This window comes from Candidatus Eisenbacteria bacterium (assembly GCA_016930695.1).
Lineage (GTDB): Bacteria > Orphanbacterota > Orphanbacteria > Orphanbacterales > Orphanbacteraceae > JAFGGD01.
Genome location: JAFGGD010000012.1, coordinates 1 through 57671 on the forward strand (window position 1 = coordinate 1; position 57671 = coordinate 57671).

Here is a 57671-nt window from a genome sequence, read left to right on the forward strand (position 1 = left end):
GTCGAGCTTATCGGGGCGGGCGGAGGTGGGTCGGCGAGCGAGAAGAGGGAGGATGCGGAAGCATCCGGACCGTGCCCCGAAGGGAGACTGGTGGGGGATGGAAAGGCACCCTGACCCTCACCCGCTATCCTCTCCGCCTCCTCCCCGGACGGACGGCGTGATCCTTCGAGGAGAAGGGGCGGGACGGGGACCCCCACCTCTCGAGGTGCGTGAGAAGCGGCCGCGCGAGGTCGCACCCTTGTGGAAACTCCGTGGCGATCATGAACCCACCCAGGGGGCGGCACGCCCCGGATTCCGAGAGGGATTACCCGTCCGTCCTCCTTCCCACACCGTGCCCCGAAGGGAGAGCCGGCGGGGGAAGGAAAGGCACCCTCACCCCCACCCTCTCCCCACACCATGCCCCGAAGGAAAACCGGGGGCGGCGAAGCCGATGCGGGCCTTCCTCTTTTCCGGCGGTTCTTTCCCTGGGGTTCTTTCCCGGCGGTTCGGGGTGGGTCCGTAACGAGGTGTCGCGGCGTGAGGCGAGAAGACGTTTTGGACAAGGCCGCTCCCGGAAGCGTAGCCTGAGCTACGCTGAGGAAGCGGCCGAAGGAAAAGCGGCTTCGCAGCCCGCGCCGCGTCGCCGCAGTAGGCCCCACCCCGAATCGCCGGGAAAAAAAGACACCGGCGAATCCAGTGTTGCCCCTTTTCAACACCTTCATCGCCGGCGCCATTCGCGAACCCGTTTCCCGGGGTCGCAAGCTCTCTGCAGGAGGGCAGAGCTTTCGGGAACTGCAGACTCTCGCGGGGACGATTCTCCGTCCCGTGACCCTACATCATCCGATCATCCGTCGCATTCGAACGCCGGCCGCCGGGTCCCGCGGCGCGTCCGGAGGTTCCAACTCTCTCTACTCCCCAGACCCCTCCGGGGTTCCATCTTTTTGTCCGACGGGCGCAAAAAAAGGGAACACGATTCGCGGGGCCGGTCGCTTTCCATTCGGGAAATCGAAGGGGGATTCGAAGCGGGGCGCCGAGCGCGAACCGCCCCCTCCCCTTCACGCGGGGAACACCCGATCGAGGCGTCCCCGCCGAGGTCCCCGTCCGAGGAACGCACGACTACCAGATGTTCGGTTTCCAGACCGGCTGGGACCGTCCCATCCGCGCCGAGGGCGCTTGGACCGGCCACCGCCAGAACCAGAAACGCGAAACCCAGACCGCGCATTCCGAGCCCTTTCCGTCAAGATTTGCGGAAGAGCCGGTCGAAGTTCGGCGCGAGTTGTCTTCTTTCAATGTCGTCATTGCTGATTTGGTAAGCCCACTCGAGAACAACATGGTTCTCTCCGATAGAGACGACCCGCAGCTTGGCGAAATGGTCGTCCCAGGTCCAGATCACATAGGTGTGCCCTTCGATCAGCTCCACGCCGTAGGGATCGAGGGACCACCCCTCCAGGGGGGCGAAACTGATCTCGTCGAAGTCATAGGTGTACCCGAAATCCTGGATGTCGTTCGGGTACGTCTCCCCTTCCTCCTCCACGAAGGCCGGCACGAGCCGGAAAAGATCGTCCACGACGATCAGGTAGACATCGCAGAGATCGTCGTCCCAGGCGACGACCATGTCGCCGGCGTCGCCGCCGCGCTGGATCTCCGAGAAATCGAGTCCCGCGCTCTCCGGGTCGTAGCCGTCCCAGTAGAGTCGCAACCCCACCCCCTGCGGCCGCGGGGTGTCCGCCACCTCCTCATAGGAGAGATCGCTTTCGCCGTACTGATTGGAGGCGTCCACGGCATAGAAGTAGGTGACGCCGTTTTCCAGCTCCACGTCGTTGTCGAAGAAATAGGTGTTCTCGGCGCCCACCACCGTTCCGACCAGATAGTAGTCGCCGAGCGGCTCCGTACTCCGATACACGCCGTAGGTTACGTCCCCCACGCCGCGCGCCGGCTCCCAGTAGACCTGCACCGATCGGTCTCCGGTCACGGTGAACACACCGACCGGTACGGGCGGAACGGTGTGGTAAACGTGTACGACCTCGGTCACATTGTCGTCGTCGCACCCCGCGAAGGCGATCAGCGCCAGCAAAGCGGCCGCGATCGCTCCATACCCAGCCGTCTTTCTCATCTAGACACCTCCCGATGCGGGTTAATCCCGGTAGAACGCAAAGCACGTGCCACTCCATGAGACGGAGAAGAGCCGGGCGTTCCTGGCCGGAGAATCGACCCTAACCTACTATTAAACATCAGATTAACGAAAAATGGTCCTTGCGGGGGAGAGAGGAGCGGCGCGATCCTGAGGGTCGCGGGGTGTGTCGAATCACCTCACCCGGTGCGTCGATCGTCCCCACCCGGAGAGGGTCGCCGAAGGCCGTACTTCTCGATCTTCTTGTAGATGTTGGAACGCTGCATCCCCAGATCGCGAGCGGTCCGGCTGACGCTCCAGTTGTTCGCATCCAGGCGCTCGAGCAGAAAGCTCTTCTCCGCCTGCTCCTTGAAATCCTGGAAGGTGGCTCCCTCCGCCAGGGCGGCGGCGGGGTCGGCGATCCCCCGCTCCCCGAGGGGCGGGATGTCCTCCACGGAGATCCTCTCCTCCTCGGAAAGGATGATCATTCTCTCGATCGTGTTCCTGAGCTCCCGCACGTTCCCCGGCCACTCCCGCTCCCGGGCGAGACGATCGAGGACGGCGTCGTCGATCGCCTGCGGGCGGATTCCGTTCTCGGCCGAGTAGCGCTCCAGGAAATAGCGGACCAGGATGGGGATGTCCTCCCGCCTCTCCGCCAACGAGGGGACCTGGATCGGCACCACGTTCAGGCGATAGTAGAGGTCCTCGCGAAAGCGTCCCTCCCGCACCTCACGGATGATGTCCTTGTTGGTCGCCGAAAGCACCCGCACGTCCACCGTCTTGGTGCGGCTGCCGCCGACGCGGGTCACCTCGCCGGTCTCCAAAACACGGAGCACCTTGGACTGCGCCGACAGGGACATATCGCCGATCTCGTCCAGGAAGAGTGTGCCGCCGTTGGCGAGTTCGAACTTGCCGATCCGCATCGAGGTGGCGCCTGTGAACGAGCCCTTCTCGTGCCCGAAGAGTTCGCTCTCGATCAACTCCTCCGGTATGGCGGCGCAGTTCACCTCCACGAAGGGCCTGCGGGCGCGGGGAGAGGCGTTGTGGAGCGCCCGCGCCACCAGTTCCTTCCCGGTTCCGTTGGCGCCGGTGATCAGCACGCGGCCGTTCGTGGGGCCCACCTTTTCGATGGTGCGGAGGATCGACTGAATCGCGGCGCTCTCGCCGACGATCCGATATTTTTCCTCCATCGCCTCCCGGTAGATCAGGTTCTCCATGGAGAGGCGTCTCTGTTCGAGGGCGTTCCGCACGGTGAGGAGGAGGCGGTCCCGGTCGAGAGGCTTTTCGAGAAAGTCGTAGGCGCCCAGTTTGGTCGCCTCCACGGCGGTGCCGACCGTGCCGTGGCCGCTGATCATGATCACCACCAGCTCGCGGCGGATCCGCATCGCCTCGCCGAGCACCTCGATCCCGTCCATGCCGGGCATCTTGATGTCTAAAAGGACGAGCGAGGGGACGCCGGCCCGGATCGAGTCGAGGGCCTGCTCGCCGTTCGACGCCGTCGACACCTCGTAACCCTCGTACTCGAGAATGCGGCGGAGGGAGGTCTGAATCCCTTTCTCGTCGTCCACGACCAGGATGTGATCGCTCGTGCCGTTCGCCATGACTGATCGCCTCACCGGTTGAAGAAGAGATCCGCGTCCCGGTCGCGGCGGCCCTCGACTCGGAAGCCCCGTTCCCGGCCGCGCGGCCCGGACTCGGGGGGGGCGGGGAAGGCGGACCAACGGCCGATCGCCCGGAGCGCCTCCGGCTCGAGGGCGTAGCGAATCCACTTCCCTTCGCGGTTCGCCCGGAGGAGTCCGCTTTTGCGGAGCACCTGGAGATGCCGCGACACGTTCGGCTGCGCGGCGCCCGTCCGCTCCACCAGCTCGGAGACATAGCACGGCTTCTCACGGAGGATCTCCACGATCCGATAGCGGATCGGATCCCCCAGTGCACGGAACAGCTCGCGCATCTCTCCGCTCATCGAATGATCGCTCCTGTTCGAGACCGTCCTAGTATGGGGACAGGCGGGGGAGGGTGTCAACCGTCCCCTATCCGGCGCGGGGCGCGGGGCGCCGGCCGGAAACGAGTTGATCCGCAAGGAATTCCGTCTAGGCGGCCGGATCGATCACCCGCCCGCAGAAGAGGATCAGGCCGGTCTCCCGATCCCGGATGAGGAAAAGGAAAGGATGGTCGGCGGTGAAGACGTTCTCCGCGCCTCCCCGCTCGACGAGGACCACCGCCGTCGCGGCCGCCGCCTCGGTCCCCTTCTCGTCCACGGCGATGAACGTCTTGTGATACGCCTCGTCGATCCAAATGTCCCGTCCGGCCATCATGCCGCTGAAATCGGCGCCCGGCGCGAAGGGATCGCTCATGCCGAGACCGATCAACGTTTCCTTCAGTTCGAAGGAAGACTCGAAGGAGAAACGGGGGAGCGTGACGGAGACGAACGCGGAGTCGATTCCGTCCAGGATCTCGCCGAGGCGGTCTCCGTCGAGACTCGAGACAAAGGCGTCCAGAGTCCCCTCCTCGGGGAGGATCAGCACCATCGAGAGGCCGCCCCCCCGATAGGCGAGTTCCACCGCCCGGCACCGGTCGTCCGCGTACCACCCGAAGGTCTCTTCCCGGCGCATCATCGGCGCGACGACATCGCCGCCGCCCCCCTCGAGATGAAAAACGCCGTCGGCGGTGAGATCGTCCTCGAAAGGTTTGGCCCAGGGCGCCTTGAAGTAGAGCGCGTTGGTGAGAACCGCCACGAGAGGCAGATCCGTTCCGAATCCTTCGGGAATCAGTTCCTCGATGCGGGAAGCGGTGTGGTCCGACACCCAATCGTTGATCACGTCGCGGGCCGATTCCTTCGCCCCGTTCAGGTCGAGCAGCTCCACGCCGGCTCCGTAATTCACGGCTAAAACATCTAGATAGTCTTCGAGATAGTCGTACCCGGTCTGTCCCCAGAACGCGTTGGCGACGTGCAGCTCCACCGGGTCCTCCCCCCCCGAGGCGGGAAGGGCGCGGCCGTCCAGAATCAGCCCGATCTCGTTGAAGGCGTTGTGGGTCCGCTCCTGGTCCGGGTCATAGAGGAGCGCGGACGTCATCTCCGTCTCCGTCTCCCCGCGGGCGCCCGCCCAGGTCATGGCGAAAGCGCTCCGGATGCTGTAGGGGGAGAAGAGCAGGTTTCCGCCCGCGTCGAAAGACTGAAGAAGCGCGAGCGTAAAGCCGTGGTTCCCCTCCACCAGCGACCGCAGTTCCTCGGTGGTGGCGTCCGGCGCGAGGTTGCGATCCAGTCCGGAATGGAGGGTGGACCACGAAGCGTCTCCTCCGGAGGGACCGCCGCCGGAGTCGTCGCATCCCGCGAGAAACGGGGCGAGAAGGAGGATCAGCGCGGCGAGGATCGGGAAACGGAAACTCTTGCGGCGGTCGGGAGTGTTCATGTTCGGCCTCCGGGCGGGGAAGGGCGCCTGCATGATTGATGTTTTCACTTTAACACGACTCGAGGAAAACGAACAGGCCGAACAAGCGCCGGGGCAAGAGTTTTCGCGGGGTCAGGGGCGGCGGGACCGGAAGATCCGGTCGGCGCGGCGGCTCCAGAAATTGGTCCCCTCCTCCGGAATGCCGGCCAGCACGCCCCCGCCGCGGATCGTCTCCGGGTCGGCGCGCCAGATCGGATAGGGGAGGCCGCCGAGAACCCGATTGAAGAGGAAGGCCTGGGCCACGAGCAGGAGCACGGCGGCGAGGAGCCCGATCGATTTGACCGGTTCGTTCATGAAGCCCATGGCGGCGAGGAGGGCCGTCGCCGCGGCGGGCGGGTGCGCGGCGCGAAGGACGATCATCCCCGCGGCGGCCGCGCCCATGGCGAGGGCGATCGCCGCCACGCGCGAACCGTTCATAACCAAAGGATTATGGAGCCCCGCCTCCGGTCGGAGCGCGCCGACGACGGCGAGCGCCGCGAGACCGGAAAACAGGGAGAGGCCGTGGGCGAGGACCACGCTCCGCGGAGAGGCGCTCGCCGAGAGAGGCGCGTAGAAAAGGATGAACGCCGACGGACCGAGGGGCGGGAAGAGGAGAGGGAAGCGGGTCCGGTACGCGGCCAGTGTGATGATCGCCAGGGCCGTGGCGGCGGAGAGAAACGTGAAAAGGAGGATCGCGGTCCCGCGGTTCCCGGCGCTCCGAACGCGGTAGCCGAAACGCATCCGGCTGCCGAGCGCGACGAGCCGGAAGAGGGGAGTTCCCTGCGGGGCCGGAGGACCGGAAGGGGCGCGAGTCACGCCGTCCCTCCCGCATCAGCGGCACCGGCGGCGGCGATCGCGTCGAGCGTCTCTCCCACTCCCCGGTCGCCCAAACCGAAAAGAGAGCGGATCTCGTCGAGCCCGGTTCGGGTTTCGTCGATCAAGCCCCGGAACCCATCGTCGTCGATCCCGAAACGCCTCCTGGTTTCGGCGGCGAAAAGAGACACCCTCTCCTCGTTCCGGCGGAGCACGCTCGGCGCGAGACTCGCCACCGACATGGGGAGCGCGATGGTGTTCTCCAACTCCGCCTCGGCGAGTTCCTCCGCGGAGAGATTATGGGCGCCCACGAAACAGACGATTTCCTCCGGAAATCCCCAGGAACGGAGGATCCAGGCGCCCGCCTGGGCGTGATCCCAGCGCAGATTCTCCCGTTCGATCCGGGAGAGACGCTCGTCGCTCTCCGCCCAACGCTCCACGATCGGGGCGTAATACTCCCTCCAGGCGACGAGCAGCACCGGGAGCGCCACGTCGGCCAGGAGCATGGCGGTGAACGCTTCCTCCTCGTCGTGCAGGCCCTGCCGGCGGGCGAGGGAACGGGCGATCAAGGTGCGGATCAGAGAGTCGATCCAAAACGCCTCGTGGTCGAAAAGGCCGTCGTCCTTCGGCCGCGGGACGCCGCTCACCATCGTGTAGGAGAGGGCGATGGACCGGATCTGGCGCATCCCCAGAAGGGAGATCGCGTGGGGAAGCGTGGTCACGCGATGACCGAGGGAGAAGTAGGAGGAGTTCACCGTTTGCAACACTCGGGCGGCGAGTTCGGGCGATCCGGAGAGGATCCGGACCAGTTGCTTGGGATCCGGCTCGGGCTTGTTCATCTCGCCGACGAGGCGGACCGCCGCCGCCGGGAGAGGCGGGATCTTCACGTCCCGGAACATGCGGCCGAAATCGCCGGTCGCGACGGCGGCATGCCTCCTTATCTTCTCGATCCAACCGATCGTCATATTGCTCTCCCCGCCGGACGCGGTGGCCCGGCTATCCGACGGATCGACCGATCGGCCCCGGAACTTCAGCGTTTCCACGCCTGTCCGCTCGCCCGCCCCCCCGCTTTGTGGTAGCCTCGGACCGGAGGCGCCCATGGAGGAAGCGCGGAAAACCGACCTGGTCGGATCGACGCCGGAAGAGATCGGCGCGCTCCTAAGTGCCCTCGACGAGCCCCCCTACAGGGGAACGCAGATCTTCCGCTGGATTCACCGGCACCGCGCACGTTCCTTCCGGGAGATGACCGTGCTCCCCCTCCCGCTTCGGGAAGCGCTGGAGGCGCGATTCCGCATCGACCTTCCCCGCCGGACGGAGCGCGTCGGGCCGGGGCCGGACGGCGCGGTGAAGGACCTCTTCCTCCTCCAGGACGGCGCGGCGGTGGAAGCGGTGCGAATCGCCGGAGAAGACGGGGCGACCCTCTGCGTCTCCTCCCAGGCCGGCTGCCGCTACGGCTGCGCCTTCTGCGCCACCGCCCGGGGCGGTTTCCGGCGCTCCCTCACGGCGGGGGAGATCGCCGGCCAGCTCCTTGTTCAGGAGGAACCGGTCCGCCGTGTGGTGTACATGGGGATGGGAGAGCCTCTGGCGAACTACAGAAACACGGTTCGCAGCGTGAGACTCCTCGTCCACCCCGAGGGGGCGGCGATCCCGCCGCGACGGATCACGCTCTCCACCGCCGGCCTGGTTCCTCTCATCGACCGCCTCGCCGCGGAGGAGCTGGGGTTGCGACTCGCCGTCTCGTTGAACGCCTCGAACGACGAAATCCGCCGGCGGCTCATGCCGATCGCGGAACGCTGGCCGATCGAGGCGCTGCTGGCGGCGGCGGACCGTTTCGCCCGGCAAAGCGGCGCGCCGGTCACCTTCGAGTACGTCCTTCTGGCGGGGGTGAACGACGGAGACGAACACGCCCGGGAGCTGGCGCGCCGCCTCGCCCCGATCCGCTGCAAGGTGAACCTGATCCCCTTCAACCCGGTCCCCTCCCTTCCCTGGCGCGGCCCGACGGAGTCGAGGATCGAGTCCTTTCTGCGGATCCTGGCGCCTCGTCTGGTCGCCACGGTGCGCCGGAGCGCCGGCTCGGGGATCGACGCCGCCTGCGGACAGCTCCGCCTCCGCACCGCTCCGCCGGAAGAGAGGAACGCGCGATGAGGAAACAGAGCTATCGCTCCCGCAGTCGCTTCACCTTCGAGAGAAAACTCTTCGTCGCCTTTCTCTTTTTCACGCTGGCGCCGACGCTCGTCCTGATCGGTCTTCTGAAAGACCGCATCGACCGCACCATCGATCTTTGGCAGAACCCCGGAGTGGAGCGGGCGATGGAGGAGGCGCTCCGCCTCGCCGACGATTCGGAGCGGGACTCGGAAGAGGATCGGGAGGTCAGCCTGCGCGCCGTGCGCGAGGGATTCCACTACTACACGCAGCTCCGCCTCTACGAGCGATACGCCAAGGCGAAGATCGCGATCCTCACCGCGTCGATCCTCCTCGCCGCCGCCGTGTCGGCGCTCTTCGTCGGCCGCTGGCTCGCCCGATCCCTCGGCCGGCCGGTCCGCTCTCTGGTCGACGGGACCCGCCGGGTGAGCGAGGGGGAACTGGACGTGATCGTCCCGCGCACCACGAGCGACGAGCTGGGGACCCTCGTGGACGCCTTCAACCAAATGACGGCGGATCTGAAGACGGGGCGGGAGCGGCTGCTCCGCGCGGAGCGGGTCGCCACCTGGGCCGAGGCGGCGCGGCGGATCGCTCACGAGATCAAGAACGCGCTCACGCCGATCACCCTGTCGCTTCACCGGTTGGAGCGGCGCGCCGCCCGCATGGACGGGGAGGAGCGCCGCGTTTGGGAGGATTGCCTCCGGCCGATCCTGGAGGAGGTGGAGAACCTCAAGGCGCTCGCCGAGGAGTTTTCTCAGTTCTCCCGTCTTCCGGAGCCGAGCATGGAACCTTTCGATATATATGAATTGCTCGCCGCCGTGGCCGGTCTCTATACCGAAGGGACGGGTCTCGACGTGCGTGTGCGGATCGATCCGGGCACTCCTCCCGCGCTGGGGGACGCGGAGTTGCTCCGCAGGGTCTTCTCCAATCTGGTGAAGAACGCGGTGGAAGCGACGGGGGGAAAGGGGACCCTTCTCCTCGACGCCCGGGCCGAAGGGGACCGCGTGGCGGTCCGCGTCGCCGATGACGGACCCGGCATCCCGCCGGATCGCCTGGGCCGGGTCTTCGCCCCCTACTTCACCACCAAGCGGGAAGGGACCGGCCTCGGCCTCGCCCTGGTGGAGAGGATCGTGCTCGACCACGGCGGCGAAATCGACGTGGAGCCGAATCGACCCCGGGGAACGGTTTTCCGGATCCTCCTCCCCGCGGCCCGCTGAGACAGACCGTCCCTCCCCGTCGTGACCGGCGCCGCGCCCCCCACCACCCTCCTTGCGCTCCTCCCTCTCCCTCCCTACAATGGACGCGGACGGAAAGGAGAGCGCCGTGCCCCCGGGAACGATCTACGTCATCGACGACGAAACCAACATCCGCCGCTCCCTGACCGGGCTTCTCGAGGACGAGGGATACCGGGTGGAGGACTTTCCCTCCGCCGAGGAGGGGAGCGAGAGGATCGACGCCGCTCCGCCGGACCTGCTCCTCCTGGACGTCCGCCTCCCCGGCGTCGACGGGATCGCCTTCCTCCAAACACTGCGCGAGGGAGACGCCTCCTTCCCGGTGGTCGTTCTCTCCGGACACGCCACCATCGATTCGGCGGTGCGGGCGACCCGGCTCGGCGCCTTCGACTTCATCGAAAAACCGCTCGACCCGGAACGCCTTCTGATTACGGTGCGGAACGCGCTCGAGATCCGCGGCCTGCAGGAGGAAAACAGGGACCTCCGGTCCCGCGCCCTCGGGCCGGGCGAGATGATCGGCGACCATCCGACCATGGCGGCGCTCCGCGAGGAGATCGGACTGGCCGCCCCCTCCCGAAGCCGCGTCCTGATCTACGGCGAGAACGGGACCGGCAAGGAATTGGTGGCCCGGGCGATCCACGCGGAGAGTCCCAGGCGCGACCGGCCCTTCATCAAGGTGAACTGCGCCGCCATCCCCAAGGACCTGATCGAGAGCGAACTCTTCGGGCACGAGAAGGGCTCCTTCACCGGCGCCACGGAGCAGAGGATCGGCAAGATCGAGGCGGCCGACGGCGGCACCCTTCTGCTCGACGAAGTGGGCGACATGAGCCTGGAGACGCAGGCCAAGCTGCTCCGCGTTCTCGAGGCGCGCGAGCTGGAACGGGTCGGGGGCCGACGCGCCATCCCCTTCGACGTGCGGGTGGTCTCCGCCACCAACAAAAACCTCCGCGGCGAGATCGAGGCGAAACGTTTTCGAGAGGATCTCTTCTTCCGTCTCGCCGTGATTCCCATCACCGTTCCCCCCCTGCGGGAACGCGCGGAAGACATCCCGGTCCTGGTGGACCGTTTCATCCGGCACTTCGCCGAGGAGAACGGCCGCCGGCCCCTCCGCTTCTCCACCGGTGCGATGGACTCCCTGCTCGGCTACCGCTGGCCGGGGAACGTGCGGGAGCTGAAGAACCTCGTCGAACGATTATTGATCATGGGCGGCGGCCCCGAGATCACCGCCGAAGAGGTGGAGCGCGTCCTTCATCCCGCTTCCGCTCCCGGCGGCGACGACGACAGCTCCACACTCCGGGAAAGGGTGGAGCTGTTCGAGATGCGGATTCTGACCGAGGCGCTCCGCCGGAACGAAGGGAACGTGGCGGAAACCGCCCGGGAGTTGCGGACCGACCGGGCCAACCTGCACCGGAAAATGAAACGGTACGGAATCCGCGCGAAGGAGGCGTAGCCCGGTGTCGCCCCGACGTCCACGACGTGTCCCATATACACACCTCGCGGCGACCTCGCCGGGCATCCCGAAGACAACCCCTATTTATTCAATGGGTTACCCGATCCGAATTCCGGGCGAGATCCGGCACGCCCCTTGCTTTTTCCGAGAGAAGACCGGGAAAGCGAGGGATGTCCTATGAAACGTCAACTGATCGGAACGGCTCTCCTCTCCGCTCTTCTCCCCCTTCTCGCTGCCGGAGCGATCGCGCCGCAGGTGGACGAGCTGCAGATCCGGGAGGACGTGATCCTTCTGCGGATCGGCGAGCACACGTACCGTCTCACCGACGAACAGGCCGCGCTCCTCCGGGAGGGGAACTGGGAGACGCGCAACGGTGAGATCGTGATCCATTCCGAAAACGGCCTCGAGATGGTGATCCGCGCCGGCGACGAGGAGATCCTTCCGCTGCCGCGCCCGGGGGAGGAGACGCGCCGCCGGGGAATCGCCGTGGACCGTATCGAGGAGGGAATCCTCTTCCGTTTCTTCCAGGACGGTGCGGAGGAGGTGGTGATCGAAGGCTCCTTCAACGACTGGAACGCCCGGAGGGGCCGCATGCGCCGCGAGGGGAGCGCCTGGACCTACGAGACCCTTCTCCCCCGCGGCACGTACCAGTTCCGCGTCCTCTACAGGCTCGAGGGAGACGATCACTGGTTCCTGGAGCCGGAACGCGAGCAGCGCCTCACCGGGATCCGGCACAATCTCTTTACATTGGAAGTGAGCGACCGGGAGGCGTACTGGTACATCGAGGAGGTGGCGCAAAACGCCGTCACCTTCGGCGGCGGCGCCCGCTACAACCGCGTGGAGGGGGCGAACCTTTCCTACACCCTCGGCCTCCGCCGCGGCGTGTTTCATCAGGCGGACCTGCAGTGGACCCAGGGATATTCTTTCGCGATCGAGCGATGGACCTGGGAGACCGGCCTCCGGCTCCCCGTGCCGATCGGCGTGCCCGGCCTCTCCTTCGGCGCCTCCGGCTACGACCGGATCCAGATCCCGGAGCAGTGGACCGTCTCCTCACGGGAAAACCTCGCCGCCGCTCTCCTGGTGCGGGAAGACTTCTACGATTACGTCTGGGGGCGCGGCTGGACCGTCTTTCTGGAGGAGCGATTCGGAAACCACGTCCTCTCGGGCGGCTACCGGGAGAACGAAACCGAACCGGTGTCGAAACAGACCGATTGGTCCCTTTTCGGCGGCGCGAAAAAGTTCCGTGAGAACCTTTTCAGCGACAGCGCCGGCACGGCCGGCCTCGCCTGTCGGATCGAAGGACGCTACGCCTACGACAGCCGAAACTACCAGGACGAACCGACCAAGGGTTCCCTGCTCCGTCTCTCGGGAGACTACTCCGGCTGGGAGCTGGACGGGGATTTCGACTACTGGCGGGGCGTGCTGGACCTGCGCCATTACCACAAGCTGTCGCCGATGCTCCGGGTCGACTTCCGGATCATGGGCGGGGCCATCCAGGGGACGGCGCCGCTGCAGGAGCGGTTCTATCTGGGCGGCGTGGGGACGATGCGTGCCCACGCCTTCAAGGAGCTGGTGGGGAACCGCTTCTTGCTCGCCAACGTGGAATACCGGGCGCCGATCTTCGCCGATCTGGAGTGCGTGTTCTTCGCCGATCTGGGAGACGCCTGGCGCACCCCGGAGCGGGAGACCTTCGACCTGGAATCGGACATGGGCGTGGGCGTGCAGAACGACGACGGCGACGTCCGGGTCGACTTCGCCCGCCGCCTGAACGAGGGGGCGGACGAGGAAATCGTGGTCACTTTCCGGTTCGCGCGCACCTTCTGACCGGCTCCGGCCGGCGGAGGGGAGCGGCGACTTCGGCCGAGACGATCGGGAGATCCGTTTTGCCCCTTCCCTTTCTCCGTCTTCGACCGGTCCGGCCCCCGCTCATCCTCGCCCTTTTTCTCCTTCTCCTCGCCCCCACCGCCGCCCGCGCGGAAGGCAACATCGTCTTCTCCCAGATCCGCGTCGCCGAAGGGTGGCTCGAGCTGGACTTCGAACTGACCGGAGGGTTTTCGCCTAAAGTGATCGAAACCCTCGACGGGGGGCTTCCGGCGACGCTCATCTTCGAGGTGGAGCTTTGGCGAGCACGTGCTTCCTGGTTCGACCATCTCGAGGAAACCCGCTATCTCACCTACCGGATCGAATTCGACCTGTGGGAGAAGGTGTACCGCGCCGGCGCGCCCGGGCGCGAGCCGCGCACCTACCCCGATCTCGCCAGCCTCACAGCGGACCTGCTCCGGCGCGAACGCCTCCGGATCCTCCCCGTCCGGCGGCTCCGGAGGCGCGAACCCCACTACTTCTCCGTCCGGGCCGAGGTCCGCCCCGTCGAACTTCGCCAGATCCGGGAGATCGAAGCGTGGCTGGAGGGAAAGATCCCCGTCGAAGGGGAACAGGAGGGGGACGGCACCTTCCTCGGCGCCGTGCCGGAGAGGCTCTTCGGTTTCGCCGCCAGCCTGGCCGGGTTCGGAGAGGACCGGATCGAAGCCCGGAGCATCACCTTCCGCCCCGAGGCGCTCGAGTAGCCGCCTCCGGGTTCCGGATCGCGGCGGCGTAAAACTTTCTACGTAAACTTAAAAAAGGGGAGGCTCTCGCCCCCCCTCGTTTTTATTTTCGTCGAAACCGCCTACTCGACCACGCCTTCCGGAAGGACCGGCCGATCCGTCTCGATCGGCGTTCCGTCGATTTCGCCGTTCGCCGAGCCCCGGCGACCGAAGCGGCTCATCAGAACCGCTCCGAACCCGATCAGGAAGGCGAGGGCCAGGATCACATTCCCGGCGATCAGCACGGACCAGCCGAGATAGTTCAGCGGCCCGCCGATGCCGACCAGGAGCTTGCCGACCAGGTTGAGCGCCCCGAGAAGGATGAAGCCGATCATGGTGAGCCACCGCGGGTGGGACACGGACGGGAAGATCTTGACGCCCATGTTCCTTCCCACGACCAGGGAGACGGCCACCATCGACCAGATCGACGCCACCATGAGGACGACGACCAGCACGGGCACGAGCAAAAGCCCGATGATGCTGATCGCGAGCACCAGGAATGCGACCGGCGTGAGCACGATCCCGAGGACTCCGGCCAGGCCGGACCGGAAATAATCCTGTTGCACCCTCTCCGCGATCCTCTCCGTCGCCCGCGAGAACAGGTCGACGAAGATCAGCGTGAACAAGAAGAAGAGAACGAGCCAAGCGAGCCATTTCCCGAACACACGGGCCGCCCGTTGGGTCGGACTGAAAGAGTGTTTGTGCAGCCCCCAGGGGAAGAGTCGCTCGAGTCCGTAGCCCACGTTGACCTGCTGGCCTTGGACGCGCGCGCCCTCCATCTTATCCAGGCTGCCGGCGGTCACCACCGCGTCGCCGGTGATCCGCGCGGTGGGATGCAGGGTGAGCACGCCGCCCACCACCACCGCGTCGCCGCGCACCTTGCCGTAGACGTCCAGGTTCCCGCCGATCACCACCGCGTCCCCTTCCACGATCAGGTCCTCGGGGACGACCATGCTTCGGCCGATCCGCACCATGTCCGCTGTGGAGTTTTCCATCTCCACCCGGACCCGGTCTCCGCGCGTGCGGAACTGGATCACTGTGTCCATCTCTTCGCCGCGCTCTTCCTCCCCGGCGAGGAGCGTGTCCGCCCCCGCGTCGCCGTCCGGGACCGTACCGGCGGCCTCCTGGCCGATCGCCGGAACGGCCCAGAAGAGGAGAAGCAGGCCCAGCGTCGCGAGAATCGACCGGAGAACGTTCCGATCAGACGCAGAGCAGACCATGATGTCCTCCCTTGTTGTGGGCGAGGAGGAATCGCGTCCCCCATCCCAATGCCACGAGCACCAGCAATCCCGCCGAGGCGAGGAGCAAGGTGCGCACCTCCGTCGTTTGCGCCGCCAATGAGACGGTGCGGCTCATCACGCTCGCGTACCCGGCCGCTTCCTTCAGCAGGTCCACGGCGCGGGAAAGGCCGGGTAGGAGAGCGGTGAAGCCTCTGAGAACGAGGCGGATCACTCCGGGGTCGCCGGAAAGCGCCCAACGCAGAAGATTGTCGCCCATCAGCTGCGCCACCTGCACGGTCCGGTAGAGGAAAGCCGATCCGGCCATCAAAACGATGGACGCCGCGGCCCAGGCCCAGGCCGGAATCGGCCGGCGGAAACGGCGGACGACGGAGGAACGGGCCGGGAAGAGACGCGCGCAAACCACCCCCTCCAGATGGGGGGGAGGCTCGGGGAGCGATGCGTCGTCCAACAGGACGAAGAGGGAGCGGAACGTTTCGAGCCGCTCCCGGCAGGCGGGGCAACCTTCCAGGTGCCGGAGTTCTTCCGCCTCGGCGCCCGCCTCCTCCAGGATCTCCTGGATTCTCTTCTCGTCGATGTGTCCGTTCCTATTCACCGGTCCACCTCTCTCTCCTGCACCACACTACGAAACCACCCCTTCCGGAGTTTCCTGACTCCTCTCCTTTAATCGACGCGGGAGATCCGGATCTCCCCTCCCGGAGCGAAAAGTCGGGCGTCCGAGTCGCCGTTGCCGGCCGTTCCCTGCAACCTGGAACGGCTAACTCTTTTTAATTCAATTGGTAAGAAGCATTGAATCGCCCCGGTCCGCGTCTCCGCGTCGATGCGAGCGCTCCAGTCGCCGGGGACGGCGAGGTCCAGATTGCCCCCCTCCGATTCGAGGTGGTAACGGAGCGACTTCCCCGGCTCCACCCGCACCCAGACGTCCCCCAAACCGGTCCGGATCTCCACGTCGCCGGACGGACGGATCGCCTCCACGTCGCCGCTCTCCGCGTCCACACGGAGACGGCCGGCGCACTCCTCCACCAGAACGTCCCCCGCCCTCCCCTCCACGTCCGCGTCGCCGAGGATGTCGTAAAGGTACAGATCACCGCTCGAGCTGCGGGCGTGGAGCGCCCCACCCACCCGCCGGGCCTCCACCTCGCCGGTGGTGACCCGCACATCCAGGTCTCCGCGGATCTCCGAAACGGTCACGTTCGCGTGGCGCCCCACCACCCGCACCGGTCCGAGCACTTCCTCGACCAGCAGGTCCCCACGCTCCGTTTCGATCCTGAGGGGACCCTCCAAGGCGCGGGCGGCCGCGTCGCCGCTCACCGTGCGAATCTCCGTCTCGCAACGGGCGGGCGCGAGGATCTCCAGGTCCACTCGGGCGCGCACCGGGTCGCGGCGGCTGCGGAGGCGATCCCACCAGGAATCGCCGGCGGAGTAAATCGGGTCGGGGACGAAAGCCCCGACGGAAAGCCCGCCGTGATCGTCCGGCTCGATGCGGATCTCCATAAGAGCGAAAACGCGGGCGCTGTCCTCGGGCGCCCCCCCTTCCATCCATTTTCGGGCGCGCACCTCGACGGCGTCCGCGCCGGGAACGCCGGTGACCAGCACCGAGCCGCGGCGGTTCTCCACGCGGAGAAGGGCCCCTTCCCGGAAGGGGTGGCTGGCGCTCCATTCACTCCCCCGCTCCGTCCCGTCCCGCGCCCCGGCGGGCGCGGCCGCGACGAGAAGAACCGCGCAGAGCGGCATCACCGCCGACAAGATCCCGCGGGCCGTTCGGGTCATTTTCTCTCCCTCCCCAAGCGCTCGCCCAGCATCTCGGCTAGCGCCGCGCGTGCCCGGAAGATCCGGACCTTCACGGTGCCGAGAGGCACGTCGAGCGTCTCGGCGATCTCCTCGTAGCGGAGGCCATGCACGTGCCTGAGCGTGATCGCCGATCGGAGCGTCGGCCCGAGCCGCGCGATCGCCTCCTCCAACATCTCCCTCTCCTGACCGAGTGCGGTCGCGTCCAGCGGGTCCATCGCGTCCGGATCGGGCAGATCCCACTCGATCTCGCCGTCCCCCCGCCGGATCGGTTCGTCCAATGACACCGTGGTCATGCGTCGCCGGCGCAGGTGATCGATGCACAGGTTATGGGTGATCCGGAGCAGCCAGCTCCGGAACAAGTGACTCGGGTCGTACTGGCCGAGCGAGCGGTGCAACCGGATGAACACGTCCTGGGATGCGTCCTCGGCGTCCTCGTTGTTCCGCAGGATCCGATAGCAGAGCCGAAAGACGTCCCTCTGATAGCGCCGGATCAGGATGCGGAAGCACTCCTCGTCGCCGGCCCGCGCACGCGCGACCAACGATTTGTCGTCCGGCTTGCTCTCCATCTCGCTCCCCGTCCCCGCCGCGCGGGAGGTGGGCGGTATCGACCGAACGCCGGTGGGCGCTCGTTCCTCTCCGGCCCATCTCCGGGAGTCGACCGGAGAACTGAATGTAGGGAAAAGGCGGCACGGCCGTCAAGGAAGGCGACGTCCCGAAAGGTCTTGACCGGTCCCTGAAGAGGGGGTTAGCGTACGAAACGTCTCGGACGGCGCGGTCCCTCCGCGCGCGACTTCACACGACTCAACTCGGACCGGCCGGCCTCTCCGGGCCGGCGGAGGGAGCATAGCGATGACACTGATCGCGGATCTCCACGCGCGAGAGATCCTGGACTCGCGGGGCAACCCCACCCTGGAGGTGGAATGCGTGCTCGATTCGGGCGGCTTCGGCCGCGCGATGGTCCCCTCCGGGGCTTCCACCGGGGAACACGAGGCGGTGGAGCTCCGCGACGGCGACCCGAAGCGATACCTCGGCAAGGGCGTCACCCGGGCGGTGGCGAACGTGAACGAGATCATCGGCCCCGAGCTGCTCGACATGGACGCCCTCGACCAACAGTTAATCGATCAAGTGTTGATCGAGTTGGACGGAACGCCCAACAAGGCGAACCTGGGCGCCAACGCCGTCCTGGGCGCCTCGCTGGCGGCGGCGCGCGCGGCGGCGGACGCCGTCGGCCTCCCTCTCTATCGCTACCTGGGCGGCGCGCGGGCCCGCCTCCTGCCGACGCCGATGATGAACGTCTTGAACGGCGGCTCCCACGCCGACAACAACGTGGATATCCAGGAATTCATGATCGTCCCCGCCGGCGCGCCCACGTTCCGGGAAGCGCTCCGGGTCGCCGCGGAGATCTTTCACCACCTGAAGAAGGTGCTCAAAGGGAAAGGCCTGAACACCTCCGTCGGCGACGAGGGGGGGTTCGCGCCGGACCTGAAATCGAACGAGGACGCGCTCCGCGTGATTCTCCAGGCGATCGAAAGCGCCGGTTACCGCCCCGGCGAGGACGTCTGGTTCGCCCTCGACCCGGCGGCGAGCGAGTTCTATAAAAACGGGAAGTACATTCTCGCCGCCGAGAAAGACCCGGAACGGGACGCGGCGGGGATGGTGGACTACTGGGCCGGCCTGGTCGACCGCTACCCGATCCTCTCCATCGAGGACGGCCTCGCCGAGGACGACTGGGATGGCTGGAAGCTGATGACGGAGCGACTCGGCGACCAAATCCAGATCGTCGGCGACGATCTCTTCGTGACCAACGTGGAGCGGCTCCGGCGTGGAATCGAGAGCGGTTGCGCCAACTCGATCCTGATCAAGCTGAACCAGATCGGAACGCTCACGGAGACACTGGACGCGATGGAGACGGCGAGCCGCGCCGGTTACACGTCGGTGGTCTCGCATCGGAGCGGCGAAACGGAGGACTCCACCATCGCCGATCTGGCGGTGGCGACCCACGCCGGGCAGATCAAAACCGGTTCTCTCTCGCGAACCGACAGGATCGCCAAATACAACCAGCTCCTCCGGATCGAGGAGGAGTTGGACACGGCGGCCCGTTACGCCGGTCTCACGGCGTTTCCGAGGGTCCGCTAACGGAAGAAACCGCGGGGGGATCCGCCGGTTCGGCGTTCCCCGGGAGGCCGAGACACGATGACGCCCAGGCGCTCTCCGGAGCGGCTCTGCTTCCTCCGCATCGATCTGCGGGCGACCTTCGCCCGCCGCCGGTTCCTCCGTCTCGCGGCCGTGTTGATCGGCCTCTGGGTGGCGTACACCTTCCTCCTCTCGGAGCACAGCCTGATCCGGACGGTGCGGCTCAAGAGAGAGAACGGCCGGCTCCAGGCGGCGATCGAGCGGACCCGCGCCGAGACGGACAGCCTGCGCACCCTCTCGGACCGGATCCGCGAAGATCCGGAGGCGATCGAGAGGATCGCCCGGGAGCAATTCCACCTGCAACGGGAAGGGGAGCGGACCTACGTCTTTCTCCCTCTCGACGAGGCGGAGCGGGAGGGCATCCTCCGGGAGGCGGAGCGTTCCGAGGCCGATCACGCATCGGATCTCGAAGAGGAGGAAGGGGGAAAAGAAGTTGCCCCGACCCCTTGACAGGATCCGGAGCGGGCGTTAACGTTACCCGGGTGTTCATGACGCGGGGTGGAGCAGTCTGGTAGCTCGTTGGGCTCATAACCCAAAGGTCAGAGGTTCAAATCCTCTCCCCGCTACCATATAAGAGAAACGGCCGGGAGCGATTTTCCCGGCCGTTCTCTTTTTCCTCGTCCGCGCTCGGGATCGTCAGTCCCTCTCCCGCGCCGCGGGCCTCTCCCGATCCGCCGCCGCGAGCGTGAAATAAACCGCGCAGGAAACGAGAACCCCGACCACCGCCGGATCGATCTGTCCGAGTACGGCGGAGAGACGATCCGGAAAGAGGGACCACCACGCCCGCCCCTCGCCGGCCGTCAGCGTCCGGTAGCCGAGAGAAGAGAGAGTCGCCGCCGCCATGGTGACGGTGATGTGCCGGGTCTGCCTCGCCGAACGCTTCTTGGAAAACACGCCGAGCGTCACCGGAAGGATCACCGCCGGCGCCCAAACGTGATAGGTGAAGAGCAGCAGGCCGATGATGTCGGACCAGAGCACCGCGATCAAGATCGCCACCGCGCCGAGTCCGAACGTACAAAGCCGGGCGGTACGGAGCATCCTCCCGTCCCCCCGGTCCTCCCAGCCGAGTTGGTGTTCGAAGAGGTCCTTCACGAAGATCGCCGTCGCCGAGTTGAGCGCCGAATCGGCCGAGGACATCACCGCCATGAGAAGCGCGCCGATCATGATTCCCGCCACTACCGGATTGTTCAGTTCCCGCACCACCATGGGGAGCGCCTGCTGCGGATCGATGTCGGGAAAGTGGATCCGCGCGTAGAGGGCGATGAAGAAAAGGACCGCCGGGAAGGTGAGGGCGAGGAAGAAGCCGACACCCGCGATGCCGATCTTCGTCTCCCGGATGGATCGGCCCACGCAGTAACGCGTGGCGTAGCCGGGCGCGAAGGTCTCCCCCAGAAAGAAGGCGAGGAAGGTGGTGATCAGAAAGAGCAATCCCTTTCCCCCGTCGATGCGGAAGAAATCGGCCGGGATCGAGCGGTTCTTCGTCAACTCCGCCGGATAGGCGTCCTGGAGGAGCGAAAGATTCCGCCGGCGGAGGGCCGCCCCTTCCGTCTCCCCCCGGAGCGTTTCCAGGGACTGTTCGCCGAGCGCCACGCCGGCGAAACGCTTTTCGTCGTAGAGGCCGGGATCGTCCAAAACGCGGTTCAGACCATCTACGATGGTCCCCTCGATCGAGGGATCCCTTCCCCCCGAGACGTCGGCCGGCGGCTCCGCCACCGCCCTCTCCCGAAGATAGCGGGAAACGGGATCCGATCCCTCATTAATTTTATATGCTAATTTATCCGCGTCGACCAGGTCGATCGTCCCGAAGCGTGTGGGGACGAACCGCCCCGTCTCCGGATTACGGGAGCCGATGATGTCGGGAACGCAGAACGCGAGAGTAATCAGGAATCCGGCCATCAAAACCAGGAATTGGTAGAAGTCGGTGTGGATCACGGCGATCAGGCCGCCGGCCGTGCTGTAGATCACGACCATCGCGCCGCCGATCAGGATCGCCCAGACGGTCAGGTTCGCGGCGTCGATGAAATCGGGGAGGATGGAGGCGAGCACCGTCCCGAAGGCGGCCATCTGCGCCGCCACGATGAAGACCGAGAAAAGGAGAGAGAGAACCAGCATGAGGAATCGCGGCCCCTCGCCGTAGCGATGACCGAAGAAACCGGCCACCGTGTAAAGCTCCGCCTCACGGAAACGGGGCGCCACGAAGAGACCGGAGAAGATGAAGTGGAAGTAGCCGCCGGTGGAGACCAGCAGCATCAGGATCCCCCACTCGTAGGTCTTGCCGATGGCGCCGATGGAGTACCCGCCGCCGATCACCGTGGCCCCCATGGTGCAGAAGAGGAAAAACCACCCCACGTTTCTTCCGGCCACGAGAAAGTCGTCGGTGGAGCCGACCTTTCGCACCTTCGACACGCCTTTGATGAAGACGAAGAGCATGTAGGCGGCGACGATGGCCCAGAGAATCAGATTGGATCGAGACATGATGCGCCTCCGGCGCGACGGGGAACGAAGAGTACGGAGGGAAACCGGCGGAAACGCGGACCCGGGAGTCGCGCGCGCGATTCAAAGCGAATCGATTGAACCGACTTCCGATCGGTGTTAGGTTAACAAGCGACGGGAGGGATTGCAAGGCGCGATCCCGCGATTCATTCATGTAAACGATTTTATTCTAAATGAATTCGGATTCTTCCATCGACGCGACCCCCCTTGTTCGTTTCCGGCGCGAACTGCACCGCTCGCCGGAGCTTTCGGGTTTCGAAGAGGAGACCGCCGGCCGGGTGGCCCGCTTCCTTCGCGAACACGGCGCCGGGGAAATCATCGAGGGATTGGGCGGCACGGGGCTCGCGGCGGTTCATCGCGGCGGCTCTCCGGGCCCGACGGTGTTGGCGCGGGCTGAATTGGACGCCCTGCCGATCGCGGAGCGGAGCGGCGCCCCGTACCGTTCCGCCGCCGAGGGGATCTCGCACGCCTGCGGGCACGACGGTCACGCCGCGATCCTGGCGGGGCTGTCGGAGCGTCTCTCCGCTCGGCCCATCGAACGGGGGAGGGCGGTCCTGCTCTTCCAGCCGGCTGAGGAGACCGGCGAAGGGGCGGCGCGCGTGCTGGCGGACCCGCGTTTCGCCCCGCTCCGGCCGGACCGGGTCTTCGCGCTCCACAATCTTCCCGGCTTTCCCCTGGGAAGCGTGATCGTGCGCGAGGGAGTCTTCGCCTCCGCTTCGGTCGGACTCATCGCCGGCTTCCGCGGCGCCACGAGCCACGCCGCGGAGCCCGAGCGGGGCCGGAGCCCGGCGGCGGCCGCGGCGGACGCGATCCACGCCGTCGGCGCGCTCCCGCAGAACCGGACCGCCATGTTCGAAGCCGCCAAGGCGACGGTGATCCACGCCAGGGTCGGAGAACGCGCGTTCGGCACGACACCGGGGGACGCGGAAGTGATGGCCACCCTCCGCGCCGGTTCCCCGGAGGCGATGGGGGCGATGACCCGGGCAGCCGAGGAGATCCTCCTCGGAATCGCCCGCGCCCACGGCCTGGACGCCGCGGTGAAATGGATCGAAGAGTTTCCGGTCACCGTGAATGACGCGGATTCGGCCCGGCTCGTCGCGGACGCGGCCGGCGACCTCGGCTTTCAATTGATTCGCCCGGAACACCCATTCCCCTGGTCGGAGGATTTCGGGCGTTTCACCGAGGCGGCTCCCGGCGCGCTCTTCGGGATCGGCGCCGGGGAGAACGCGCCGGCGCTCCACAATCCCGACTACGACTTCCCCGATCCGCTCGTCGGGCGGGGGGTTCTCCTATTCGAGGAGGTGATACGGCGTGCCCTCCGGTGAACCCCCTCGCGACCGCATTCCCGCCGCGCCGCAGCCGGCGGCGGTCACCGCCCCCTGTCGCATCGAGATCAGCCGCTCCGCCCTCCGGGAGAACCTCGATTTTCTGCGCGGGCTCTACGGAGGGGATGTTCTCTTCTCGTCGGTGGTGAAGGGGAACGCTTACGGCCACGGCGCGAAGGTGATCGTCCCCTTGGCGGAGGATTGCGGCGTGAGGCACTTCTCCGTTTTCAGCGCCGACGAAGCGCTCGGCGTGGTCGACAACCGGACCGCCGGGAGCGACGTCCTCATCATGGGATACATCGACGACGCGGAGATCGCCTGGGCGGTGGAGAAGGAGATCGGCTTTTTCGTCTTCGATCAAGAGCGGCTCCGCGCCGCAGGGCGATTGGCCCGGCGGATCCGCAAACCGGCGCGGATCCACCTGGAACTGGAAACCGGTCTCCATCGCTCCGGCCTGGAGGGAGAGGAGTTGGATCGGGTTCTGGAGGAGATCACGCTCCATCCCGATCTCTACCGGGTGGAGGGGATATGCACTCATTTGGCCGGCGCGGAGAGCTCCGCCAACTACCACCGCATCCGGCGCCAGATCCGTCTCTTCGAGGAGGGGAGCGACGCCCTCGCCGCGAAGGGGCTCCGCCCCCGCTACCGCCACGCCGCCTGCTCCGCCGCATCGATCGTTTATCCCGAAACCGTTCTCGATCTCGTCCGCATCGGCATCGCCCAATACGGCTTCTGGCCGAGCGAGGAGACCCGTATCCACTACCAGCTCGACCATGAATCCGCCGACAGCGAGTGGTTCGAGGATCCGCTCCGTCGGGTGATGCGCTGGTCGAGTCGCATCATGGGTGTGAAGCGGGTCCCGCCGGGCGGCTTCGTCGGCTACGGAACCACCTTCCTCGCCACCCGGTCCCTGCGGATCGCGTCGGTCCCGGTCGGCTACTACCACGGTTTTCCCCGGAATCTGAGCAACCTGGGCCACGTTCTCGTCCGCGGCAAGCGGGCGCCGGTAACGGGTCTGGTGAACATGAACATGATGATGGTGGACGTAACGGAATGCGGCGCCGTCCGGCGCGGCGACGAGGTGGTGATCGTGGGGCGGCAGAAGAAGGCGGAGATCTCCGTTCAGTCCTTCAGCGCGCTGACGCGTAACGTCAACTACGAGGTGCTGGTACGGATCCCCGCGGCGATTCCCCGGGTGTTGGTGGACTGACCGTTTCCCCCGCCGGTCCCGCCCCCTATTCCCCGTTCGTCACCGCGCGCCGCGGGATCAGGATCCGGAGGGATGCGGCGTCGCCGGTGGTGCAGTCCAGGGCGATGGTCACCGAGTGTCTCCCGCCGGGCACGACGAACTCCACGTCCCGGCCGGTTCCGGGAGTGATCTCGGGAAGACCGGGATAGACCGAGGTGTGGCTCGCCCTACCCTTGAGAGGAAAACTTTTCAGAAGCTCTCCGTCGATGGAAACCTTGATCGCGTAACGCTGGGAATAGCCGCGCTCGACGCCGAAGTCCAAGCGGGTCCGCACCTTGAGGCGCACCGGCCCGTTCAGAAAGAGGGTGACCGGCACCTCCTTGGAAAAGCGATAGTAGACGGTCTCCGTGTCGCCGGTGTGGAGGCGGATCGCCTGCTCGTACGTCTCCGGAGCGTAGGAAACCCACGCCATCTTCCGCACCACCCCGTCCCCCTGGAGAAGGCGGATCGCCACGCGCCGGACCGGGTCGACGGGAGCGACGCGGAGTGTATGCGTCCCCGGCGGGATTCGGACGATCCGTTTCTCGGCGGTTCCCACCGGGCCGCCCCCCTCGAGACGCGCCCCCGAATCCACGGACCCCTCTTCGTCGAGGATGTGGAGCTCCACGCCGTCGATCTCGAGCCGGATCCCGTAGAGGACTGTTCCTTCCGGATCCTCGCCCCCCTCGAAGAGACAGCGCGAGATCACACGGAAAGGCGATCCGCCGTGTATCTTGAATTCCAAAGGGTTATTTCGGGTGGCCATGTGGTAGAGGCTCCATTTCCCCCCGATACGCACGCGCGCCTGCGGCGGGTCGCCCGCCGGCCGGATCCGGCTCGAGGCGCCTTCCGCCGCGGACGCGGCGAGACAGAACAGCAGGACCGCGATCGCCGGGGTCCGTGCGAGTCGCGTTCTCATCGGGTCTCCTCTCTGCCGGCGCCCCGGTCCGGTGGGGAGACCGGTGGGCGGGGCTCGGCGGTCGGGCTGCTCTCCAGGGCGAGCTTGGCCGCGCGCTGGCGGGATCGAAGCACGCCGAAGCAGAGCACGGCGAAGGTAAGGAACGCGGGAACGACGATCCGCAGATCGTACATCTCCTGGTGGTAGATCTCCCCCTCCCCTACCGAAGGAATCACGTCCGGGGCGATGGGGAAACCGTGTCTCTCCGCGATCGTTTCGATCCGAAGAATATGAACCACGGGGATGCCTCGCCTCGCGAGAAGGTGAAGCGCCCCCCGTTGAGTCCAGTTATAGGCGGGGAGCGTCTTGTTCACCCCCGCCCGGATCAGCCGTCCGTTCATGCTGGTGCCGATGCTCGCCGAACTACCACCGATGTTCACGTAGGCGCGAATCCCCCGAGGCTCGGCGTTGTCGTCGAAGATCTCCACACGGCGCCGGATCGCGTCGTCCAGCGTCGCTTCATCGATAGCGGGAACGCCGGCCCGTTCGATCGCCTCCCGCAGGAGATTCCTCCCTTTCGGCGAGAGACCGCGCCCCCGGTCGTTGCTCCCCCCCATCGACGCGGCCACGCTTCGTGTATGAAGCAGGCCCTGATCGTTGAGCAGGGCTTCCATGTCCAGCCAGGTGAACTCCGGATCGTTCGCCCCCCACATGCTGGCGCCGATGCTGGTGATGGGGATCGCCTTGATGGACATCTCCTCCGCCGCGGCGAGAACGGCGATATTGAGCGCCGGGAAGGAACCGGTCATTGCGATCGCCACCGGGTCGCCCGGCTCCAGTCCGCACTCGTGAAAGTACTCCACGAAAAGCGCGGCGTAGTTCGGATTCACCGACGTGAGCTTCGCCGACAGGATCCCCCGGTCCGTGGTGGTGAGACTGAACTCCTGGCCGATGAGCCCGCTCCCCTCCGGGTCGTTTTCGCGGTCGATCGCCCCGGGACGCCCCATCCGATGCTGCCGGATCGCCTCGTAGCAGCGGATCGTCCGGGTCGCCGCGGCCATCTTCTCCAGAAGGTGCGGCTGGGGATGGAGTTTACGGGTCCTCTCGGCGGTCCCGTGCAGCACGAGGCCGAGAACGGCGAGGCCGACCAGAAAGAGGTCCGCCCTCTGCGACCAGGGCCGGGCGCTAGAAAACAGGCGTTTCAAGGAGCGCACCTCCGTGGAAGATGATGAGGGCGAAACGGACCAGAACCGCCGCGACGATCATCGCCGCCAGCGTCCTCAGAATCCCCTGCCGGGTCATCCAGTAAGCGAGCAATCCGGGGATGATATAGCCGATCGAGGCGAGCGCGCCGCCGCTTTCGAGAAAGCCGATCTGCGGGATCCGGGTGGTCAGGGCGCCGAAGAGGAAGCCGAGGAGCACCGCGAAAACCAGGGTGCGCCGCCCATAAATCAGCAGAAACCGGCCGCCCAAACGGACGCACCCGTAGGTGGCGGTGGCGGCGATCACCGTGCCGAACAGGCGGAGCGGCGAGTCGAGAAAGAGGGCGATGTAGCCGGGAACCACGAAACCGCCGGCCGCGAATCCCACCGCTTCGATGAAGAGCAGGCTCACCACGAGCCCGAGCCCGATCGCCTCAGCGATCAGCATCCGCCTTCTCCTTTCCGGCGGCGTAGGCGAGGATCTCGTGCCCCACGCCGCCGATGTTGCCCACCCCGGCCACGCGCGCGCGCCGCCACCCGAGAGCCGCGATCCTGTCGAAAACCGCCTCAGGGCCGGCGCCCGTCAGGAGGATCAGCCGCTCCGCGGGAACCCGCCTCACGAACCGGCGCTCCACCCGATCCGAAAGTCCGCCGACAATCACGTACCGGTCGGCGATCAGATCGATCTCCACCGCTTCGGCGAACTGAAGGGAACGGTCCATACGGTCCGCGCGCAGGTTGAGGATCGCCACGACCCCCTCCCCCTCCTCCCCTCTCCGGTCGAGACCGAGCCGCTTCCAGATCGCCGTGGTCGACTCCAGGTCGTTCGCGGCGAAGATATTCAGGAATTCCATGTTAACGCCCCGGTGAACCAGATTCCAGCGCGTGCACGCCCCCGGGTCGGGCGTTACCCGGTGCATCCCCCGGATCGCCGTCTCGTCGTCCACGCCGAGCCGCCGGGTCACGGCGAGCACGGCGGCCACGTTCTCCGCGTGCTCCAGATACCGGAATCCGTCCATGGTCGCGGCGGACACCTCCTCGGGCCGAGCGACGGCGAACTCCGTACCCCGCCTCCGGGCGGTTCGCCGGAGGATGTCGGCGTGGCGTGGATCGCCGGCCACGGCGAAACCGCGCCGGGGGATCGTGGAGGAGATGGCCACCGCCGCGTCCGCCACCGTCGGTCCCATAACGTCCAGGTGATCCGCCCGAACGTTGGTGATGACGCCCACGGTGGAGCGGAGAATCTTCTTTTCGGTGATCCTCTGCAGGTCCGGCCGGATCGCCATGCACTCCATCACGATCGCCCGCGCGCCGCCCCGGCGCGCCCGGTCGAGCACCCTCACCTGCTCGCAGATGTTCGGCGTGCCGAGCCGGATCACCGGTTCCTCGGTTCCATCGGGGTGGATATAACGCGCCTTGCTTCCGGTCGTCTTCGCCGCCGTCCGGATCCCCGCCTCCCGGAGCGCCGCCGCGATCAAGCGGGTCACCGACGACTTTCCCCGGCTCCCGTTCACGTGGATCCGGATCGGGATCGCCCGGAGCGCCCTGTGCAGGCGGATCGCCTCGACGGTCCAATAGCCCACCACGAAGGCGAGCAGAATCACGAAAAGCGACAAGTCACGATCCCTCCCCGCCGCTCGCGGCGCCGGCGGCCGGGTTCCGATCCACCGCTGGCCTTTTCCGCGGCGGCTCGGGTATACTGGCGATGATCTCCTCCGGAGCTCCCCCGGTGCAAGGATTGTACTCGAAAGGAGCGGCACTTTGATGTACGCACTGCGTAGACCTCTTCTCCCGCTTCTCCTCGCCCTTCCCCTTCTGGGCGCTCCGGGCTGCTCCGACCGCGTCGAGATCGCTTCCGGCGGACCCGACTCGACAACGGTCCATCCCGCCAAGGACCCCGGCGGCGTCGAGGCGTCCATCGTCTTCTATAGGGCGGAGAGCAAAAAGTCGGACCGCCTCCTCGGCGAAGGACGCTTCTTCACGATCAAAGAGGACTCGAAGGTCCGCGCCCGTGTGAACCTGTTTCACGCGAACGCCCTCGGCGACCGGGAGGGGATGTTCCACCTCGTCTGGGTCGATCCGGAGGGGAAAGCGTTCTATACCAAGCGGATCGATTACAACCCGGACGCGGAAGAGGGCGCCCTTTCAAGCTCCGTCTCCGCGACTCCCGGCCGGCGCGATCCGGGCGAATACATGCTCCGGGTCTATCTCTACCGCGAGCTGATCGCGGAAAAAAGCTTCGTCCTCCTGACCGAGGAGGAGGCCGCCGCGCGCGCGAAGGCGGAGAAGGCGGCCGAATCCGGATCCTCGAAGAAGAAATCCTCCGGGAAAAAGAGGAGCGCGAAGAAGTCCGGCTCCTCGAAGAAATAGAAATCTAAATCATCCGGATGACGTAGTTCTTGCTCCTCCGTTTCAGGCCGCCGAACCAGGAGGTGAGGGGGAGCATGACCGCCATCATGATCACCCAGCCGATCAGCGAGGCCCAAACGCCTCCTTCGTGGTAGTAGACCCCCATCCGTTTGGAGACAATCCCCAAAATCGCGATGTGCACCGCGTAGTAGAAGAGCGGAACCCGTCCGACGAGGCCGAGGGGGGCGGTGAGCCGCGGCCACGCGTGGCCCAGCGCCTGGATCGCCGCCATCCCCGCCGACACGGCGCCGAAGAACCAGAGGTTGTGATAGAGGCTGGGCGGATACTTCTGGTCCAGCAGGAAGGAGTAGCTCCCGAAATCGGAGAAGGGGAAGATGTTTCCATAACCGCGGCCCATCCGCACGACCGTCGCGAGGGCGAAGGCGGTGAGTGCGATGACCAGGCTCGCCGTCACGCGCTCGCGCGTGGTCTTCCAGACCCGGAGCCAACCGTAGGCCATCACCGATCCCATCGTGCCGAGCGCCAGCCAGGGAATGACCGGGTATTTATTGAAATCCCCGGCGTCGACGAAGGTCTGCATCAGCACCCTCTGCCAGGCGACGCCCGCGTCGTAGGGGATCGCGAGCAGCAGGGGATGAACCGCGAAGAGCGCCAGCGCGACGGCGAGGCGCGCCCACCAACGCGCGTGCACGAAGAAGGTCAGGAAGACCATCGAAAGACCGATGCACGCGATGATCCCGATGTGGTCGGGACGGAAGCGGGCGAAACCGCTCCAGGAGGAGTTCACCCAGGTGATCTGCACCAAAACCAGGAAGAGGCCGCGCTGGATCAGGTGCCAGCGGGCCGTCCGGGGGGAGACCCCTTTCTCGACACGGCGCGTGTAGGCCCACCAGACCATGGCGCCGTTCATCATCAGAAAGCCGGGGGCGCAGAGGTAGCCCACGTAGCGGAGAAGAAACTGCCCGAAACCGCCGAAGAGCGGATCGAGCGGATCGAGCTGGTTCCAGACCGAGTTGAAGTAGTAGGAGCTGTGCCCCAAAAGCATCAACACCCCCACCAGACCCCGAAACTCATCGATGAAAAGGAAACGGATCTTCCCGTCCGGTCGTGCGCTCACCTCTCCGCCTCCTTTAATCAAAAAGCGTTCGGACCACGCGGAATCCGATCGTGTCGTCCTTCGAGTTGGGCCAGTAGGGCGCGCGGGAAGCGCTCCGGCTCTCCCGGGCGAAATCGTACCAGGAGCCGCCGCGAATCACCTTCTGCGAGCCCGAATCGGGCCCGCGGGGATCGACGGCGAAGCCCGAGCCGAGGTCCTCGACGTACCAATCCCAACACCACTCCCACACGTTGCCGTGCATGTCGTAGAGGTCCCAGTCGTTCGGGTCCTTCCCCTTCAACGCGTGGGTGGTCGCCTCGGCGTTCCCGCAGTACCAGCCGGCGCCGTCCAGGACCGGCTCGAAGCCGCACCCCTCCTCGACGATCCCGCCCGCCGCGAAGGCGGTGGCCGTTCCGGCGCGGCAAGCCCGCTCCCACTCCGCTTCCGTCGGCAATCGCCATCCGTCGGCGTTCCTGTCCCAGGTCACCGTTTCGCCGGCGACGGTGTAGGCGGGAGTGAGCCCCTCCAGAAGGGAGAGGGCGTTGCAGTAGAGAACCGCGTCGAACCAGGAGACGTTCTCCACGGGGAGATCATCGCCGACGAAAACGGAGGGATTGGTGTCCATCACCGCGGCGTACTCCGCCTGGCTGACCTCGTGGTCGGCGTACTCCACCGAGGCGCTCAGCGCCACCGAGTGGAGCGCCTCGTCCCCGTCCCGGCCGGATTCACCCGCCGGGCTCCCCATGGTGAACACGTAGCCGACGCCGGGCCCGGCGAGGGTGTCCGTTCTCACCGACCCTCCGCCGCCGTAGGAGAAGACGAAGAGATGTTCATGCTCCCCCCACTCCTCGATCGAGGTCTCGTAACGGAAAAGCGCCCCGTTCCGGTAGTCCGTCGAAACCGCCGTCAGGTCGTGGATCTCTTCGTCGATGACCACGCGGGCCGCCGTGGGCGCTTCGTTGTCCCAATCCTCGTAGGTGATTTCAAAGCGGAAGGTCGAGTCCGGCGGAGCCACCTCCGGCCGGACGGAGGCGTTCCGGATCGTCGGCGGCGTGTTCTCCGTCGAAGTGACGACGACGATGGAGTTGGAGAGCCCGGACCAGTTCCCTTTCTCGTCCGCCGTCTTCATCGCGAAAGCGTACTCGGTCCCCGCGGCGAGGCCGTCCATCCAGTACTGCTCCGCGAGGCCGCGCGCGCCGGGCGCCGGAGGCGCGGGGCAGGCGTGTGCGGAGTCCCAATCCGCCTCGGTTTCGATCGGATCGAGCGAGTAGCGTAGGTCGTAGGAGGAGGCGTTCCCCTCCAGGCCGTCGTCGCCCGGCGCGGTCCACTCGAGCCGGACGGCGTTCCTCGGCGCGGCGGTGGACCGCAGGTCCCAGACCCGCGACGGGGCGGTTCGGTCCGTGAAGGGATTCTCTCCCTGTAGGACCAATATCCCGTCGTAACGATCGCTCACCACGACCACGCCGTCCTCGCCGACGGCGACGCCGGTCGCCTTGCTGGTGACGATCGTGCCGAGCCAGTTCGGAGACGCGGGCGTCGTCACGTCCACCACGTGCACGCCGCCGTCGTCCGCCGCCAGAAAAGCGGTCCCGTCCCGGACCACGATGTCGAAGCAGAGTCCGTCCAGGGCGAGGTGCGCCACCTGGTGCGGCGTGGGGATCTCGTCCTCTCCCTCGCGGACGATCTCCAGCACCACGAGTCCGTTTTCCTCGTCGGCGACGAAGGCGTAATCCCCCTCGAGGGCGATGCACTCCGCCTCGCCGTCGGTGTCGCAGGAAGAGACCAGACGGACGGCGCCGAGCATCCGGGTGCGCACGTCCAGCACGGCGACCCCCATCTCGTCGTCCGCCACGTAGGCGTAGCCGTCCTTCACCGCCACCGAGCGCGCGTAGCCGCGCGTGCCGGCGAAGACGCCGTTGTACTGCAACAGGCCGGGGATGGAGGGATCGGACTCGAAGATCCGCAGTCCCTTCCAGCTCTCGGCCAGATAGACCACGTAGGGATCGCCGGGATGATCCGGCATCTCGATGAAAAGCCCGTCGCCGTCCACCGCCGTCGTCCCCTGGTTGAAGGAAAAGGCGTTCGGCGGGTCGGTGACGTCGTAGGTGGTGATCCCCTCGGTCCCCTCCACGACGAAAGCGATGTCGAGCACCGAGCCGCCGTGGAGTGTGCTCGCCACGCGAACCGACTCGGAGTATTTCACCGTGTTCAACATGAGCGTCAGTTCGGGATCCTTTGGATCGGAAATGTCGACCACCACGAGCCCGGCCTGTCCGCCCGCCACGAAGGCGTAGCTCCCGAGGACGTCCACTCCCTCCACCTGGCTGGGCAGGGAGAGGCGTCCCACCACCCGGTACGGGGCGGTGGGCGGTTCGTACAGATCCTGCATGCCGCAGCCGGCCAGCGCGGCCGCCGCGAGAAAGAGGGTGAAGGTCGCCTTCCCCCAGCCCATCCGGTTGCCGATCATGGAAGCTCTCCTCTTTCCGGGCGCCCCCCTGGAGCGCCGGGCTTTCCGTACGGGCCCGCGGGCGGGTCCGGTCGATTCCTCACGGGAGCTAGAAGGGGTATTCGAGCCCCAACCAGGTTCGGTTTTCCACGTAGTCCTTTTCCTCGCCGATGCCGGCGTCGTCCGTTCCGCCCGTCCAGGCGGCGTCGGACGTCCGCATGGTATAGCGATAGCCGGCTTCCAGGCTGAGAGGGCCGAAGATCCGGCCCGTCTCGCCGGTCACTTCGACCCTGCGGATCAAGTCCTTCCGCCCCGTGTGGAGCGGGTCTTCATAATACGGTTTTTCGCCCGTGAAATAGTAAGTCTGGTACTCCCACCCGACGCTGAGGGCGTTGATCTTCGGCAGGATCCCGGAGGTGTAGAAGCGGAGGGTGAGATCGAAGGCGTCCCTCACGTACGTGGGATCGCTGTCGTTCGAGTTCTCCCGGGTTTCCCCCGCTTCGTCCGCGCCCCGGCCGAGCACGTCGCTGTAGTAGTACGCGAAGGTCAACTTCAGGGGGCGGATGAAACGCCAGGCGAGATAGCCGCCGAAGCGCCACTCCCAGTTGTCGTTCTCCATGAACTCCCGGTTGAAATAACGCCAGGAGCGTTTCACCTCCAGCTTGCCGTCGAAGGCGGAGGAGAGCCGCCGCCAGTATCCGAGCGTGAGCGAGTTGGAGGTGTAGGAAAAATTGTAGTACTCGAGAGGCGCCGAACGGGACGTGTAGGGCGCGCGGTCCCGGAAGTTCCGGATGTAGGAAAGAGGGGCGTAATAATAAGAAAGCTGAAAGTTGTCCCGCCCGAAGCCGGCGTGTTTCAAACCGATCTGGTACGACTGGTTGTCCTTCACGCCGTTGTTCACATAGCGCCAGGTGCTGGCCCGGAACGAGATCTCCAGATCCCTGCCTGTGATCTCCGGCGTCTCCAAGGTCATCTCAAACCGGGGTCGGACGATCCAGTCGTGGGCGGTTTCGATGGAGAACTTGCCGGTGTTCACCGTGTGGGCGAACTCATCCAGGTCCTCGTCGGAATAATGGATGAAGTTGTCGTCGAACACGAACCGGAGGGCGAAGAGTCCCGAAAGACGGACCTTCGGCTCCTCCTTCTTCTTCTTTTTCTTCTTCGCGCTCGACTTTTTCTTCGCCGGTTTCTTTGCGGCGCGCGCCGTGTCCTTCTCCGCCGGCGCGGGGAGGCCGTCGGGAAGCGCGGCGCGAACCGCCGGCGACGCCTCCGATCGTTCCGGCGCGGCGGCGCCGAGAAGGAACAGGAAGAGGGGCGGGGCCCACCACCATCGCATTTTTCGAAAGAGGCGATTCATCCTTCAATCACTCCCCGCCCGCCGTCATCGGAGTAGGGTCAGCTTGATGCGACGCTCGCCGGCGCCCGCCTGGAGACGGGCGAAGTAGACGCCGCTCGGGACCGAACGGCCCCGGTCGTCCCGGCCGTCCCACTCGACGGTCCGGACTCCCGGATCAACGGTCTCCCGGACGAGCGTGCGGATCATCCGCCCGGTGACGGAGTAGATCCGGAGCCGCGCGTCGCCTCGCTCGGGGAGCGCGTAGGAGAGCAGGACCCCGCCGCGGGCCGGGTTCGGCCCGGCGTGCCCGAGCGCGAACCGGATCGCGCGGGCGCCCCGCCCTTCGTATACGCAGGGACCGAGGAGCTTTTCCGCGCCGGTCGGGTCGATCGAGCCGATTTCGTAGGCCGCCTCCGCCGCCGGGTCGACGTCCCGATCCACGTGGGAGCGCGCCTCCGGGCCGAGGGCGCCGCCCGGGAGCAGGAGCCTATCCCCGCCCGCGCCGACACGGTAGATCCGGTAGCCGGCCAGGGGGCGATCGTCGCCGGGAATCCAGTCGAGGCGGACCCCCTCCTCGCATGCCTTCGCGGTGAATGCGGCGAGGGTGAAGGGATCGTAGCGCGGGGAACGGGTGGTGAACTCCACCGCCAGGCCGGCCGAGAGAGGCGCCGCCGCCGCCGGGTAGAGGTCGGAGTAACTGTACTCGAGGCCGTCGTCCTCCGCCATGTTCTCGATTCCCACGGTAGCGTACATCCGTTCGTCGTCGTTGTTGACGATTCGTTTATACTGGAAGCGAATCACGCCGTCGCCGGTCGGCGTATCGCGATACGCCGGATCGTAGAAGATCATTTCGAAGGTCTGCAGGTCGTCCCAGTCCTCGTGGTTGTCGTGCTGGGACCGGAGATTCCCCAGGCGGCTCCACTCGATCACATAGCGGTGCTCCCCATCGTCGTAGAAGGCGTAGATCCCGTCCCCCACGGGTACGTCGTTCTCCTCCTTCTCCGGGTTCAGGTTGTCCCAGAACGGAGCGATCATGGCGGCGTTGCCGTAGGAGTTGGGGAGACTCCAGTTGTAGAAATCGAAGCGGTTCGCCAGGTCGAAGGCAGCCCACCCGTTGTCGCTGATCAGGATGCTGTCGTAAGAGACCCCGTAATAGACGAAGGGAAACGGGAGCGCCCGGACCGCGCCGTCGCCGTCGCCGAGGCCGAGGGAGATCCCGGAACCGCCGTAGGTCGGGGAGATCTCCACCCACTCGAAGAGAGGCGCCGCGTCGGGATAATCGGTGTCCGAGTTGTCGTAGGCCCAGTAGCCGTAGCGATCCGGGCCCAAGGGGGCGCGATGGTCCACGGCGCCGATGACGACCGAGAAGTCGGTCCTCGTCGTACGGCCGTCGTCGGCGGTGAGGAGGAGCGTGAAGACCGCCGCGCGGCCGACGGCGGCGGTGTCCGTCGCCTGGATGCCGAAGGTGCCGGCCGGAGAGGTGCCGCCGGAATCGACGGCGGCGTAGTCCGCCGTGGAATCGATCGCGAACGCGAGGCCGGGCGTGACGGCCCGGAGAACGCCGTGGGTCGCCGGGGCGTTTGCCCCGTCGTTCCGCCACACGACATCGATGCCCGCGAACTCGCCCGGATCGAGGACGCCGTCCCCTTCGAGGGAATGCGAAACATAAACCGGGTCGGGCGCGCGAACCACCAAATCGAACCCGTGGGTCGTCGTGTCGCCGTCGACGATCGCGTCCACCCGCAGCCGCGCCCGGAATCCCTCCTCCAGGCCGGCGCCCAGAAGGACCGTCCACGTGGAGTCGGACCAGGCCGATCCGCCGGCGAGGATGTCCGGGAACGTGGAAACGCCGGTGACCACCGTGGCGCCGGCGCCGTCCGCGCCCAGAGACGCCGTCACGCCGGAAAGCGATTGCGCGCCGTCGCCGGCGAGGCGGATACGGAGCGCCAGAATCTCACCCGGCTCCGGAAGGCCGTCGCCGTCCCCGTCGCTCCCGTAGGAACCGTCGTCGGTGAACCACACCTCGGCGAGGGAGAGTTCGGGACGGCCGGCGTCCACCGCCGCGCTGTCGAGGACCGGGAAGATCCCCGGGCCGGTGACGGTCAGCCGCACCGGCTCCGCGCCGGCGGAGACGTTCGCCAGAACGGTCGCGCGTCCGTACTCGTCGGTCCAGGCGCGGCCGAGCGTCACGCCGCCGCGGGAGAGGCCGACGCGGGCCCCCTCGACGAAAGTGGCGCCATCCGCCTCGAAGACCGCCACCTCGATCCGCCCCGTCCCTGGCGGAATCGTGTCCGGCCAGGCCGCATGGATCGTTCGGGGAACCGCGGTCCGGATCTCCAGGGAGGGATCTCCGAGAAGACCGTAGATGTAGTAATAAAACTCCACCGATTCGTCGGTGTAGGGATCGTAGGGGATTTGGTCCGGGAAGGAGCGCCAGATCTCCGCCTTCGCGGAGTTCAGGATCGCGCCGAGACGCCTCTCGCCCCGCTCGCGGATCGCCCGGAAGGCGCCGATCGCCGCGGCGTCGTTGTGCCGCGTGTGGGACCAGTGCTCGCTGTTCCCGATGAAGGCGATCCCTCCCTTGGGGGAAGAGGCGGTGCCCGCGCGGATCCAGGCCTCGCCGAAACACTCGGTGTTGGTGAAGTTGCCGTTCTCGCAGACGAAGCTGAACACCGCCGGAAGCATCCAGCCGTTGCTCAGGCTCGGGATTTCGTCCACCGTGAAGTGGGGCGGTTCCCAGCCGCGCCACCCGTAGGCCCAGCCCCGGTAGCTGACGAGGGAGACCCCCTTGTTGACGGAGGAGCGGATGAAGGGGGCGCCGGTCCCCCAGTGGGGCGGGTAAAAGACGGTGTCCACCGCCGTGAAGCCGGCGTCGTAGAGCTGATCGCGGCACCAACGGGAGACGGGCACGGGCGTGTTGGAACTATAGTCCCCCGCCACGAGGAGAGCCCGGCCGTACCAGGTGGTGTCCGCTATATAGGGATCCCCTTCGTAGCGAAGGATTTTTGCGACGATCGTCTCCAGGTCATCGGCGTTCTGCGCCGAGAGACGCCCCACTTCCAGATCGGGAAGAAAATCGTCGTCGTCCATCAGGCTATAGGGAAGATCGGTGACGCTCTGGTGATAGTCGAACCCGGCAACCTGCTCCACATCCCCGAGGAGAAGGACGTACTGGGGCGGCGTTCCGGATCCGTCGTAGAGCCCCTTTATATAGGAGCGGATCTCGTCGTTGCGGGTGCCCGTCTCGTTGGTGGTGACCAGCGTCACGTCATAGCCCAGAGACCGTTTCCACTCCGCGAGAGGCTCCGCCGCCGCTTCGAGAGAGGGATGCGTCACGATCAGCATTCCCCCTTCCTCTCCGGCGCCGGCGAGGGCGGACCTCTGGTCCTCCGGGAAGAGGTCGAGGAAGGGATCGTAGAAGCCGCGGCTCATCGCCGCCGCCGCGCCCGCCCCCCCCTTGCCCGGGGCGGTTTCGTAACGAATCTCCAGATCGAAGGCGCGGCGGAGTTCCGCGCCCGCGCTCGCCTTGTCCGCCGCCGGCGCAAAACGGATCGGAAGAACGGAGACGCCGCGTAGTTTCATGACCGGTCCGGCGAAGGCGCGGACCGGCGGGTTTTCCTTCCCGGCGGACGGGAGGAGACGAGGCTCGGCGGCGTCCGGCGGGAGGGCGATCCAACGGACCGTCTCCGCCGCGAAGGGGACCGGCCCGTCGTCCCGCACGGTCAGACGGATCGCGCCGGGCGAGGGAACGGTTCGCAAGGTCAGGGCATCCGCCCCCTCCGTCACCGCGCCGGCGGGGAGTGCGCCGGCGAGACAGCAGAGTGCGGCGACAAGCAAGGTGCTCCGCATCGTAATCCTCCTGATCGGCGCGCGGTCGCGCACCGTAGATCCCGCAACCGTAACGGATTCGGCTTGCGCTTTCTACCGTGTTCCCGTCATCGGGTGATCACGAGGCGACCGCTCCGTGGGGACGGATCGCCCGTGATTCGGTAGAAGTAGATGCCGCTCGACACCGGTCGTCCCGCGTCGTCCCGGGAGTCCCATTCCACCTGTTGCGCGCCGGCGCCGAGATCACGGTCTTCCAGCATGCGCACGCGCCGGCCGGCGACATCGTAAATCGCGACGGAGACGCGGCCCGCCCGGAGGACGCCGAAGTGGATCGTCGTGCCGTTCCGGTTGGGGTTGGGCGAAGCGTAGTGCCGCAAGGGGGGAGCGATTCCCTCCGGAGCGCTTCCCTGGTCGACGCCGACACCGTCGCAGGTGCCGATCGTCTCGGCGCCGATCAGACCGCAAGAGGATCCGTCGGGGTGCCGTCCGGGGAAGCAGGGAGAATCGCAATGGAGGGTGAAGAGATCGTTCGCATCGTCACAGAACCGCGGGTCCTGCGAGAAATTGCCGCCGTCGTCCATGCCGCAGATCGCGTCGCCGCCGGTGTTGCCGTAAAGATCACAGCAGGAGAAGACCGGCGTCCCGTCCGTGCAGGTGATGCCGGCGCCCGGGCCGTTGAAGGCGAGGATGGTTTGCTCGATGACGGGGGAGCAGTACTGCGAGGTAATGCCCCCGCCCAGTTCGTCGTCCACCGTTCCGTTTCCGGCGATGGTGCATTGAAGCAGCGAGCAGGCGTTGGCGAAAAAGAGGAAGAGACCGCCGCCGTCGGAGTCGTCGCCGGGCGCGCTGTTGCCGGTGACGACGGAGGCGCGCATGACCAGAGTCGCCATCTCCAGATAGATGCCGCCCCCGGGGCCGTAGTCTCCGGTGGTTTCGTTGTTCTGCACGTATGTGGACTCGATGGTCACCGTCGCGTTGTCGGTCACCGCGAAGCCGCCTCCCCGGCCGGAGGAGACGTTCGCGTTCACGCGGGAGTTTTTCATGGTCGCCGTGGAGTTGTTGATGCTGACACCCCCGGCCGCGCCGTTCACCGTGGGCAGGAGGTTGGAGTCGATGACGCAGTTTTCGAACGCGACGGTGCAGCCGGCGCGCACGAAGACGCCGCCGCCGGCGGGCGCCTCGTTCCGGAGAACGCGGCAACCGTAGAAACCGACGTCGCAGGTGTTCTCGACCGCCACGCCCCCGCCCTGTTTGGAATGGTTGTCGTTGATTTCACAGTCGAAGAAGTCCACATCCGAGCCGTCCATGACGATCACGCCGCCGTCGTGATTGTCGGTGATCACGCAATCCTCGACGATCACTTCCGCTCCATCGTCGGCGAAAATCCCCGAGCCGTACATCTCGGCGAAGGCCTTGCGGACGGTCAAGCCCTCGATCCGGACCCCGGTGACGCCGTCGCAGAAGATTCCCCGTCCCAGGCTGTCGCCGTCGATGATCGCGCCCGGTTCGCCCAGAAGCGAGACGCCCGACTTCATGTAGACGACGCACTGCGTGGTGTCCACCACGGGCGGGTAGAAGAGACTGTCGTAGACGCCCGCCGAAAGGAGCACCGTGTCTCCCGAAACGGCGGCTTCCACCGCCTCTTGGAGCAACGTGTAGTCGCCCGGCACGGTGATCGTGCCGGCGTGGGCCGCGAGTGCCGCGGCGAGAAGGATCATGGGAACGAGGTGCGTCGCTTTCATCTGTGGATCTCCCCTTCCGCTTTTATACGGTCGGTGATAAGCCGGTTTCAACAAGGGGGAGCAGTGAGCGCGCCGATCCAAGGGCCGGTGAACGGTCCGAGACGAGGGCGCGGCGAACGCTGAGGGGCGTGGTCGAACCACAGGAGACGCCCTTCCTGCGCCGGGCCGGCGATTCCGCGCAGGGAGGGCGGGAAATCCACCGACTAAGCGAAATTATACCATACCGTTGTCCGTTCTTTCCACCCCGTTTTTCCGGTCACGGCCTCTCACCCACTCCGCCCCGAGTTCGAGGGAGTGCTTCGTAAGCGTGGCGCCCGGCGGCTCTTGCTTTCGAAAACCGCCCCCTCCGTGAAGGAAGCTAGATCTTGTTTGGGCAAAGGGCATTATGATATACTATAAGCCTGACGAAGGTTCTTCTTCGCTCCCCGATACCGGAAAGAACCGGACAAGATTAGAGCCCGTACTCTGTTCTCCCCCTGGAGCCGCTCCCGCGCGGCCATTTCCGATCGAGATCGTTTACCCGATAGGGAGGAAACCATGCGTCGATCCGCACATCTTGCGTTTTTCTGTCTTCTCTTGACCGTGTTCCCCGCTTTGCGGACCGAGTCGATGCAACCGGAACCGGCCCGGGACGCCGTCCCGACCGTGGAGGTGACGGAAGAGAGTGAGGGCGTGCTCCGCCTCCTTTTCGAAATGCCCCTTCTTTCCGAAATCGAGTTGGAGATCGACGGCGAACGTTTTCGGTCCTTCTCCGTGCCGGGCGGCGGGTTCGAGGGAGAGATCGGCGGACCGGCGACCCCCATCTTCACGCGCCTGATCGCCGTCCCCGAAGGGGCGAGGATCGAGGCGAGGGCGATCGTCCTTTCCGAGGAAACCCGCGAGGGGATTCTATTGGCTCCCCTGCAGAGAGGCGACGAGAGCCGTGAATCCGCGTTCGACTACGACGAGGAAGCCTACGCGGTCCGGGGCGCCGATTCCCCCTCGGCGAGCGTCGGCGAAACCGCCCGGATCCGCGGCCTGCGCGTCGCGCCGGTCACCTTCCGTCCCGTCCGCTACGACCCGGCGACGCGCACCCTGCGCGTGGCGGACCGGATCGAAGTGGAGATCGTTTTCGATGGAGGCGCCTCGAAAGCGTCCGCTGCGGATATCCGGCCCATGCCCCCCAGCTTCGATCTCCTCCTCAGCGAGGCGGTGGCGAATTACTCCTCACCGGACAAGAGCCGCGCGCTCCCCGGCGGCCATCTGATGATCTGCCCGAACAACGCCGCGCTGGTCGATTCGCTGCAAAGACTTCTGGACTGGAAGGAGCGGAAGGGAGAGCCGGTCACGCTGGTCACCACCGCCGTCACGGGGACCACCACGGGGGCGATCAAGAGTTACATCCAAAGCGTCTACAACGACGATTCCTTCAACCTCGAATACGTCACACTCGTCGGCGACGTGAGCGGCACCTACGCGATCCCCTGCTGGTATGAAACCTCCAGCGGCTACGGCGGCGAAGGGGATCACGGCTACACCCTTCTCGACGGCACGGACATCCTGGCGGACGTTCACATCGGCCGCCTTTCGGTCAGCAGCGCCGACGAGGTTTCCCGGGTGATCAGCAAAATCGTCAACTATGAGAGCGCGCCGGAAATGGGGAGCACGAGCTGGTTCACCCGCGCCTGCGTGGTCGGCGACCCCAGTTCCTCCGGCGAGAGCTGCGTCGAAACCGGCCGCTGGCTCGCCGACCGGCTCCTCGATCTCGGTTACGACGACATAGACACCATCTACACCGAGAATTTCGTCAGCCAGATGAGCGCTTCCATCACCCAGGGCTGCTCGGTGCACGGCTACCGCGGATGGTACTATACGAGCGGCTGGGGGACGTCGAACATCTACACCCTTAATAACGGCTACAAGCTCCCCTACGTGGTGATGCTCACCTGCGACACGGGGAGCTTCGCCGGCGGCACCTCCCGCTCCGAGGCGTGGCTGCGGGCCGGAAGCGGAACGACCACCATGAAGGGGGGAATCGGCGCGGTCGGCACCGCCACGATCCACACCCACACGCGCTACAACAACTGCATGTACTACGGCATCTGGCGCGGGATTCTCTGGGACGGACCGGCCACCATGGGCGCCTCCCTCACCCGCGGCAAGCTGGAGATCTATAATAATTATTACGACAATGAAGCGGACGTGGCGGAGACCTGGGCCTACTGGAACAACCTAATGGGCGACCCTTCGCTGGACGTATGGACCGCCGTTCCGCAAACCCTCACGGTGACCCACGACGCTTCCGTGGCGCTCGGCGCCAACTCGATCGTGGTCGAAGTGGCCGCCGGCGGCACGCCCGTCCGGGACGCGCTCGTCTGCGTCCGCAAGGGGAGCGAGACCTACGAGAGGGGACGCACCGACGCCTCCGGTCGGATCGAACTGCCGCTGAACAACTCCTCGGGCGGCGCGATGCAGATCACCGTCACCAAGCACAACCACCACCCCTACCTGGCCGACGTGACCGTCGACGCCGGCGGCGACCATCTGGGTTATCTGGCCCACACCGTGGACGACGACGCCTCCGGCGACAGCCAGGGGAACGGCGACGGCAACGTGAACGCCGGCGAGGCGATCGAGCTTCCTGTGCAGCTCCGCAACTACTCCGGCGCCACGAAAACCTCCGTCACCGCCGAGCTCACCAGCGACGACCCCTTCGTCACGATCCTGGACGGGAACGAGACCTGGGGGGACATCGGCGGCGGAGGCGATGACTGGTCCGACGAGGACTTCGACTTCCAGATCGCGCCCGGCTGCCCGCAGGGGCATCTGGTTCAGCTCGGCCTGGACGTCTCCTCCGGCGCGTCCTCCTGGCACTCGCTGATCGAAATCCCGGTGGTCTCCAGCGCATTGGAAACCTACGCCGTCATCGTGGTCGACGGCGGGAACAGCCGCCTCGACCCGGGCGAAACGGCGAACTTGGTGGTCCGGATCGAAAACACGGGGGAGAGCTACGCCTCGAACGTCACCGGCACGCTCTCCTCACTCTCGTCGATGGTCACCGTGGGCGACGCCTCCGGCTCCTTCGGCGGAATCGACGTGGGGGCGGTGGGCATCTGCGACACCGACTATTTCACCGTCACCGCCGACGCCTCCACCTATCAGGGCTATCTCGCCAACTTCGAAATCGTCTGCGCCTTCTCGGGCGGGCGGATCGACACGGTCCCCTTCTCCATCACCGTCGGCGCCGTCGCCACCTCCGATCCGACCGGTCCGGACGGCTACGGCTACTACGCCTTCGACGACACCGACGCCGGCTATCCGGAGGCGCCGGTCTATTCCTGGGTGGAGTTGGATCCGTCCTACGGGGGCGACGGCACGGAGATCGTCCTCGGCGACAACGGGACCTACCAGGACAAGTCCGTCGTGATCGCGCTCCCCTTCCCCTTCCAATACTACGGCGAGAGCTACGACACCATCACGGTCTGCTCCAACGGGTGGATCTCCATGGGCCGCTCCCCGTCGGTCGCCTATCGAAACTGGATCATTCCCGGCTCGGGCGGCCCGAACGGGATGATCGCCCCCTTCTGGGACGACCTGGACCAGTCCGGCGGCGGCGCGGTCTACCGGAAGTACGACGCGGCGAACAACCGGTACATCATCGAGTGGAGCCGCATGGAGCAGTGCGACTGGGGGACCGACGAGACCTTCGAGCTCATCCTCTACGACCCGGCCCATCACACGACGGACACGAACGACGGGATCATCGTCTTCCAGTACTACGACGTGAACCAGTACGACGCCTATCCCTACAACGGCTACGCCACCGTCGGGATCGAGAACTTGGACCAGAGCGACGGCCTGCTTTACAGCTATTACAACAAGTACTCCTCCGGCTCTTCGATTCTCGCCGACGGCCGGGCGATCCGCTTCGTGCCGGTCGCCGCGGGCCCGACGGGAACCCTCACGGGCGACGTCTTCAACGCCTCCAACGGGAACACGCCGATTCAGGGCGTGCAGGTCCGCCTCGTCGAAAGCGGCCGTTCCTTCTCCTCCGGCTCGGACGGCAAATACGGCGGCATGGTCACCCCCGGCGTCTACACGGCGGTGGCGACCCACGCCAGCTTCGATCCGGACACGGTGGAGAACGTGACGATCACCGAAGCGCAGAACACGGACATCGACTTCTATCTGATCGACGTCGTCGCGCCGGTGCTCGGCGTCACCGCCCACGCCTCCACCGACGACGAAACCGGCCCCTACACCATCCCGGTCACCATCGCCGAGTACTCGGACCTGGCGCAGAAAACCCTTTACTATCGAACCAACTGGAACGGGAACGCGACGCCGCTGGAGCTGCAGTACCTGACCGGCGACTCCTACGAGGCGGACATCCCGGGGCAGCCCTACTCGACCATCGTCGAGTACTGGGCCTACGCGCGCGACGCGGTGGGGCTCGAGTCCGTCGATCCCGCCGGCGCTCCGGCGGAGGTCTACCGCTTCGTCGTGGCGCCCGAGATCACGCTGCTCGACGAAGAATTCGAATCCGCCGGCGATTGGACCGTCGGCGACGTCGATGACGACGCCGCGTCGGGAATCTGGGTGCGCGAGGCGCCGGTGGGAACGGAGTACAACGGGGAAACGGTGCAACCGTACACGGACCACACCATCGACCCGGGCGAGATCTGCTTCGTCACCGGTAACGCCGACTCCGGGCAGAGCGCCGGCACGGCGGACGTGGACGGCGGCAAGACCACCCTCTTCTCCCCCGTCTTCGACCTCTCCGATTACATGACCGCCTCGGTCGCCTACTGGGTCTGGTACACCAACGACCGGGGGCTCAACCCGGGCGGGGACATCTGGAAGGTGTCGGTGAACGACGGCTCGGGCTGGACCGACTTGGAGTACACGTCGGCGAGCACCAACGCCTGGGTGCAGCGGAACTTCGTCCTCGAGGAGCACATCGACCTGACCTCCACGGTTCAGTTCCGCTTCGTCGCCTCCGACGACGGGAGCGGTTCTCTGGTCGAGGCGGCGGTGGACGATTTCCGCCTCTTCGGTTACGTGGACGTGATGACCGGCGTGTCGGAGGGACCCGCGCCGGAGGCGCGCCGATTCGGCCTCGAGCCGTGCCGCCCCAACCCCTTCAACCCGACCACCACCATCGGCTACTCCCTCGCCGCGCCCGGATCCGTGAAGATCACGATCCACGACGTGTCGGGGCGTCTCGTGCGTACGCTGGTGAACGGCCCCGAAACGGCCGGAACGCACCACGCGGTTTGGAACGGCCGGAACGATGAGGGTATGGGCGTTGCGAGCGGCGTCTACTTCAGCCGCCTCGTCGCCGGCGGTGACCGGGAGACGCGCAAGATGGTGCTGATCCGTTAGAGTTTTTCGTCATAAGAAAAGGGGGGGACGTCCCCCCACGCGAAAGGCCCGGGGTTCACCGCCCCGGGCCTTTTCCTCGCGCCGTTACCCGTCCGGATCACCCGCCACCGTTTCCCTCCAGGATCCGCCGCAGGCTTTCCTCGTCGATCCCGAGGGCGGCCGCCGCGCGCGCCCGGTTCCCCTGGAAGTGGCGAAGCGTCTTCTCCCCGTGTTCCCGCTCCACCTCCGCGAGAGAACGGGCGTGGAAGGGCTCCTCCTCCGCGCCGCCGGCGAGGATCCGATCCCGGAGATAGGGGGAGAGCGTGTCGACGCCGATCCGGTCCCCTTCGGTGTTGATAACCGAAGTGGCGATGATGTCGTGCAGCTCCTGCAGGTTTCCCGGAAAGGCGTAGCCGACGAGCAGGTCGAGCATCCGCGGCTCGAAGCCCACGATGTTCTTCCTCTGCCGCGCCGCCTCCTGGGCGAGGAAATGCTCCGCAAGAACCGGAATGTCCTCGGCCCTCTCCCGGAGGGGAATCAGGCGGATGGAGTGCACCATCAGGTGATGGAACAGGTCCGGCGAAAAGGCGTCCCGAAACTGCTCCTCCCCCAGTTCGTGGCAGGAGGCGGCGATGATCCGGACGTCGATGGCGTGTGTGCGGGTGCTCGACTCGCGGTAGAACTCCTTCTTCTGCATCACCCGAAGGAGACGGATCTGCACCGGCCGGGGAAGTTCCTCCACGTTGTTGATGAAGAGGGTCCCCTCGGACGCGCCCTCCAAGAAGCCGGGCCTCACCTCCCTCTCCCCCTTCCAGTCCTCCGCCTGGCCGAAGAAATCGGCGGCGAAGCGCTCCGGATCGTGGGCGGCCACGTCCACCGAGACGAGGGGGCCCTTCGCGCGGGGGCTGGCGGCGTGAATCGCGCGCGCCATCGACTCCTTCCCCACCCCCCGTTCGCCGAAGATGAACACGTTCAGGTCTCCGGCGGCCATCTTCTCGGCCTGGTGGAAAAGCTGGATCATCGACTCGCTCCGCGTGGGGAGGTGCGCGAAGGCTTCCTCATGGGCCAGGTCCTCCCGGCGCGGCCGGTCGGGGATCTGGCGGATCGTGGTGCGAAGGGCCCTCTGGGTGATCGCCTTGTCGAGCACCTCCAGCAGATAGTCGTCCTCCACCGGCTTGGTCAGGTAATCGAAGGCGCCCAGCTTGAGCGCCTTCACCGCCAGGTCCACGTCGTTCACGCCGGTGAGCACGATGACCGGCGTCTCCAGCCCTTTGTCGTGCACCAGCTTCAGCACGTCCATGCCGGAGAGCTGGGGCATGTCCATGTCGAGCAGGATCGCGTCGAAAACCTCGCGCTCCAACAGGTCGGGAATATCCTTGGAGTTGTTGATGACCGTCGGCTCGTACCGCTCGGTCTGCATCAGGAAGACCATCAGATAATTCGTGACGGCCACGTCGTCGTCAGCGATCAGCAGCTTCCTCATCCGTCTTCCCCGCGGCGTCCGCCTTCTTCTTTTTGTACGGAATGCGAATGGTGAACGTGGTTCCCACGTCCGGCTTGCTGGAGACGGAGATGGATCCCCGGTGCTCCTCGATGATCCGGTAGGCGATGGAGAGGCCGAGGCCGGTCCCTCCCTTGGCGCGCTTGGTCGTGTAGAAAGGGTCGAAGATCTGGTTCAGCGTGCGCTCGCCCATTCCCTTCCCGTTGTCCTGCACCTCGATCGTGATGAAGTCCTCGTCCGAACGGGTGATCAGGCGAATCAGGCCGCGCCGGTCCTCGGGCATCGCCTGGCTGGCGTTGATGATCAGGTTGATCAGCACCTGTTCGATCTTCTGGGCGTTGCCGGTGAAGGTGGGTATCTCCCTCTGCGGCTCCAGTTCGATGTCGGCCGCCTTGTGCACCTGGTTGTGAACGAGCCGGGCGCTCTCGTTGATCACCGTGTTCACGTCCACGTTGTCGATCAGGAGCCCTTCGTCCCGCCTGGCGAAACGCTTCAGCCCCTCCACGATCCTCTTGATCCGTTCCGAACCGTTCGCCATGTCCTGGATGAGGGTCATGATGTGGCTGCGGAAGAAGTCGTACTTCAGGCGGGCCACCTTCAGGTCCGGGTGGCTTTTCTGATATTCGTCCACGATGGGAAGGATGTCCTCCATCGCCTGCTGAAAGATCTTGATGTTCCCACGGATGAACTGATTGGGGTTGTTGATCTCGTGACCGATGCCGGAGACGAGCTGTCCCAACGACGCGAGCTTGTCCGCCTGCTGAAGCTGCTGCTCGTACGTCTTCTTGTAGGTGACGTCCCTGTAGAACTCGATGATGCCGTTCACGTCGTGGTCCTTCCCGAAGATGGGAAGGGCGTGGACTTCGTAGTAGTTGTCGTCGTGACGGATCTCGAGAGTGATCGGCGCCTTCTCCCGAACGATGCGCGCGAGCCGGCAGTCCAAGCAGGGGCGATCGCTGTCGAAGAAGGTCTTGTGGCACTTGCTCCCCGGCGGCACCTCCTCCCGATTGGTCATGATCACGTTCCTCTCGCGGTCGATGATCGCCACCTTGTCGGGGATCGCCTGGAACATCGTTTCCAGGCGGATCTTGGACTCCTCGAAGCCGGTCACCACGCCGTCGAGGTAGGAATTGATCTTGTCGAGGTGCCGGCGCTGATTCTCCATCTCCTCCCGCTTGGCGGCGAGGGTGTCGGCCAGTTCCTTCCGGTCCAGCGCGACGCCGAGTATCCGGGTGATCCCGTTCAGCAGCTTCTGCTCCTCCGGAAGCATCTCCAGGTCCGGCGTGTCGTAGCCCACCACGATCTCGCCCCGGACTTCATTCCCCACCACCAGGTTGCTCTTGATGGTGAGCCCCTCGGGACGGTCGCCGTACTCCCTGCCGAGGAAGGAAGAGAAGACCGCCACCCGGTCCGGATACTTCATCCCCTCCCGCATGAACTCGGGAAACTTCTCGAAGAACTCCGCGACCGAACCGGAGACCTCGATCCACTCCGCCACCGCGTAGAGGCAGGAGAGTTCCTTGATCCGCTCGACTTTGTCCCAGTCCGTCATCCCCTCCAAGCCGTCCAACTCGGCGAGGCGATTTCCCCAGAAGAGGTAGAGCACGCCGTCCTCGGTTTCCGCCGAGACCCCCTTCAGGGGGATCGAGGGGATCCGGTCGCACACCTTCCAGAACGCCACCTCCCGGCTCTCGCTCTCCCGCACCCGGGAGAGAACGCGGCGGAACTCCTCGAGCGGAGTGGGCGGGAGGATGTCGGCGAGCGTCCGGCCGATCAGGCCGTCCCGGTCGAGCCGGCACTGCCGGGCGAGCATGTTGCTCACGTGGACCACGCGTTCGCCGTCGTCCAGAACAAGCAGGTAGTCGAAGCTGACGTCGAAGAGGCGGAAGACGTTCTCGGTGGTAATCGCCATGGCGGACTCCAGGGGCGGGCGGCCGGAGCGGGTTCCGGCGGCCGGTCCGAGGGAGTGGACGGCTGGGAACGCCGGGCGGGGGCGTCCCTTCCCATGCGCCGCCCGGCGGGGCGACGGATCGTCGACGGGCCGGAGCGGCGGCGCACGGTCCGCCCCGGCCCGATCCCGCTAGGCCCGGCGGGCGCCCACGCGGAAGTGCTCCAGCCCCACTTCGTGGACGTCCCGTTTGTACTGGGCGATCTCGGTGAGCGCCGGCGTCCTCGGGTAGGGCGTGGCGTCCACGTCGGCGATGACCAGCGTCCCTTTCCCGTCCCAGGCGGAGCGATCACCGTCGCCGAGATAGAAGGGGAGCCTGTCGCCGAGACCCTCGCGCGCCGCCTTCCATAAGGCTCCCTCGATCCTCGGGAACACGGCGGGCACGGAGACGCCGAGATGATCCGCCAGATTGCGGAGCACGCGCCAACCCTTCATGCCCGAAAGAGGCGCCGCGGCCGGCTGGAACCGGATCGCCCGCCCCTCGAAGTTCACCCGCGTTCCCTCGCTCTCCAGGTAGGTGCTCCCCGGAATCGCCACGTCCGCGAAGAGGGTCGTCTCGGTCCGCGCCCAATCGACCGCGGCGAGAAACTCCACGTTCCCCAGATAGGACGCGGTCTTGTTGTATCCCATCGGATCCTCGCCGACGACGAGGGCCGCTCGGATCCGCCCCTCCCGGAGCGCGCGGAGGAGGTCTTCACGGTTCTTCGCGCCCGGCAGGGCGGGCGCGGGGGCGCGCCCCGCCGCGAAGGCGGGATCGGCGCCGGAAAGCTCCACGCCGGCGCCGTTCGCCGCCATGGAGGGGAGAATCAGGTCCGCCGGGATTCCCTTCCCGCGGAGGAGGAGGACCAGGTTCGCCAGCGTTTCCACGTCCCCCGGCGCGAGATCCCGGGAGCGATCCGGGCTGTGGATGACGACGACCCTTCGCGCGTGTAGGACGAGCCGGGCCGCCTCGCGAATCTTCTCCGCCTCCACGCCGCTCCGCTCCGCCGCCGCGGCGAGGGAGTAATCGTGCGGATCGTCGAGAAAATCGCTTCCGCCCGGCATGGCGCGGATCGCTTCCCGGTCGAGCCATCCTTCATCGATGCCGAGCTGGATCACGCCGTTCCAGAACGCCGCGGACCTCCCGCGCATCGGGTCGAGGGAGAGCGCCGCCAGGCTGTCCAGCGGGCTCGGCGAGGAGTTGGAGACCACGAGCCGGGCGCCCCCCTCCTTCACGGCGCAAACGATCTCGCTGGAGAGGACGGCGTGCTCCGCCTGGGTGTCCGTGTTGTTGCAAAGGATCAGGTCCGCCTCCCGGAGAACGCTCCGATCCGCGGTGGATCCCGTGAAACCGAAGGAGCGGTCGAGCGTCGCGGCGCGCACCCCGGTTTCCATCAGGGCGATGGATCCCACGTTGTTCGTGCCGAGCCCGTCCCGGGCGACGAGGCCGGCCAAGTACAGCTCCTCGTTGGTCAGCTCCGGCGAAACGAAAACGGCGACCGACTCGGGACCGAAATGTTCCGCCGCGCCGCGCAGACCCTCCACGGCGAGCGCGTAGGCGTCCCGGAAACCCACCGCGCGATGGCGGCTCCCTTCGCGCACCGTCGGAACGATCAGGCGCCGCCCCTTGATGAAGAGTTCATGACCGAAACGCCCGTACTGGCAGAGATAGTCGCCGGGCTTACCGGAGGATTCGATCCAATACCGATCCTCGCTGATCCGCCGGACCGTGATGGGGCAGCCGATGGAGCAGAAGCCGCAGTGGGTCTCCTCCCGCTCCGCCTTGAAGGGAGAACGTCCCGGGAAGGGGAGCCTCGCCTCGAGCGCGCCGGTGGGGCAGGCGTCGATGCAGTTTCCGCAACTGATGCAGCTGGTCTGCACCAGAGGATCGTTCATCGCCGGCCGCATCTCCGTCCGGAACCCCCGGTTCGTCAGGCCGAGCGCGGAGATCGGCAACACACGGTCGCAGGTCCGGATGCAGCGGGCGCAGAGGATACATTTGTTCGGGTCATAAATAATGTAGGGATGGCGGTCGTCCGTCTTGTGCTTCCGCACCTGGCCGGCGAAGCGCTCCATGTCGACGCCGTACTCCTCGGCGTATTCCCGGAGCTTGCAGTCGTCGAAGGCGACGCACCCACAGGAGAGGCAACGTTCCTGCTCGTGGATCACGTCCTCCCACTCGAATCCGACCGCGACCTCGCGGAAGTTCCCCCGGCGCTCCTCCACGTCCAACTCCTGGAGATGGTGGCGCGGGCTCTCGGGGACGTCGCCCAGCTCCACCCGGCCCGGCTTGGACCAGAATTCCTTGCGGACCGCGAAAGGCTCCGCCGGAAGTTCCTCGCCGGAGAGGAAGGCGTGGATCGCGCGGGCCGCCCGGCCGCCGTCACGGATCGCGTCGATCACCACCGTGGGGCCGTCGTCCGCGGCGTCGCCGCCGGCGAAGAGACCTTCCACGTTGGTTCGCATGGTTCGGGTATCCACCTCGAAGGTTTTCCACCGCGAGACGCCCGGAGCCTCCGCCCCCGCCTTCTCCAACAGATCCTCCAGGATCGGTTCCTGGCCGATGGCGGATACGGCGAGACGGCAGGGGAGGTCGAACTCGGAGCCCTCCAGGGGGACCGGGCGCCGCCGCCCGGAGGCGTCCGGCTCGCCGAGCGTCATCCGGATGCAGCGAAGCGCCTTCAGGCGATTCCCCTCCCGAACGATGCCGACCGGCGCGGCCAGCTCCAGGATTTCGATCCCCTCCCGGATGCAATCCTCGATCTCCAAAGGATCGGCGGGCATTTCCGCCTTGGTGCGGCGGTAGAGGAGGATCACCTTCTCCGCGCCGAGGCGCCAGGATGTGCGGGCCACGTCCATCGCCGTGTTTCCGCCGCCGACCACCACCACCGTACCCTCCACCGGCTCGGGACGGTCCGCTTTCTCGACGAGGAAGTCCGCGCCGGTGACCACGCCCTCGGTGTCGAATTCATGTTCCACCCGCATTCCCTTGCCGCGGAAAGCGCCGGGCGCGAGAAAAACGGCGTCGTGCTTTTTCCGAAGTTCTTCCAGCGCGACTTCCCCGCCGACGCGAACGCCGGTGCGGATCTCCACGCCGGCGCGGGTGATGAACTCCACCTCCCGGTCGAGAACATCCTTGGGAAGACGGTACTCGGGGATGCCGTATCGGAGCATGCCGCCGGTCTTCTCCATCGCCTCGTAGATGACCGCGTCGTACCCCTTTCGCCCGAGAAACCAGGCGGCGGTAAGCCCCGCCGGTCCGCTGCCGACGATACCCACGGTTTTTCCCTTCGAGGGCTCCCTCTCCGGATTGCCGTTGTAGACGCCGGGCTGATCGGTGACGTGACGCTTCACGAAATTGATGCCCACCGGGGAATCCACGTCCTGCCGGCGGCAGACCACCTCGCACTTGCGCACGCAGATCCGCCCGCAGATCGCCGGAAGGGGGTTGGTCTCGCGGATCAGGTCCACCGCCTTGCGGGTTTGCCCCATGGCGGCCAGGGCGATATACCCCTGCGCGTCCACGCCGGCGGGGCAGCCGAGCTTGCAGGGAGAGAGGCAGTCGGCGTAGTGGTTCGAGAGGAGCAGCTCCAGCGCCGTGCGCCGGGAGCGGATCACGCGTTCGTTTCGCGTGTGAATTTTCATCCCTTCCGCGACGCGGGTGGAGCAGGCGGGAAGCAGGTTCGGCCTCCCCTCCACCTCGACGACGCAGACGAAGCAGGAGCCGTAGGGTTTCAGCTCGGGCGAGTGGCAGAGGGTGGGAATCCGGTCCAGCCCGTGCTCCTCCACCACATCGAGAATCGTCCGACCCGGTTGGGTCTCGACGGTCCGTCCGTTGATTTCGACCTTCACCATCGTTCTCGTCTCTCCATGCGCGGCCGCCGCCGCGGTACCGGTATGGGCGTCCGGGACACCGCGGGCCTAGTCTTTATAAACCGCGCCGAAAGTACAGGAGGTGATGCACTTCCCGCACTTGACGCAGATCTCGTGATCGATCACGTAGGTCTTCTTCGGTTCGCCGGCGATGGCGTCGACCGGGCAGTTCTTGGCGCAGAGCCCGCAGCCGACGCACTTCTCCGGATCGATGTTGTAGGTGACGAGCAGCGCGCAGCTCTTGGCGGGACAACGGTGGTCCCGGATGTGCGCCTCGTACTCGTCCCGGTAATAGCGGATCGTGCTGAGCACCGGGTTCGGGGCGGTCTGGCCGAGACCGCAGAGGCTCGCCTCCTTGATCCGGCCGCCCAGCTCGCCGAGCTTCTCGATGTCCTCCTCGGTCCCTTCGCCGTTCACGATTCTTTCCAGGATCTCCAGCATCCGCAGCGTTCCGATCCGACAGAAGGTGCACTTGCCGCAGGACTCCTCCTGCGTGAAATCGAGAAAGAAGCGGGCCATGTCCACCATGCAGGTGGTGTCGTCCATCACCACCATGCCGCCGGAACCCATGATGGCGCCGGTGGCGGGGATGTGTTCGAAATCGACGGGCGTTTCCTTCAAGTGCGAAGGGATGCAGCCGCCCGAAGGGCCGCCCATCTGCACCGCCTTGAACTCCCGATCCCCCCGGATGCCGCCGCCGATGTCGAAGAGGATCTCCTCGATGGTCATCCCCATGGGCACCTCCACCAACCCGCCGTGGCGGATCTTCCCCGCCAGGGCGAAGACCTTGGTGCCGGGGCTCTTCTCGGTGCCGAAACGGCGGTACGCCGCGGCGCCGCGGGTGATGATCCAGGGGACGTTGGCGTAGGTTTCCACGTTGTTGTTGTTCGTCGGCTTCCCCCACACGCCCGCTTCGGCCGGGAAGGGGGGTCGGATGCGGGGCATCCCCCTCTCCCCCTCGATGGAGGCGAAGAGGGCCGTTTCCTCGCCGCAGACGAAAGCCCCCGCCCCCTGTTTGATGACGATGTCGAAGGAAAAGCCCGAGCCGAGGATGTTCCCGCCCAGGTATCCCTTCGCCCGGGCGGCGGCGATGGCGATCTCGAGCCGCTTGATGGCGAGAGGGTATTCGGCGCGGCAGTAGATGAAACCCTTCGACGCGCCGATGGCGCGGGCGCAGACGATCATCCCCTCCAGCACCGCGTGGGGATCCCCCTCCAGGACGGAGCGGTCCATGAAGGCGCCGGGGTCCCCCTCGTCGGCGTTGCAGATCACGTATTTCACGTCCGAATCGTAACCGGCGGCGAAAGACCACTTCAGGCCGGTGGGAAAACCGGCGCCGCCGCGCCCGCGGAGGCCGGATTCTTTCATCTCCGAAAGGATCTCCTCGGGCTTCATCTCCAAGAGCGCCTTCCGGGTCGCCTCGTATCCGCCCGCCGCCTCGTAGTCCTCGATCCTCTCCGGGTTGATCACGCCACAGTTGCGGAGAACGATCCTCTCCTGCCGGGCGAGGAAATTGCTCTCCGCGCCGGAGGGCTCCTTCCCCTCCTCGACACGGTACACGAGGTACTCCTCGAGGACCTCGCCCCCCTTCACGTGGCGCTCGACGATCTCCTCCGCCCGCGTGGGGTCCACGTCGCCGTAGATGGTGCGGGAGCCGTTCTCCCGGATCTCCACCAGCGGCTCCCGATAACACATGCCGATACAGCCGGTGTAGGTGAGTTCCGTCCCGGCGCCGCTCGCGCCGAGGATCTCCTCCAACCGCCGGTACACGTCCCGAGCCCCCGCGGACATGCCGCAGGTGCTCATGCCGACCAGGATCTTACACATCGGGTCCACTCCGTGCCGTTCACCGATGCTCGATGAAGAGAGAAGCCGTGATTTCGGGGAAGGGCGGTTTCCCGAGCCCTCCCAGCGAACAGCCGGGGTACGGGGTCGCCGCGGCTCAGGCGCCGGCCGCCGCGGTTTCCCCGGCGGTCTTCTTCCGCTCCTCGCGGCGGATCGTTTTCAGGATCTTGCGAGCCGAGGCCGGGGTCAGCTTGCCGTAGGTTTCGTCGTTGACCATCATCACGGGGGCGAGGGAACAGCAGCCGATACAGGCGACGGTGGAAAGCGTGAAGGCGCCGTCCTCGGTGGTCCCGTTCACCTCGACGCCCAGCTCGTCCTGGATCGTCTGCAGCAAGGTCTGCGCCCCCGCCACGTGGCAGGCGGTTCCGCAGCAGAGACGGACCACGTGCCGGCCCATCGGTTGGAGGCGGAACTGGCTGTAGAAGGTGATCACCCCGTAGATCTTCGACTCGGGGATTTTGGTGACCCCGGAGATGTACTGAATGGCGCGCCGGGGGATGTAACCGAAATGGTCCTGCGCCGATTGCAGAAGCGGGATCAGCTCGCCGGGGGCGCCGTCGTACCGCCAAAGGTGATAGCTGAAATCCGATTCCGGATGAGACATGGTTCGTTCTCGTCCTTTCGCCGCCGGCCGGGCGGACCGCGCGCCGCGCGTTCTCTCCCGTTTCCGGCGGCCGTTTCGGTCGGTCCCGGCGCGCGGGCGGCGCGCCGTCCGGGGGGGACGGCCGCTTTAGAAATCGAGCAATTTAATGATCTTCGCTTCCTTCACCCGAAGCACGCCGTCGATCTGGCTCAGGCGCTCCACGATGCGGGGCGTCTTCCCGAAGGCGCCCTTCTCGGAGATGATGCCGATCAGCTTAGAGCCGCCGTCGATGATGTCGCAGAGAAAAACTTCATCGAGAAAGAAAAAGGTCGTGAAGACTTGCTGGATCGACTCCCGATCGATGTCCACGATCACGTAGGAGCGGGTGCCGGAGAGGCTGGGCATTTTCTCGAGATCCGCCTCTTTCACCGCTTTGCGGTAGACCTCGATGAAATCGCCCACGTCTCGATCGAGCTTGGGACGCTCCACTCGGGAGAGAGAGACCGCCTCCACGCCCTTCACGGACGCCACCCGATCGTAGAGGGTCTTCATCTCTTCTTCCGATCCCGCCTGGAGCAGCAGAATGATATCCACGTCGCCGCGGACCGCGTCGCAGGAGGCGATTCCCTCCATCCGGTAGAGTTCGCCGTAGATCTCCATGTCTCGGTCCGGCTCGGTGATCCGGAGCGTCACGTAGCCGCTCATGGTCTCCCGGATCTCTCCCTCCGCCGCGTCCTCCTTGGCCGGCAGGGCGGTGGTGCTTCCCGGAGTCAGCTCGCCGAGCGCCTTCACCAGATCGGAGATTTCAAAGGGTTTGTCGAGGAAACCCGTGTTGAGTTCCGCAAGCGCGGTCTGCTCGAGCATCTCGTTGCCGAAGCCGGTGATGACCAGCACGGGCAGATCCGGGAACTCGGCCTTGATCACCTTCAGGATCTTGAGACCGTCGATGTCGGGCATGAAGATGTCCGTGATCAGGTAGCCGTACCCGATCCCCTTCTCCCGCGACGCGTGCAACTCGTGGATCGCGGAAATTCCGTCCGGGCAGGCGGTGCAAGTGAACCCCTCCTGGGTCAGACCCACCGTCAGGTTCCGGCGGATTTCCGCCTCATCGTCGATGATCAGTACTCTTCGACTCACCGGTTTCCTCCTCGTGACGGCGGCATGGCGCCGGCGTTACGGAGACGACTCGTTTCGATCGCACCCCGCGCTCGGGCGGGTGCGCTCCTTGAGCGGCCCGGGAATTCCGGGGTTGACGGGGCGCCAAGGGGAAAGGCGCGGCGGGACGTGCCGCACCGGACAACGGACGTGTATCGAGTTCTTAATTCTAGAGGGGGTGGTCGGTTGAGGTCAACCCGAACCGTGCCTCGATCCGCCGGCGGGCGGGCGGATTAAGCGCGGCGGGGCCGTCACCCGTCTTTACATTTCGGGGTCACCGCGCTACCTTTGGCGCGGTTCCCGGGGGGCCGGACGGCGGGAGTCCGACCCGGGCGTTTCGGCAAGCGCCTACCGAGGGGAGGTCGGTCGATGCGAGAGCAAAAGGGAATGAGGGGCGGACGGCGCGCCGGAGCGGGCGGCCGCCTTCAAGGACGTTTGGGGCTCTCCGGCGTCTTCCTTCTCGTCGGCCTGGCGATCTTCATCGGGTGCGCCGAGGCGGCCCTCGCGGTGGAACAGGCCGGACCACCGGTCCGGATGGAGCAAACGGAACCGACCCCGGAAACGGCGGAGATCCCCGCGCGAACGAACAGGGCGTTTTATGGCCTCGCCGGCGTTCTCACTCTCTTTCTCATCTTTCAAGCCTATTTGGGCCTCTCGGGTCGGAAATGTAGGATCGAGAGGATCGCGGGGCTCCTGGACGCCGCGGCGGACGAACTCGATTTCTATCGAACACGGCTCGGGCGGATCGAAGGGGAAATCGGCGCCGCGCTGGAGGGTCCACCCGGCGCGCTGGGCGATCTGAACCCGGCCTGCCCCTTCCGGCCCGAATTCCTGGAACGCCTCCGGATCGAAGCCGCCCTGGACGGAGGAGACCGGAAGGCGGTTCGGGAGTTGGGGGAATGCCACTTCGAACTGAGCCTGATCGGCCGGGACATGGAACGCCTCGGCGGGGATGGAAATCACTCCCAAGAGGAGTGGCGCCGTCTGCGGGAACGTTTAGAGACGACGCGGCGCCGCCTCCAAAGAACCGGAGGGCGCATCGAGGAACTCGCCGGGCGGCACCGCTCCCGCCTCCACAGAATCCACTACCGAATCGCCCGAAGCTGACCTTTCCCCGCGACCGCCTTATCGACCGACCCGGACTAGGCAATCCGCCCGAGTCCGGATACAGTTGGGGCGGCCCTCCCACCCGACGAGACCCCTGAGAGGATTCCGACCCGACCGACCGATCCGCCCGCGGGAGCACGGGCTCCTCCGCCCTCCCGCGGGAAACGCCGCTTCGGCGACGGCGATCGCCCTTTTGGTTCCCGTTCGTCGACGGGCTCCCCCCCCGGCGGCGGGGACAGGCCCGGGATCACCGATCCCGGGCCGTTTTTTCACTCCACCGGACCCCTTCCGTGCGGTTTTCGCGAGTAGAAAATCGTACCTTTTAGCGCCGGAAAGTGTTATTATTTAACAAGAAGCACGGCTTTCCCCCGATGAGGTATCCGTCGATGAAGCGCATTCTGCCCGTTTTGCTTCTCGCCTTCGTCGTCACGATCGCGAGCGCGGAAGAGATCACCTTCGTTTCCTGGAACATCCTCAATTTCCCCGGCAGCACGGGGGCGATCCGGGAACCGGAGTTCCGCACCGTTCTCTCTACGATCGGCCCGGACGTCGTCGTCGCCGAGGAGGTGCTCGGGACGAACGGGCGGGACGACTTTCTGGACCACGTGCTGAACACCCTCGAGCCGGGCGCATGGGCGGCCGGTTTCTTTCACGACGGCTACGACACGGACCGCGCCCTCTTCTACCGGATCGGCGCGGTGGAGGTGCTGGACGGCGGCTGGTTGGACACGGCGCTCCGGGACATCGACTGGTGGCTCCTCCGGCTTCCCCAATCGGGGGAAACATTCCGGGTCTACGTGATGCACCTCAAGGCGAGCACGGGATCGGACAACGAACAGAAGCGACTCGCCGAGGTGACGATCCTGCGCAACAACCTGGACACTTTGGACGCCAGTCTTCCGGTCCTGGTAGCGGGCGATCTGAACATCTACGGCGCTTCCGAACCGGCCTATCAGAAACTACTCGAGTCCGGCGTGGGGCAATTGCACGACCCGATCGAGCAGCCCGGCGAGTGGCACGACAACGCGTCTTTCGCGGCGATCCACACCCAGAGCCCACGCACCTCCTCCTTCGGCGGCGGGGCCACCGGCGGGATGGACGACCGCTTCGACCAGATCCTGGTCACCGACGACCTGCTGAACGATTCGGGAATCGAGCTGCTCCCCGCCAGCTACACCGCCTACGGGAACGACGGCGCCCATTTCAACACCTCTCTCATCAATGGACCGAACGGGGTCGTCCCCGATTCGGTCGCCGAGGCGATCCATGCGGCGAGCGATCACCTGCCGATGATCGTGACGATCTCCGCCCCGGTGGGGACCGCGGTCGCCGGACCGGTCCCGGTTCGGGAAACACGCCTCGCGGCGGCCCCCAATCCCTTCAATCCCAGCACCCGAATCACCTTCCTCCTTCCG

General features: G+C 66.2%; 39 protein-coding genes and 1 tRNA gene (1 of these 40 running past the window's edge). 14 read left to right on the forward strand and 26 right to left on the reverse strand.

Annotated elements, in window-relative coordinates:
• Positions 1-1216: 1216 nt before the first annotated feature.
• The 6 genes from JW958_01635 to JW958_01660 all read right to left on the reverse strand — a co-directional run bounded on the left by JW958_01635 (position 1217) and on the right by JW958_01660 (position 7295).
• Positions 1217-2092, reverse strand: coding sequence for a fibronectin type III domain-containing protein (locus tag JW958_01635; GenBank protein ID MBN1824936.1), 876 nt, complete (start codon positions 2090-2092; stop codon positions 1217-1219).
• A gap of 197 nt (positions 2093-2289) precedes the next feature.
• A complete protein-coding gene (locus JW958_01640) occupies positions 2290-3690 on the reverse strand; it encodes a sigma-54-dependent Fis family transcriptional regulator (GenBank protein ID MBN1824937.1) in 1401 nt (466 codons plus the stop codon).
• Between the two features lie 11 nt (positions 3691-3701).
• Positions 3702-4052, reverse strand: a complete 351-nt coding sequence (locus JW958_01645) for a winged helix-turn-helix transcriptional regulator (protein ID MBN1824938.1) — start codon at positions 4050-4052, stop codon at positions 3702-3704.
• Positions 4053-4179: 127 nt separating this feature from the next.
• Positions 4180-5499, reverse strand: coding sequence for a serpin family protein (locus tag JW958_01650; protein ID MBN1824939.1), 1320 nt, complete (start codon positions 5497-5499; stop codon positions 4180-4182).
• 111 nt (positions 5500-5610) lie between these two features.
• Positions 5611-6333 carry an HPP family protein gene (locus tag JW958_01655; protein MBN1824940.1) on the reverse strand — a complete coding sequence of 241 codons (723 nt, stop codon included), beginning with the start codon at positions 6331-6333 and terminating at the stop codon, positions 5611-5613.
• Positions 6330-7295, reverse strand: coding sequence for an HDOD domain-containing protein (locus tag JW958_01660; GenBank protein MBN1824941.1), 966 nt, complete (start codon positions 7293-7295; stop codon positions 6330-6332). The genes JW958_01655 and JW958_01660 overlap by 4 nt, the downstream gene beginning before the upstream one ends.
• Positions 7296-7428: 133 nt before the next feature.
• Between JW958_01660 and rlmN the strand changes: the two genes are divergently transcribed.
• The 5 genes from rlmN to JW958_01685 all read left to right on the forward strand — a co-directional run bounded on the left by rlmN (position 7429) and on the right by JW958_01685 (position 13718).
• The gene (gene rlmN, locus JW958_01665; protein ID MBN1824942.1) at positions 7429-8475 is read left to right on the forward strand and encodes a 23S rRNA (adenine(2503)-C(2))-methyltransferase RlmN; all 1047 of its coding nucleotides are present in this window, start codon (positions 7429-7431) and stop codon (positions 8473-8475) included.
• Positions 8472-9689: a HAMP domain-containing protein gene (locus tag JW958_01670; GenBank protein ID MBN1824943.1), complete on the forward strand. Its 1218-nt coding sequence runs from the start codon at positions 8472-8474 to the stop codon at positions 9687-9689. Before rlmN ends, JW958_01670 begins: the two co-directional genes overlap by 4 nt.
• Positions 9690-9768: 79 nt before the next feature.
• Positions 9769-11154, forward strand: coding sequence for a sigma-54-dependent Fis family transcriptional regulator (locus JW958_01675; GenBank protein ID MBN1824944.1), 1386 nt, complete (start codon positions 9769-9771; stop codon positions 11152-11154).
• 177 nt (positions 11155-11331) lie between these two features.
• Positions 11332-12978, forward strand: coding sequence for a BamA/TamA family outer membrane protein (locus JW958_01680; GenBank protein MBN1824945.1), 1647 nt, complete (start codon positions 11332-11334; stop codon positions 12976-12978).
• A gap of 59 nt (positions 12979-13037) precedes the next feature.
• Positions 13038-13718 (forward strand): DUF4390 domain-containing protein, encoded by a 681-nt coding sequence (locus tag JW958_01685; GenBank protein ID MBN1824946.1) that lies wholly within the window; start codon positions 13038-13040, stop codon positions 13716-13718.
• Positions 13719-13819: 101 nt separating this feature from the next.
• On the opposite strand, the gene JW958_01690 is transcribed toward JW958_01685, so the two are convergent.
• The 4 genes from JW958_01690 to JW958_01705 all read right to left on the reverse strand — a co-directional run bounded on the left by JW958_01690 (position 13820) and on the right by JW958_01705 (position 17331).
• Positions 13820-14956 carry a polymer-forming cytoskeletal protein gene (locus tag JW958_01690; protein MBN1824947.1) on the reverse strand — a complete coding sequence of 379 codons (1137 nt, stop codon included), beginning with the start codon at positions 14954-14956 and terminating at the stop codon, positions 13820-13822.
• Positions 14937-15569, reverse strand: coding sequence for a hypothetical protein (locus JW958_01695; GenBank protein ID MBN1824948.1), 633 nt, complete (start codon positions 15567-15569; stop codon positions 14937-14939). The genes JW958_01690 and JW958_01695 overlap by 20 nt, the downstream gene beginning before the upstream one ends.
• A gap of 68 nt (positions 15570-15637) precedes the next feature.
• The gene (locus JW958_01700) at positions 15638-16744 is read right to left on the reverse strand and encodes a DUF4097 family beta strand repeat protein (GenBank protein ID MBN1824949.1); all 1107 of its coding nucleotides are present in this window, start codon (positions 16742-16744) and stop codon (positions 15638-15640) included.
• Positions 16741-17331, reverse strand: a complete 591-nt coding sequence (locus JW958_01705; protein MBN1824950.1) for a sigma-70 family RNA polymerase sigma factor — start codon at positions 17329-17331, stop codon at positions 16741-16743. The genes JW958_01700 and JW958_01705 overlap by 4 nt, the downstream gene beginning before the upstream one ends.
• Positions 17332-17614: 283 nt before the next feature.
• On the opposite strand from JW958_01705, the gene eno reads away from it, so the two are divergent.
• The 3 genes from eno (at position 17615) to JW958_01720 (ending at position 19527) form a co-directional block, all read left to right on the forward strand.
• Entirely contained in the window at positions 17615-18901 is a 1287-nt protein-coding gene (gene eno / locus JW958_01710; GenBank protein ID MBN1824951.1) for a phosphopyruvate hydratase, read from the forward strand.
• Positions 18902-18958: 57 nt separating this feature from the next.
• Positions 18959-19408 carry a septum formation initiator family protein gene (locus JW958_01715; protein MBN1824952.1) on the forward strand — a complete coding sequence of 150 codons (450 nt, stop codon included), beginning with the start codon at positions 18959-18961 and terminating at the stop codon, positions 19406-19408.
• 42 nt (positions 19409-19450) lie between these two features.
• Positions 19451-19527, forward strand: a tRNA-Met gene (locus JW958_01720).
• 67 nt (positions 19528-19594) lie between these two features.
• Here the strand turns inward: JW958_01720 and JW958_01725 are convergent.
• The gene (locus tag JW958_01725; GenBank protein MBN1824953.1) at positions 19595-21433 is read right to left on the reverse strand and encodes a sodium:solute symporter family protein; all 1839 of its coding nucleotides are present in this window, start codon (positions 21431-21433) and stop codon (positions 19595-19597) included.
• A 191-nt stretch (positions 21434-21624) separates the two neighbouring features.
• Here JW958_01725 and JW958_01730 point away from each other — a divergent pair, with 191 nt between their 5' ends.
• Together JW958_01730 and alr are read left to right on the forward strand one after the other, a co-directional pair.
• Positions 21625-22776: an amidohydrolase gene (locus tag JW958_01730; GenBank protein ID MBN1824954.1), complete on the forward strand. Its 1152-nt coding sequence runs from the start codon at positions 21625-21627 to the stop codon at positions 22774-22776.
• Between the two features lie 61 nt (positions 22777-22837).
• Positions 22838-23986: an alanine racemase gene (gene alr, locus JW958_01735; protein ID MBN1824955.1), complete on the forward strand. Its 1149-nt coding sequence runs from the start codon at positions 22838-22840 to the stop codon at positions 23984-23986.
• A gap of 25 nt (positions 23987-24011) precedes the next feature.
• Here alr and JW958_01740 read toward each other — a convergent pair whose 3' ends face one another.
• Genes JW958_01740 through pgsB form a run of 4 tightly spaced genes read right to left on the reverse strand, consistent with a single transcriptional unit; the run spans position 24012 to position 27720 of the window.
• Positions 24012-24923: a hypothetical protein gene (locus JW958_01740; GenBank protein MBN1824956.1), complete on the reverse strand. Its 912-nt coding sequence runs from the start codon at positions 24921-24923 to the stop codon at positions 24012-24014.
• Complete coding sequence (gene pgsW / locus JW958_01745) at positions 24920-26107, reverse strand: poly-gamma-glutamate system protein (protein MBN1824957.1); 1188 nt, start codon at positions 26105-26107, stop codon at positions 24920-24922. The genes JW958_01740 and pgsW overlap by 4 nt, the downstream gene beginning before the upstream one ends.
• A complete protein-coding gene (gene pgsC / locus JW958_01750; GenBank protein MBN1824958.1) occupies positions 26088-26552 on the reverse strand; it encodes a poly-gamma-glutamate biosynthesis protein PgsC in 465 nt (154 codons plus the stop codon). The genes pgsW and pgsC overlap by 20 nt, the downstream gene beginning before the upstream one ends.
• The gene (gene pgsB / locus JW958_01755; protein MBN1824959.1) at positions 26539-27720 is read right to left on the reverse strand and encodes a poly-gamma-glutamate synthase PgsB; all 1182 of its coding nucleotides are present in this window, start codon (positions 27718-27720) and stop codon (positions 26539-26541) included. Before pgsB ends, pgsC begins: the two co-directional genes overlap by 14 nt.
• A gap of 148 nt (positions 27721-27868) precedes the next feature.
• Here pgsB and JW958_01760 point away from each other — a divergent pair, with 148 nt between their 5' ends.
• Positions 27869-28474: a hypothetical protein gene (locus JW958_01760; protein ID MBN1824960.1), complete on the forward strand. Its 606-nt coding sequence runs from the start codon at positions 27869-27871 to the stop codon at positions 28472-28474.
• A gap of 4 nt (positions 28475-28478) precedes the next feature.
• Here JW958_01760 and JW958_01765 read toward each other — a convergent pair whose 3' ends face one another.
• From JW958_01765 to JW958_01785, 5 genes are all read right to left on the reverse strand, one after another.
• Positions 28479-29591 carry a DUF1624 domain-containing protein gene (locus tag JW958_01765; GenBank protein MBN1824961.1) on the reverse strand — a complete coding sequence of 371 codons (1113 nt, stop codon included), beginning with the start codon at positions 29589-29591 and terminating at the stop codon, positions 28479-28481.
• A gap of 13 nt (positions 29592-29604) precedes the next feature.
• Positions 29605-32037: an SUMF1/EgtB/PvdO family nonheme iron enzyme gene (locus JW958_01770; GenBank protein MBN1824962.1), complete on the reverse strand. Its 2433-nt coding sequence runs from the start codon at positions 32035-32037 to the stop codon at positions 29605-29607.
• A gap of 88 nt (positions 32038-32125) precedes the next feature.
• Positions 32126-33373, reverse strand: coding sequence for a hypothetical protein (locus JW958_01775; GenBank protein MBN1824963.1), 1248 nt, complete (start codon positions 33371-33373; stop codon positions 32126-32128).
• 24 nt (positions 33374-33397) lie between these two features.
• Positions 33398-37201, reverse strand: a complete 3804-nt coding sequence (locus tag JW958_01780) for a T9SS type A sorting domain-containing protein (GenBank protein MBN1824964.1) — start codon at positions 37199-37201, stop codon at positions 33398-33400.
• 86 nt (positions 37202-37287) lie between these two features.
• Positions 37288-38922: a right-handed parallel beta-helix repeat-containing protein gene (locus tag JW958_01785; GenBank protein MBN1824965.1), complete on the reverse strand. Its 1635-nt coding sequence runs from the start codon at positions 38920-38922 to the stop codon at positions 37288-37290.
• Positions 38923-39459: 537 nt separating this feature from the next.
• On the opposite strand from JW958_01785, the gene JW958_01790 reads away from it, so the two are divergent.
• Positions 39460-44286 (forward strand): carboxypeptidase regulatory-like domain-containing protein, encoded by a 4827-nt coding sequence (locus JW958_01790; GenBank protein MBN1824966.1) that lies wholly within the window; start codon positions 39460-39462, stop codon positions 44284-44286.
• 97 nt (positions 44287-44383) lie between these two features.
• On the opposite strand, the gene JW958_01795 is transcribed toward JW958_01790, so the two are convergent.
• The 6 genes from JW958_01795 to JW958_01820 form a co-directional block, all read right to left on the reverse strand.
• Positions 44384-45748 carry a sigma-54-dependent Fis family transcriptional regulator gene (locus tag JW958_01795; GenBank protein MBN1824967.1) on the reverse strand — a complete coding sequence of 455 codons (1365 nt, stop codon included), beginning with the start codon at positions 45746-45748 and terminating at the stop codon, positions 44384-44386.
• Entirely contained in the window at positions 45726-47678 is a 1953-nt protein-coding gene (locus tag JW958_01800; protein ID MBN1824968.1) for a PAS domain-containing protein, read from the reverse strand. The genes JW958_01795 and JW958_01800 overlap by 23 nt, the downstream gene beginning before the upstream one ends.
• A 168-nt stretch (positions 47679-47846) precedes the next feature.
• Complete coding sequence (locus JW958_01805) at positions 47847-51548, reverse strand: FAD-dependent oxidoreductase (GenBank protein MBN1824969.1); 3702 nt, start codon at positions 51546-51548, stop codon at positions 47847-47849.
• Between the two features lie 66 nt (positions 51549-51614).
• Positions 51615-53393: an NADH-quinone oxidoreductase subunit NuoF gene (locus tag JW958_01810; protein ID MBN1824970.1), complete on the reverse strand. Its 1779-nt coding sequence runs from the start codon at positions 53391-53393 to the stop codon at positions 51615-51617.
• Between the two features lie 115 nt (positions 53394-53508).
• Positions 53509-54015: an NADH-quinone oxidoreductase subunit NuoE gene (gene nuoE, locus JW958_01815; GenBank protein ID MBN1824971.1), complete on the reverse strand. Its 507-nt coding sequence runs from the start codon at positions 54013-54015 to the stop codon at positions 53509-53511.
• A 126-nt stretch (positions 54016-54141) separates the two neighbouring features.
• Positions 54142-55131 carry a response regulator gene (locus JW958_01820; protein ID MBN1824972.1) on the reverse strand — a complete coding sequence of 330 codons (990 nt, stop codon included), beginning with the start codon at positions 55129-55131 and terminating at the stop codon, positions 54142-54144.
• A 387-nt stretch (positions 55132-55518) separates the two neighbouring features.
• On the opposite strand from JW958_01820, the gene JW958_01825 reads away from it, so the two are divergent.
• Together JW958_01825 and JW958_01830 are read left to right on the forward strand one after the other, a co-directional pair.
• Entirely contained in the window at positions 55519-56256 is a 738-nt protein-coding gene (locus JW958_01825) for a hypothetical protein (GenBank protein ID MBN1824973.1), read from the forward strand.
• A gap of 386 nt (positions 56257-56642) precedes the next feature.
• A protein-coding gene (locus tag JW958_01830) for a hypothetical protein (protein MBN1824974.1) crosses the window boundary here: on the forward strand, positions 56643-57671 show its 5' portion. Its footprint extends 216 nt past the window's final position; the window shows 1029 of its 1245 coding nt (coding positions 1-1029); its start codon is at positions 56643-56645; its stop codon lies beyond the right edge, outside the window.

Coding starts and splice junctions, on each gene's coding strand:
- JW958_01635 (MBN1824936.1), bottom strand. CDS start 2,092: ATGAGAAAGACGGCTGGGTATGGAGCGATCGCGGCCGCTTTGCTGGCG.
- JW958_01640 (MBN1824937.1), bottom strand. CDS start 3,690: ATGGCGAACGGCACGAGCGATCACATCCTGGTCGTGGACGACGAGAAA.
- JW958_01645 (MBN1824938.1), bottom strand. CDS start 4,052: ATGAGCGGAGAGATGCGCGAGCTGTTCCGTGCACTGGGGGATCCGATC.
- JW958_01650 (MBN1824939.1), bottom strand. CDS start 5,499: ATGAACACTCCCGACCGCCGCAAGAGTTTCCGTTTCCCGATCCTCGCC.
- JW958_01660 (MBN1824941.1), bottom strand. CDS start 7,295: ATGACGATCGGTTGGATCGAGAAGATAAGGAGGCATGCCGCCGTCGCG.
- rlmN (MBN1824942.1), top strand. CDS start 7,429: ATGGAGGAAGCGCGGAAAACCGACCTGGTCGGATCGACGCCGGAAGAG.
- JW958_01670 (MBN1824943.1), top strand. CDS start 8,472: ATGAGGAAACAGAGCTATCGCTCCCGCAGTCGCTTCACCTTCGAGAGA.
- JW958_01675 (MBN1824944.1), top strand. CDS start 9,769: ATGGACGCGGACGGAAAGGAGAGCGCCGTGCCCCCGGGAACGATCTAC.
- JW958_01680 (MBN1824945.1), top strand. CDS start 11,332: ATGAAACGTCAACTGATCGGAACGGCTCTCCTCTCCGCTCTTCTCCCC.
- JW958_01690 (MBN1824947.1), bottom strand. CDS start 14,956: ATGGTCTGCTCTGCGTCTGATCGGAACGTTCTCCGGTCGATTCTCGCG.
- JW958_01700 (MBN1824949.1), bottom strand. CDS start 16,744: ATGACCCGAACGGCCCGCGGGATCTTGTCGGCGGTGATGCCGCTCTGC.
- JW958_01705 (MBN1824950.1), bottom strand. CDS start 17,331: ATGGAGAGCAAGCCGGACGACAAATCGTTGGTCGCGCGTGCGCGGGCC.
- eno (MBN1824951.1), top strand. CDS start 17,615: ATGACACTGATCGCGGATCTCCACGCGCGAGAGATCCTGGACTCGCGG.
- JW958_01715 (MBN1824952.1), top strand. CDS start 18,959: ATGACGCCCAGGCGCTCTCCGGAGCGGCTCTGCTTCCTCCGCATCGAT.
- JW958_01725 (MBN1824953.1), bottom strand. CDS start 21,433: ATGTCTCGATCCAATCTGATTCTCTGGGCCATCGTCGCCGCCTACATG.
- JW958_01730 (MBN1824954.1), top strand. CDS start 21,625: ATGAATTCGGATTCTTCCATCGACGCGACCCCCCTTGTTCGTTTCCGG.
- JW958_01740 (MBN1824956.1), bottom strand. CDS start 24,923: ATGAGAACGCGACTCGCACGGACCCCGGCGATCGCGGTCCTGCTGTTC.
- pgsC (MBN1824958.1), bottom strand. CDS start 26,552: ATGCTGATCGCTGAGGCGATCGGGCTCGGGCTCGTGGTGAGCCTGCTC.
- JW958_01760 (MBN1824960.1), top strand. CDS start 27,869: ATGTACGCACTGCGTAGACCTCTTCTCCCGCTTCTCCTCGCCCTTCCC.
- JW958_01770 (MBN1824962.1), bottom strand. CDS start 32,037: ATGATCGGCAACCGGATGGGCTGGGGGAAGGCGACCTTCACCCTCTTT.
- JW958_01775 (MBN1824963.1), bottom strand. CDS start 33,373: ATGAATCGCCTCTTTCGAAAAATGCGATGGTGGTGGGCCCCGCCCCTC.
- JW958_01780 (MBN1824964.1), bottom strand. CDS start 37,201: ATGCGGAGCACCTTGCTTGTCGCCGCACTCTGCTGTCTCGCCGGCGCA.
- JW958_01785 (MBN1824965.1), bottom strand. CDS start 38,922: ATGAAAGCGACGCACCTCGTTCCCATGATCCTTCTCGCCGCGGCACTC.
- JW958_01790 (MBN1824966.1), top strand. CDS start 39,460: ATGCGTCGATCCGCACATCTTGCGTTTTTCTGTCTTCTCTTGACCGTG.
- JW958_01795 (MBN1824967.1), bottom strand. CDS start 45,748: ATGAGGAAGCTGCTGATCGCTGACGACGACGTGGCCGTCACGAATTAT.
- JW958_01800 (MBN1824968.1), bottom strand. CDS start 47,678: ATGGCGATTACCACCGAGAACGTCTTCCGCCTCTTCGACGTCAGCTTC.
- JW958_01805 (MBN1824969.1), bottom strand. CDS start 51,548: ATGGTGAAGGTCGAAATCAACGGACGGACCGTCGAGACCCAACCGGGT.
- JW958_01810 (MBN1824970.1), bottom strand. CDS start 53,393: ATGTGTAAGATCCTGGTCGGCATGAGCACCTGCGGCATGTCCGCGGGG.
- nuoE (MBN1824971.1), bottom strand. CDS start 54,015: ATGTCTCATCCGGAATCGGATTTCAGCTATCACCTTTGGCGGTACGAC.
- JW958_01825 (MBN1824973.1), top strand. CDS start 55,519: ATGCGAGAGCAAAAGGGAATGAGGGGCGGACGGCGCGCCGGAGCGGGC.